40 protein-coding genes and 2 tRNA genes are annotated in these 41,698 nt (G+C 45.6%); 25 read left to right on the top strand and 17 right to left on the bottom strand.

The features are described 5' to 3' along the window. Positions 1–883: 883 nt before the first annotated feature. Both ACEW9J_RS17490 and ACEW9J_RS17485 read left to right on the top strand, forming a co-directional pair. Entirely contained in the window at positions 884–1,312 is a 429-nt protein-coding gene (locus ACEW9J_RS17490) for a putative toxin-antitoxin system toxin component, PIN family (RefSeq protein WP_373546386.1), read from the top strand. Between the two features lie 5 nt (positions 1,313–1,317). Continuing rightward, on the top strand, positions 1,318–1,665 hold the full coding sequence (locus ACEW9J_RS17485; protein WP_373546385.1) for a YlcI/YnfO family protein: 348 nt from the start codon (positions 1,318–1,320) through the stop codon (positions 1,663–1,665). 82 nt (positions 1,666–1,747) lie between these two features. Here ACEW9J_RS17485 and ACEW9J_RS17480 read toward each other — a convergent pair whose 3' ends face one another. Continuing rightward, the gene (locus tag ACEW9J_RS17480; protein ID WP_373546384.1) at positions 1,748–1,885 is read right to left on the bottom strand and encodes a hypothetical protein; all 138 of its coding nucleotides are present in this window, start codon (positions 1,883–1,885) and stop codon (positions 1,748–1,750) included. 103 nt (positions 1,886–1,988) lie between these two features. After that, complete coding sequence (locus tag ACEW9J_RS17475) at positions 1,989–3,092, bottom strand: PD-(D/E)XK nuclease family protein (protein ID WP_373546383.1); 1,104 nt, start codon at positions 3,090–3,092, stop codon at positions 1,989–1,991. A gap of 655 nt (positions 3,093–3,747) precedes the next feature. Between ACEW9J_RS17475 and ACEW9J_RS17470 the strand changes: the two genes are divergently transcribed. Continuing rightward, entirely contained in the window at positions 3,748–3,921 is a 174-nt protein-coding gene (locus ACEW9J_RS17470) for a hypothetical protein (RefSeq protein WP_373546382.1), read from the top strand. A gap of 33 nt (positions 3,922–3,954) precedes the next feature. Here ACEW9J_RS17470 and ACEW9J_RS17465 read toward each other — a convergent pair whose 3' ends face one another. The 9 genes from ACEW9J_RS17465 to ACEW9J_RS17425 all read right to left on the bottom strand — a co-directional run bounded on the left by ACEW9J_RS17465 (position 3,955) and on the right by ACEW9J_RS17425 (position 18,813). Beyond that, the gene (locus ACEW9J_RS17465; protein WP_373546381.1) at positions 3,955–5,415 is read right to left on the bottom strand and encodes a protein kinase; all 1,461 of its coding nucleotides are present in this window, start codon (positions 5,413–5,415) and stop codon (positions 3,955–3,957) included. Continuing rightward, entirely contained in the window at positions 5,412–5,990 is a 579-nt protein-coding gene (locus ACEW9J_RS17460; RefSeq protein ID WP_373546380.1) for a hypothetical protein, read from the bottom strand. Before ACEW9J_RS17460 ends, ACEW9J_RS17465 begins: the two co-directional genes overlap by 4 nt. Further along, the gene (locus ACEW9J_RS17455) at positions 5,983–7,674 is read right to left on the bottom strand and encodes an ATP-binding protein (protein ID WP_373546379.1); all 1,692 of its coding nucleotides are present in this window, start codon (positions 7,672–7,674) and stop codon (positions 5,983–5,985) included. Before ACEW9J_RS17455 ends, ACEW9J_RS17460 begins: the two co-directional genes overlap by 8 nt. 2 nt (positions 7,675–7,676) lie before the next feature. Beyond that, positions 7,677–8,837: a hypothetical protein gene (locus tag ACEW9J_RS17450; protein ID WP_373546378.1), complete on the bottom strand. Its 1,161-nt coding sequence runs from the start codon at positions 8,835–8,837 to the stop codon at positions 7,677–7,679. Continuing rightward, positions 8,834–9,688, bottom strand: coding sequence for a hypothetical protein (locus tag ACEW9J_RS17445; RefSeq protein WP_373546377.1), 855 nt, complete (start codon positions 9,686–9,688; stop codon positions 8,834–8,836). The genes ACEW9J_RS17450 and ACEW9J_RS17445 overlap by 4 nt, the downstream gene beginning before the upstream one ends. A gap of 4 nt (positions 9,689–9,692) precedes the next feature. Next, positions 9,693–13,988, bottom strand: a complete 4,296-nt coding sequence (locus ACEW9J_RS17440; RefSeq protein WP_373546376.1) for a hypothetical protein — start codon at positions 13,986–13,988, stop codon at positions 9,693–9,695. 196 nt (positions 13,989–14,184) lie between these two features. After that, a complete protein-coding gene (locus tag ACEW9J_RS17435) occupies positions 14,185–15,393 on the bottom strand; it encodes a hypothetical protein (RefSeq protein ID WP_373546375.1) in 1,209 nt (402 codons plus the stop codon). Further along, the gene (locus ACEW9J_RS17430; protein ID WP_373546374.1) at positions 15,390–17,075 is read right to left on the bottom strand and encodes a restriction endonuclease subunit S; all 1,686 of its coding nucleotides are present in this window, start codon (positions 17,073–17,075) and stop codon (positions 15,390–15,392) included. Before ACEW9J_RS17430 ends, ACEW9J_RS17435 begins: the two co-directional genes overlap by 4 nt. Position 17,076: 1 nt before the next feature. Further along, complete coding sequence (locus tag ACEW9J_RS17425) at positions 17,077–18,813, bottom strand: class I SAM-dependent DNA methyltransferase (protein WP_373546373.1); 1,737 nt, start codon at positions 18,811–18,813, stop codon at positions 17,077–17,079. Between ACEW9J_RS17425 and ACEW9J_RS17420 the strand changes: the two genes are divergently transcribed. Beyond that, positions 18,793–18,969: a hypothetical protein gene (locus ACEW9J_RS17420; RefSeq protein ID WP_373546372.1), complete on the top strand. Its 177-nt coding sequence runs from the start codon at positions 18,793–18,795 to the stop codon at positions 18,967–18,969. The two genes, ACEW9J_RS17425 and ACEW9J_RS17420, sit on opposite strands and share 21 nt — an antisense overlap. Before the next feature lie 61 nt (positions 18,970–19,030). Here the strand turns inward: ACEW9J_RS17420 and ACEW9J_RS17415 are convergent, their stop codons facing one another. Then, positions 19,031–19,393, bottom strand: a complete 363-nt coding sequence (locus tag ACEW9J_RS17415; protein WP_373546371.1) for a hypothetical protein — start codon at positions 19,391–19,393, stop codon at positions 19,031–19,033. A gap of 199 nt (positions 19,394–19,592) precedes the next feature. Here ACEW9J_RS17415 and ACEW9J_RS17410 point away from each other — a divergent pair, with 199 nt between their 5' ends. Genes ACEW9J_RS17410 through ACEW9J_RS17400 form a run of 3 tightly spaced genes read left to right on the top strand, consistent with a single transcriptional unit; the run spans position 19,593 to position 21,666 of the window. Then, on the top strand, positions 19,593–20,303 hold the full coding sequence (locus ACEW9J_RS17410; RefSeq protein ID WP_373546370.1) for a helix-turn-helix transcriptional regulator: 711 nt from the start codon (positions 19,593–19,595) through the stop codon (positions 20,301–20,303). After that, a complete protein-coding gene (locus tag ACEW9J_RS17405) occupies positions 20,281–20,895 on the top strand; it encodes an RES family NAD+ phosphorylase (protein ID WP_373546369.1) in 615 nt (204 codons plus the stop codon). Before ACEW9J_RS17410 ends, ACEW9J_RS17405 begins: the two co-directional genes overlap by 23 nt. Positions 20,896–20,943: 48 nt before the next feature. Continuing rightward, positions 20,944–21,666: a tyrosine-type recombinase/integrase gene (locus ACEW9J_RS17400; protein WP_373546368.1), complete on the top strand. Its 723-nt coding sequence runs from the start codon at positions 20,944–20,946 to the stop codon at positions 21,664–21,666. Between the two features lie 129 nt (positions 21,667–21,795). Here ACEW9J_RS17400 and ACEW9J_RS17395 read toward each other — a convergent pair whose 3' ends face one another. Then, entirely contained in the window at positions 21,796–23,661 is a 1,866-nt protein-coding gene (locus ACEW9J_RS17395; protein ID WP_373546367.1) for a hypothetical protein, read from the bottom strand. Positions 23,662–23,951: 290 nt separating this feature from the next. Here ACEW9J_RS17395 and ACEW9J_RS17390 point away from each other — a divergent pair, with 290 nt between their 5' ends. Together ACEW9J_RS17390 and ACEW9J_RS17385 are read left to right on the top strand one after the other, a co-directional pair. Beyond that, positions 23,952–26,570: a DUF927 domain-containing protein gene (locus ACEW9J_RS17390; protein ID WP_373546366.1), complete on the top strand. Its 2,619-nt coding sequence runs from the start codon at positions 23,952–23,954 to the stop codon at positions 26,568–26,570. Between the two features lie 315 nt (positions 26,571–26,885). Further along, positions 26,886–27,209: a hypothetical protein gene (locus ACEW9J_RS17385; RefSeq protein WP_373546365.1), complete on the top strand. Its 324-nt coding sequence runs from the start codon at positions 26,886–26,888 to the stop codon at positions 27,207–27,209. 21 nt (positions 27,210–27,230) lie between these two features. On the opposite strand, the gene ACEW9J_RS17380 is transcribed toward ACEW9J_RS17385, so the two are convergent. Next, positions 27,231–27,313: transfer RNA gene (locus ACEW9J_RS17380), tRNA-Ile, on the bottom strand. A 140-nt stretch (positions 27,314–27,453) separates the two neighbouring features. Here ACEW9J_RS17380 and ACEW9J_RS17375 point away from each other — a divergent pair. From ACEW9J_RS17375 to ACEW9J_RS17320, 12 genes are all read left to right on the top strand, one after another. Further along, positions 27,454–27,527, top strand: a tRNA-Val gene (locus tag ACEW9J_RS17375). A gap of 147 nt (positions 27,528–27,674) precedes the next feature. After that, positions 27,675–28,364, top strand: a complete 690-nt coding sequence (locus ACEW9J_RS17370) for a hypothetical protein (protein WP_373546364.1) — start codon at positions 27,675–27,677, stop codon at positions 28,362–28,364. Positions 28,365–28,391: 27 nt separating this feature from the next. Beyond that, on the top strand, positions 28,392–28,787 hold the full coding sequence (locus tag ACEW9J_RS17365) for a tyrosine-type recombinase/integrase (protein WP_373546363.1): 396 nt from the start codon (positions 28,392–28,394) through the stop codon (positions 28,785–28,787). Between the two features lie 393 nt (positions 28,788–29,180). Further along, positions 29,181–29,447 carry a hypothetical protein gene (locus tag ACEW9J_RS17360; RefSeq protein WP_373546362.1) on the top strand — a complete coding sequence of 89 codons (267 nt, stop codon included), beginning with the start codon at positions 29,181–29,183 and terminating at the stop codon, positions 29,445–29,447. A gap of 148 nt (positions 29,448–29,595) precedes the next feature. Then, positions 29,596–32,181, top strand: coding sequence for a hypothetical protein (locus ACEW9J_RS17355; protein ID WP_373546361.1), 2,586 nt, complete (start codon positions 29,596–29,598; stop codon positions 32,179–32,181). Then, on the top strand, positions 32,171–32,524 hold the full coding sequence (locus ACEW9J_RS17350) for a hypothetical protein (protein ID WP_373546360.1): 354 nt from the start codon (positions 32,171–32,173) through the stop codon (positions 32,522–32,524). The genes ACEW9J_RS17355 and ACEW9J_RS17350 overlap by 11 nt, the downstream gene beginning before the upstream one ends. Then, on the top strand, positions 32,525–32,974 hold the full coding sequence (locus tag ACEW9J_RS17345; protein WP_373546359.1) for a DnaJ domain-containing protein: 450 nt from the start codon (positions 32,525–32,527) through the stop codon (positions 32,972–32,974). Then, complete coding sequence (locus ACEW9J_RS17340) at positions 32,971–33,306, top strand: RusA family crossover junction endodeoxyribonuclease (RefSeq protein WP_373546358.1); 336 nt, start codon at positions 32,971–32,973, stop codon at positions 33,304–33,306. The genes ACEW9J_RS17345 and ACEW9J_RS17340 overlap by 4 nt, the downstream gene beginning before the upstream one ends. A 26-nt stretch (positions 33,307–33,332) precedes the next feature. After that, a complete protein-coding gene (locus ACEW9J_RS17335; protein WP_373546357.1) occupies positions 33,333–33,860 on the top strand; it encodes a hypothetical protein in 528 nt (175 codons plus the stop codon). Between the two features lie 13 nt (positions 33,861–33,873). Continuing rightward, positions 33,874–35,307: a terminase large subunit domain-containing protein gene (locus ACEW9J_RS17330; protein WP_373546356.1), complete on the top strand. Its 1,434-nt coding sequence runs from the start codon at positions 33,874–33,876 to the stop codon at positions 35,305–35,307. After that, entirely contained in the window at positions 35,304–35,789 is a 486-nt protein-coding gene (locus ACEW9J_RS17325; RefSeq protein ID WP_373546355.1) for a hypothetical protein, read from the top strand. Before ACEW9J_RS17330 ends, ACEW9J_RS17325 begins: the two co-directional genes overlap by 4 nt. Before the next feature lie 175 nt (positions 35,790–35,964). Further along, a complete protein-coding gene (locus ACEW9J_RS17320; protein WP_373546354.1) occupies positions 35,965–36,927 on the top strand; it encodes a hypothetical protein in 963 nt (320 codons plus the stop codon). Between the two features lie 59 nt (positions 36,928–36,986). Here the strand turns inward: ACEW9J_RS17320 and ACEW9J_RS17315 are convergent, their stop codons facing one another. From ACEW9J_RS17315 to ACEW9J_RS17305, 3 genes are all read right to left on the bottom strand, one after another. Next, complete coding sequence (locus ACEW9J_RS17315) at positions 36,987–37,214, bottom strand: hypothetical protein (RefSeq protein WP_373546353.1); 228 nt, start codon at positions 37,212–37,214, stop codon at positions 36,987–36,989. 260 nt (positions 37,215–37,474) lie between these two features. Beyond that, positions 37,475–37,738, bottom strand: coding sequence for a hypothetical protein (locus ACEW9J_RS17310; RefSeq protein ID WP_373546352.1), 264 nt, complete (start codon positions 37,736–37,738; stop codon positions 37,475–37,477). Between the two features lie 171 nt (positions 37,739–37,909). After that, positions 37,910–38,365, bottom strand: a complete 456-nt coding sequence (locus ACEW9J_RS17305; protein ID WP_373546351.1) for a hypothetical protein — start codon at positions 38,363–38,365, stop codon at positions 37,910–37,912. Between the two features lie 315 nt (positions 38,366–38,680). On the opposite strand from ACEW9J_RS17305, the gene ACEW9J_RS17300 reads away from it, so the two are divergent. The 4 genes from ACEW9J_RS17300 to ACEW9J_RS17285 all read left to right on the top strand — a co-directional run. Continuing rightward, positions 38,681–39,652: a hypothetical protein gene (locus tag ACEW9J_RS17300; RefSeq protein ID WP_373546350.1), complete on the top strand. Its 972-nt coding sequence runs from the start codon at positions 38,681–38,683 to the stop codon at positions 39,650–39,652. 127 nt (positions 39,653–39,779) lie between these two features. Continuing rightward, on the top strand, positions 39,780–40,172 hold the full coding sequence (locus tag ACEW9J_RS17295; protein WP_373546349.1) for a hypothetical protein: 393 nt from the start codon (positions 39,780–39,782) through the stop codon (positions 40,170–40,172). Positions 40,173–40,494: 322 nt separating this feature from the next. Beyond that, positions 40,495–41,535 carry a tyrosine recombinase XerC gene (gene xerC / locus ACEW9J_RS17290; protein WP_373546348.1) on the top strand — a complete coding sequence of 347 codons (1,041 nt, stop codon included), beginning with the start codon at positions 40,495–40,497 and terminating at the stop codon, positions 41,533–41,535. A gap of 67 nt (positions 41,536–41,602) precedes the next feature. Further along, a partial coding sequence (locus tag ACEW9J_RS17285) for a DUF4277 domain-containing protein (protein WP_373546387.1) occupies positions 41,603–41,698 on the top strand: 96 nt, incomplete at its 3' end.

Here is a 41,698-nt window from a genome sequence, read left to right as displayed (position 1 = left end):
AGGAAATAGAAGATAAATACTATCGTCTAAAACCTCAGGTGTTTTTTGACGCTGGTGGCGTGTCGCACTATAGCTGTTCATCTTGATGTTGAATTACCACTGACACTTGGAATGAGGTTCTGGGGCTTTCAGCTTTGACCTAGGCTGTTGACTTTGTGCCTTTTTTCGAGATAAAAGTTCATACATTTTTTGTGTCGTAAAGATCGCTCGAAAACAAAATTTTTCGTTTTGAGAGTGTTGAGTGACCAAAAACCTCAGTCAGCCAATCCTCAAGGCGTGTAATCAGGATACTTGCTTTTTAGTGCCACGAAACATTGAAAAGTAGACTGGGTAATTCTTTCAAGGACTTCAAGGAAAATATCGGCTTAATCGGGTAGACACAGAAAAGGGGAAATATAGCACGTTAAGCCTATACCCCTTGCTCAGAGATGGTTACAGAGCAACCATCTTGGAAGTCATCGGTTATGCCCCTCGGCTTCTCAAAACTCATGAGATAGTCAATGAACGAGAATTCTGTTTCAAGAATGGTTTTCGAGAACCTGAAAACCTTGATTTTCCGTCACATCATGTTGGGTGATCGGTCTTTCTCACAAACCACACTTTCTGAGACACTTTTTGTTTGCTGGAAAGAGTTTCAAGAGTGTTATGTCAAACATCGTTTTCACTAATACCTATTTTCGACGGTTTGTACAAAAAAACCCAAAGTGCGGTCTTGGGGTTTCCCCAAGTAGAGCACCTTTTCAAGAGAGGGGTACCCGATAGGGCGGGGTGGGTAGATCTCCGCCCTATCGGGCACCCGATCGATCGTCCAGATTCGACCAAATCTCTAGTCCCATCTGGCGACGACGGCAATTGACACCAAATGCGGTGCTATAATGGTGTCATGTCAAGATCGACCCCATTACGTGTTGTGGTAGATACTAATGTTGTTTTTGAAGGATTGACTTGTCGAGGGAATGCGGCGGGGCTAATTGTTGAAGCTTGGTTGACTAACTTATTTCAACCCTGCGTCTCTAATGCCCTCGCCTATGAGTATGTCGATGTCCTATCGCGTAAGCTTTCCCCTAAGCGATGGCAAAAACTTCAGCCAGTATTAGGAAAACTACTAAGTATTTCTCAATTTACGCCGATTTATTATTCTTGGCGACCTACTTCACCAGATCCTGGCGATGATTTTTTGGTGGATTGTGGGATGAATGCTGGCGCGGCAATTGTCACATCGAATTTGAAGGATCTGAAAATCGCTCAAACATCACTGGGATTATTAGTTTTAACTCCAGCAGAATTAGTTATTAAATTAGCCACCGACTGATAACCATGAGCAGATTAACACTGAGACTACCAGAAACTTTACACCAACAATTAGCGCAAGTAGCCGAGCAAGAGGGCGTATCCCTGAATCAATATATCGTGTACGCGCTAACTCGTCAGAGTGTCAATGCTCCCGTTCGCGGGTTAACTATCGACGCGATCTCGGCGCAGCCCGATCCAGAAATCGAGCGACAACGATCTTTGTTTGAAGCACTCAAGGGTGAACTGGGTGAAGCCTCTCCAGCGGATATTAAGGCAATTTTAGCTGATCGAGATGTAGTAAGTTGCGAACCAGAATTAACTACTGAGACGATCGATCGACTCCGAGCGAAGCTTCAAGCAATCAAACACTAACTCTAAATGGGGTACAGCCGGGATACGGATACTGTTGGCGAATTGCCCAGAATCAGATCTAATCCTGGATCTATCGTGGCTGTCACCGACACAATCGTGCGGGTTTGATGAATTCGCCAACAGTATCTGGATCTCGGCTCGACCCCGCAAAAAATACAAAATAGGCGATTTTCACGATGTCCGATAATAGTTCTTTGCGGACATTCCCTTTTTTGGTCATACAGCCAAATCCCCATTGTTCAGATGTACTCCATTCCTACGAGAAGATTATCAGCAATAAATGCTTACACAGAAAGATTTTCAGCCGTATAAAATCTAAAGAATTATACGGGAAAGGGAGTAGATACAGTCAGCTTATGTAATATATTCAGTGCCCAGTTTTGGACATCTTCTGTTTCTGATTGATACGGGCGGCTATTGTCTTCACCAGTATAAATAAGCCTCCAGATATTATTTTCTGTATATGTTTGAACCTCGAAATTTCGTGCATTGACCCATTCAATAGTATTCTGTCTAGTACCTTTCTTGTTCCATACTTGACCTGTCCAACCTTTTGATGTCAAGCAAAAGTCTACCTGCAACCAAAAAGAATCATTGATCTCAATTATGTACCAGTTGGCAGCTATTAAATCCTTTAAAGGTTTCCATACGCCTGATTGAATATTAAGATTAGAAATATTCTTGACGGCAATTGATTCATTTAATCGTTCCACTTTTCTCTGTATATCTTTACGAAGCATATCTACTTCATCAAGCAGAAGTGTTATATTATCATGATTATCGTAAAAATATTTTAATCGTTGCGGATCTAAACTAGTTACTTCATCTAGATTTTGCATAGTTTTTATAAAGTCTCTTAAAAATGTTGTGTGATGTTGCTGTGCTGTCAGAAAATATGAACCAATGTTTTCAATTATCTTCTGAAAGAAGACTTCATAGGTAATTGGAATGAATCCATACAGTTTTTCCGATGGTATTTTTGGTGATTTTAAGCATAATAGTATCTTGCTAACTTGGTCAGCACTTTTACTTATTGATTCCAGATACTGTGAATAATCCTCGAAATCATTATAAAAATCAGCATGAATCTTATTTTCTATCCCAATAGTATAATTCTCGGATTTGATGACTAGATCGATCCGATTCTGTTTATTAGTAAGCTCTTCACGTACTACCTCGATATCTTGCCCATCAATGATTGTTTCCTTACCAACAATTGCAGCTAGAACATCCAAGAAGAGCATACCAAAGCCATGTTCGTTATTAGGCTGTAAGTAAAATGAGAGAATATTACTACAGACATTCTCGAAGTGCGGATAACCTCCAATTTCCATGAATGTCAGCTCCCGATTTTTCAAAGGGGGAAATCTTTTCAGATTTTCAAGAAGATAATCTATTTGTTCTATAGATAAAGTCACAATTGTCACGGCTAATCATCAATCTTAGAATACCCATGAAAATTTCCTATCTTTCACCATTAGAGATCTCGTAGTCAATCTAATCCTTTTATCGAAAGTTGTTGGCTGCTATTTTTTAGGGTGTTTTTCCCGCGCTGTTTGGGGGTGCTAGTCTGTTCGCGTTCGGCGCGAATTCTCTCTAGTAATAGGGGTATCAAACGACAGCGACATTGGCGAGTGGCGACAGCGATCGACTCTGTTATTTCGATCGATCGGAGGTTGTCGCGACAGCTATAGCAACCGCCAAGCTTGTTAGGACAGATCGTATCCCCGACTTCTTGGAGAAGTCGGGGTATAGCGTCACTATCGTCCTAACTGCCCTGGCGACTGCTATATCGATCAATCGTGAAATCTATAGCTGGATAGGGGTATAGCTGCCTCTCCAAGGGCTGTCATCTGGCAAACGACAGCATATTTAACCCCAGAGTCGATCGTTGTCGCCCCGCCAATTTACGTGTCATTTAATACCTTTGACAGCAGACATCAAATATGGGGTGTGCGTTTCAGGCGTTGAATCTTGCTTTTATGGCGACTGCCTTGCGGCGCGCTTGCGTGTTCGATATCCTACGACACAGCATCTAATTAATGATTACATGACGTATTTACGCCATTTTCTCTTATACCATTGACTGAAGCGGCATTAATCGCGGAGGAAAAAGATATTAAGTTTCAGATGGTGATATCACCTGAATTATGTCGCTCGATCGATGCAGCCAGAAAACTTACCAAAACTAGTCGGAGAGCCTGGTTATTGCAAGCTGCCCAAGAAAAGCTGGAGCGAGAAGGGAAAATGATATAGATCAGCCTTGTCAATTTATTGAGAGACAAAACTTTAGAGGAAATTTTTATATGTCTCAAGTTTCTCTCGAACCCAAGGATCTTCTGGTAATAAATTGCGATAAGCTCGAAGAAACGCTCCTGCTTTACCAATATCTCGTTGTTGTTCAAAAACAAGAATGAGTCTTTTCAAAATAGCTAGTCGTTGCGGAAACTCTCGATTTAGTCTCAGCAGAATTTCAGATGCTTCTTCATACCTTGCTTGCGCGCCAAGTATAGAAGCTTTCTTGAGTAGTAATTGGGGAGAATCTCCTTCCACAATCAGACAATGCCTCAGCACTACCTCTGCTTTCTGAACCTGTCGCGTTTCTAGATAGGACCCAAGTGCAATCCGGTTGAGGTCTACAGAGATTTGTGGATATAGATCCAGCATTTCGGGATAACGCTCGATGTCCTCTAGGCAATCAAAATATCGTCCATCTTTGAAGGCAGCCGAAGCCATAAGTAAAAAAGCATAGGGATCTTGGCTGTTTTCAAATTCAGCACTTGCTATTGCTGCTGCGTGTATATATTCCTCTTTTTCCAGATACTCGATCGTTTGTGATGACCAGTCTTGACTCGGATTTTGCTTGCTGGGTATGCTTCGGATCGGTTGGTAGTCAAGCTGGGCTTGCCTCACTCTTGGGAAAACTGTCAACATCTCTGAAAGAGAATCCCATCGATCGCTTGGATTGAAGGCTAGGCAGCGTAATATAAAGTCTTCAACGGCTGGTGAAACTGAAGAATTTATTTCTCGAGGCCGGGGATAAGGGGTATGACGAATCACTTGGCTCAGGGTATCGTGTGGCAGTCTAGAAGTGACAAGGTGATATAGCAACACCCCGAGACTATAGATATCTCCCTTAAAAATGTGGTCTGGATTCTTTTCTCTGTGAACTGTTCCGGCTAACTCTGGAGCTGAGTAAAGAATGGTACCCCCATTTTCTCTGGTTCGGGCATAAAAGTCCTCAGGCAACAGGCTAGACCCAAAATCGGTAAGTTTGGCTAGCTCCCCGGCTACAAGAATATTATGAGGTTTAATGTCACCATGCGATATACCTAGGCTATGTAGATAATTCACACCGGCTAGGATTTGCGAGTAAATATCCAAGATCCTTTTGTAGCTCGATACAAATCCTTGTTCTCCCTCATCAAGTAATCGTGCCAGGGTGTTGCTGGGGAAGTATTCCAATTCAATTGCATACCACTCTCTATCTGGAGGAACGCGCCCCATCCAAAATACACTCACTACATTTGGATGGGAGGGTTGATGGAGAAGATGTTCCCCTTCGGCCAGTTCACTATTTTTACTCCCCTGAGCCTTGGGAATTTTCACGGCAACGATCGCATTGTCACTGAGCCGTTGGGCTTTCCAAACCCATCCATGGGAACCATCTCCTAGACATTCCAGTAGCTCATAACGATCGCCTAACTTATGATCTGTATTGGGTATAAAGTAACGATTACGTCGATTCATTGGCGACCTCGCTGAAGTATTTTGACTAAGCAATATCTCTGATCTGACTGCTTTTGATGCAGAAACTGAAAGAGTAGTAAGTTAGCTCTATTAGTACCTTTTACTTTTTGTCGGGTTGAAGTTTCAAAACCTTGCTGTAAAACCTGGTAAAAACGAGCATGATCTGGAAGGGATGCCAATCCTTGTGTCCAGTAAGCAAGCACTAAAATCTTGGCGGTTTCCCCTAGTCGATGATGAGCTAGCAATAAATTGGCAACTTTGCTCTCCAGCTTAGCTTGGTCATCGATTCCGCTATATCGTTCAAATTCTGCAATCAGGAATGGGTTCTGTGTTGTACGGTCTAGCCAGATCGAATCGGGTCTAACATCATCTCCAATATTGGCGTAGTCTCCTTGACGGGCTACTGGGAATTCAGAAATTGAGACATAACCGAGGTATTGACCCAAATGAGTTAAGTAAGAAATGCCCAAGCTGTGAATGGAAACGCTCTCATCCATTACTCCCCAATTAGTCCAGATGGGGAGTAACTGCCTCGCAATTTCTAAATCTTGGATGGCCTCTACAATTTCATTCATTGCTTTCACCAAGCCGTCCCCACACTTTTAACACTTCAGGTGACTGTCCTCCATGAATAAGTGCTTTTGTTCCAACTTTTACCAGCAGCGGTGCGGGGATAGAACGGCCACAGATTAATGCCTCCCCTGTCGAAAGGCTGGGCAACTCATCTATATCCGCTTTGCTGACCATATCAGAGGTCTTCGTAATGAACCTCTGGTCGTCAGGATTCTTGAGGCGCATGGTAATCAGGGTGTTGCATTGAGAGGTGACATCAGCATCTAATTTTGAGGGACGTTGACTGACGATCGCGAAACCAACTCCGAATTTACGCCCTTCGCCTGCAATTTTTTTAATGATCCGATGACTCACTGAAGGCTGACCGGCAGGCGCAAAACTATGGCCTTCTTCATAGACTAAGAAGCATGGGCGAATCGGATCTGTCTTGCTAGATGCAGCCCTCAGGATTTCACTGGAAATAAGAGCTGTAACTACTTGCTTGGCTGTATCACTCAGACCCTGTAGGTCGATAATGGCTAACCGACCCTTTTTACTACCAGGGCGACCAATCATCTCATAGATATCGGTAGAACGGGCTATAGCAGCAGAGTAAAAGCTTTGAGCTTCATTAAGTACCCGTGAAAGCTTTAGGGAGGTTACAGCAGCACTTCGGCCATTCAGTGCCGTAGCCTCGGCTTGACTCAATTCATCCCATTCCTTCAATTCCTCTAATCCATCCCCCAGATAATAGCGAAGTAAGTTGATATCTCGGGGATCGTTGCGATCGTGGAGTCGCCAATACCGAATTGCTACATCCAAAACTCGTTGTTGGGGTTCCGTAAGTCCGGGCAGGATCTCCCCAATATCATCCATCTCGAATCGATCGAATTGCAGAGCGAGTTCCCGATTTTTCCCCGCGTATTTATCCCGAAAAGACTGTTGCTGAGGCGTATAGACAACCAGACCAGCACCTGCCTCCATCAGGCGTTTGAAGCTGATCTGAATTTCTTCGATCGCCGCTCGATCTCGGGGATCTTCATTGTCAGGCTGCACATTGAATTGGAGATTACCGCCCTGAAAAGCCCGACCGTATTCCCCGTGAGGATCGAAAACGACGACAGATCCGTTATTCAAGGCAACTAGCCGTTCGATGATTCGACCAACCGTATAGGATTTACCCGAACCAGTCATTGCTAAAACTGCCAGGTGCTCTGTCACCAGGCGATTCACATCTAAGTAAACTGGCACTGTGTTTTCCCCATGTTCGTAACCGACAAGATTCCCAATGTGCAGACTTGTCTGTTCGTCAAATTCATAAAATTGACTCAGGAAAAAGTAGTCCACTGTTTCGACCTTGGCTCCAGGATCGAGTGCCCGTCTGGGAATTTTAATTTGATTAGTAACTGGATCTTTATAGCCAATGAGTTCCAGTTTTGCCATGACTTTTTCTCCGGTGACTTGCGCCCCAGGTAGAAGTTCAAGCTCATTCACTGATTGCCCCATGTCAGAGTTATAGAGAACATTCGATCGAGCCATGGTCACAATTCGACCGAGGACATCTGTTTCTTGTTCGTCTACTCGCTCTTGATGGCGAATGCGGACAAACTCGCCTCGACGACCTGAAAAGGAAGATGAGAGTATCATCGTGAGGTTATTCGGATCGCCTGTGTTACCAACTAATTTGCCCAGTATTTGTGATTTCATTTCTATAATTCCTCCTCTAAACCAGATAACCAAATATTTTCTATTTCTCGCTGCTTCAGCGATTCAACGACACTGCGACTGTAAAAATCTAAAAATTTAGCTAATGCCTTTTGCTCCTGAGCAGCTAACTGAATTGGCAATGGCAGGGCATCTTGTCCGCCAACCACCATCAAAGCCATGACCTGACTGCAAACCCGATCGAGTAATTTAGCAGTCCAATCTGGTGCATCGCCGATCGATTGCATCAATCGGGGCGCAATATTCTGAGCTGCTCGAAAATGCAAACCGACTACACCTAAATTAGCTACATCACTAGGTTCCATCCGAGGTGTTTGAACATTCATCTGAAAAGCAGCGGTGCGTGTATAGCTGCCTAAAATTCCATGGACAAATCGACGTTCGCCGATGCCAGCAATGGAAGGAGAAATGCGATCCAATGTCGCGAGTTGGCTGGGAATCAATCGCTCTGTGGAGAGGATTTGCCCCCGTCCAGCGGGCGATCGCAGATCTTGCTGGGCGATTTGAACGATGGCACCATAACGCTTGGATGTAAGACTCACAACGGCTGTACCTTGAGGATTCCAGGGCAGTAGGCGATCGCGATGCCGCTCCCAGAAGGCCGAGATCGTTTGCAGCGTTCGATCGAAAGTCAGTCCGAATTCCCGATCGCGATCCGATTGGTTGGGTACCATACTTCGTTCTAGGGTGAGCGGACAGTCTAGTAAGATCAGATCGTAGGGTTCCCCAGACCGTAGTGCGGCATCGGCCATCTCGTAAGCTTGGCGGATGCCAATCAGTTGTAAACGCTTGGACTGATCTTCAAAATTGATATCATCCAGTTCGCAAGCACTATCTTGGCCAACCGTCGATACTGCATTGTTTTCAACGGCCAGATCCAAGCGCGAGGCGGCTGCAATATAGAGGTAGCCTCCCAGCGTATTTTTGAGCGCAGATTGGGTGGAAATTCCCGCAACTCTTAGATTTAAGGGATTGGGTCGATCGACTGGAATCACTAACCCTGCTTTGGCAAACTCAGGAGCGATCGATTCAATACTCCGAATTTGGTTGATAATTCGTCCGACAGTGCCTGGGAGATGGATTTGCGACTGAATGGCTAAGGACTGAGCCAAGGAGCGTCCTTGATGTTGAAAGGTCTTGGTCATGGTGCTAATGCCTCCAATTCTTCGGCATAGGGTGCATAGTGGCTCTGGGCAAGTATTTGATGTCCTGCTGCTGTGAGATGTGCTTCGCTGACTAAATTGTGAGTTTGTAGCTCTCGCAGGCACTGAGCCGCCAGGGTGGATTCCAGGGAAAAAATCGAGGATTGCTGAAGTGCTGCTAATGCTGCGGCATCAGAAGGAAATGAGGCTGTCAGTAGATGAAGTAATACCGTGAAATGGTGGGCTGAGGGTAGAAAAGTAGGCGGCGTAGCAATGGGTTCGCTGACTGCACTGGTATTACCAGCAAGTCGATCTAACTCACTGAGCCATTCTTGCAGTGCCGATGCCCAATCCAAAACGACCAAAGACCACAGGGGTAAACAGGTGATGGCAAAGATCCCTGAGTAGGAATGCTGTCGATAATAAATCGTACATAGGCTGAGATCGTCCCATGTTCCGCCTAAGCTCTGAGCAATTTGCCATTGCCCTTTTAGCTCGGATTGGACTTCTGGTGCTAGAGACATCAAGAAATTATTGTCTTTGGCGGTAGGAGGCTCGGTACGTCTTCGAGCCTCCCAGTCTTTAGGTAAGGTACATTCTAGGGACTTAAAGGGAGGGATCAGCAGTAGCACTCGACCAGGTGCTTGAGACCAATTAATCCACTCCTGTTGTCCGGCATCATTGGCTTGTTGAAAGTCCGAACCGAATACAAGACAGATGCCTTTTCCTGGTGGTAATTTCTCGGCGGGTTGGGCATTAACTGTGGTCTTGAGAATGCGACCCCGACGGTGGCTGGCTAATGAACTACCTAACCAGATTGCAGGCTGGGGAATCGTGCCATTAATAATACTCATCTGATTAACCTCCCAAGCGATAGGTACGCACTAGCAAGCCAGAGCGAACCAGTTCTGACTCTTCGGTTGGCTCAAGATTCGGATCGTCGCCTGTTGCTACTGCTGCCACGATGCGCTGCCATCGTTCAAAGCTGACGGAGTTTGGTAATAACTCGTTCGCCTCTTGCAACCACACAGTTCGACGAGCCTCAACTTTTTCGATCGCCGCTCTCAAACTCCCTGCCTGTTCTAGTTCTGGACGGCTCAAAGCTGCGCGAGGTGGTTTGCGCTTGGCCTTCAAGAGTTGGTTGAAACTTGTTTCGATCGACTGAATCTCCGGTTGGTTTAGCAGCTTGCCGATAAAATCCCCGATCGTATTCTCGAGCGTTAAAATTTGACCCATTAGTTGATTGAGCTGTTGCCGAGGGATCGTCAATAAGTCCTCTGCTTTCTGCATTAAGGGCTGAAAGTTGCCCTGCTTTGCCGGACGATCGTAAAGTGGTTCCCCTCTAAGAGCTTCTGCATCCTCCTCCTGTATCCCTTCAAGGCTCTCATCGATGAAAGTTGCTTTGAGTTTTAACTGCTCCAAACTGTCTATATTTTGCGGGTACTGAAAATCTTCAGTAGTTACATCTTTTAATTGTTGTTCTAGCGTCTTTAAGCGGGACTTCGCATCATCAAGGTTATGCTGGATGCTCTTAAACTCTTGCATCGATCGACGAAAACCGCTCACAATGTAGCCATCGATTTGCTCGAAGGAAATCTCGGTTAGGCTAGCCCCGTCAATATTCAGACCCACTTCCCGACTGAGCCGAGCCAGCCGATCGATCGCGTCGGCAATCCGCAGATCTTTTAGACATTGACCCAAAGCACTCGCTTCGGACATCTGCGATTTGGCTGTACTGCCCATAGGGGTTTTAAGATGGATCGCTCCATCCAGAATGTGGCTAATCTTTTCCAGGGAAAGCGTAAAAAATTGAACGGGAAAGTGCGCTAAATCTTTCACCATTACTTTCATTGTGGATTGCAAAAATTCAATTCTCTCTCCGATTTTTTCACTAATACTGAGAATGCGATCGGAAAATAGCTCGGCTCGTCTTAGCCGCCGCCATAAAGGATCTGCATCGTTGCGAAAGTCTAGAGTTCGGACGTTATCATCTTTATTAAAATTATTGTAATCATCTTGGTTAAAGACAAATTCAACCGCTGTTATCAGCTTTAGCCTTAGTTGGACAAAAGTGAGGATCTGCTGTTTCTTTTGTTCGAGTTCTGTTAGTTCAGAAAAGCTGATTTCATTCGCTTCTAATGCTTTTAAATACTCTTTAGCCTCTGCTAATTTCTCTCTAGCTAGGGCGGTTTTGGTACCGATCGCACCTTCACAACCAAAAAGCTGGGTGACTTCCCCTTCACCGAATACTTCTTGCAGTTTGCGAACGATCGCCAGATAATCTGCTGCTAGCCAATTTTCGGCAGCTTGAATCCGACTACGCAGAGTACTGAGTTCTAGAAAATTAAAACTTCCATCTGCGCTAGTCAATGCAAACCCCAAATCGACGGCAATACTCAACCAATCATTGAAAATATCTTTGGTTTTGGCTCCTTCCCAGGTATAGCCCCAGAACCAAGACTTTTTCGCTAGCTCTTCAGACCAAGGACTTTTATCTTGAATAAAACGTTCTAAAACTGTCACTATAAAAGGAGGTATTTCAGCAATAGGATCGTTGTCATTGTTGGAAAAAAGATTGGATTGTTCTTGCCGATCGTATCCTGACGATTGCTGCTTCTGGGATAAATTCAGCTTTTCTAGGATAGCTTTGAAAGCTTCAATATTTAAACCACTACGTTCGTCTACTTCGTGCAATGCACGATCTGATGTCTTTAGTAGTAAGTATTTCCATGTGTCGATGAGAATTTCTTTTTCATGCGGTTTTAATGAACCACTGGGGCGTAGCGGCCATGCAATCCCACCTTTGTGATTAAGGCTCTGCCGCCAACGCTGAATTTCTTCGAGCAGACCTCGCTTAAACGCATTAATTCGTTGAGTAAACGCAGTGTTGAAATTAGCATCGTTAATTTCAACCCCTTGCTGCTCCTGAGTACTCAGACCGACACGATGTAAAACATATTCTTCATTCGTGGAAAGTTGATAGAGCAATAAATAATTGATGGCATTAGCTAGTTTTGGTGAAGCTGGATTCTTTAACCGCTCTACTAGTGCGCGGGAGGAGGTGAATGCAATTATGGGGGTTTTGCCCTTGGTACCAAATTGGGTATGTACAGCCTCACACAGCTCTTCTAGCATCTGTTCGTTTTGCACCCAGGCTAGAATAGCACGACCCTGGGGATGCAGCTTGAGGGCATCGCAAGTTACTAATCCGCCTTGTTCGCGACCGCGACTAGCACGAGGAGTCATAATCGCGATCGTCTCTGCGGGAACTCCGGCTGAGATGGGATCGTAGCCCCAGTTGCGATCGAGTACCCGCATAATACCAGTCAGAATTTCACGCTCTCGATCGGCATGTTTCTGCTGCTTCCGTGTCAACATCACCTGTTCGTGAGCACTGCTGCGATCTGGATCGCGAAAAATGAGGGATGTCTGGCTGCGTTTGCGATAGCGCAGATCTAGACGTTCCAGCATGGCAATGCTGGGGCCAATATGCGTCGAGTCTTCGTTGAGCAGATCTGTATTGCTGATAAAGTGGTGCCAGAGTGCCCGCGCGGCATCATCGGCGGCTGGATGGGGATAGAGAAATGTGACAAGTTCGATAAATCCATACTGGGTCAGAGGTATGAGTAAGATACGCTTACCGTCTGGGGTGCGGTTGAATTGGCCTGGGGCATCTCCGGTGCGATGGGCATAGATGGCATAGGTGCTGAGGTTGTCTAGAAGTTGTTTGAGATCCAATAACTGAGAGACACTTGGGAGACTCCAGAGATCTTTGTTGCGAGTAAATTTCGCGTTGCGGAGGGCTTTAGTGCATTCCAACTCGTCCCATGCCACCTGTCGGTAGCGCAGGGCGAGGGGTTCGTTGTATTCATTTTGTGCTGTTAGCAGTGCCTCTAGCTCGTCAGGCTGCCACCGACCGATCGAGACTGGTAGTTGCCCATACAGGAGTTCTGTTGCCGAGGGTAGATAGGCGCGATCGATCTGAAGTTCAGTAATGGCACTGCGGTCTAAGATGTAGTCACGAATGCGACTAGAACTTGTGGCTAATTCATCAAACAGGGAACCAATGGTTAATATCTCTTCACTGGAGCCATCTTGTTTGACAGTTTGGCGGAGCCGTAACCGACCATCTACGTTGGCCATAATGACATTGAACCAACCGAAGTTGCCGCCGCTCATCGTATAGGCTGCTTCCACCACGCCACGGGGATAGCTTTCGCTCAGTCGGCCTTCTGCGGTCAAGGTTTTCACAAAGTCGCTGACATCGGCAAAGGCATTTTGGGACAGGTCTACTAGCTCAAAGCGGCGGGCGGTTGATTGGATCTCTCTTAGCTCATCGCCGATCGCAGGAGAACACAGTGCTACATATCTCAGCCAAGGTAGCTTGCGGCGAGGGTCTTCTTCCTTAATCGCTTTGCCCAAGAGTTTGATGGCTCGACCGTCCATGTGTTTGATGTCTCGGTCTTCTAAGCCATAGGTGCTAGTCTCAGCGACGGTTTCGAGTTCGTCGAGGGCGACAAGAATGTATTTGATGCCAAATTCCTGAAGATATTTGTAGGCATTCTGGCACAGGCGAGTCACAAGATAGGGGTCTTCGTATAGTTCTTCGTCGCTATGGTTGGCATTCACCTCTAGGAGTGCGGCTAGACGGGTTTCGTCGAAGCCTTGGGTGAGCAGTCGATCGAATCCTTCTTTGGCGATTTGTCCTTGAATTGATGGATCGAATTCGCCTCTAGCGAGGGGTAGTAGTGCTTTGTACAGACCATAGCCAAACCAGTTGTCGATGTTGTGGTGTTCGTTGGCAATCTGGCTATAGCGAATATATAAACCCAAATATTGTTCTCGATCGGCATCGTTATAAAATAGGCTGGCTTGGGTCAGGGTGCCAGTTTCGCTGCGGACATACCATCCTGGCGAGGTGTTGTTAATTTGACTGATTAATTCATAGGCTAACCGCGATTTACCAATCCCCCACTGAGCAATGACGGCGAAGACATGAGCGAACTGTTCGGACTCTTGGTCTACTACATGTATGAACTGTTTGAAAGTGTGGTAGAAACTGCCCTGTCCCACGATCGGGTGATTTAGGGGGTAATTAGAGACACCTCCGGCAGCCCATTGATGTTGAACGATCGATGATATAGGTTGGCTCATAGGTCAGTACCAAGTCGGCTTTAAGGTGTTACGGCAAAACGTCGATCGGGTTTAGGATATTGGCTTGGTTTTAGGTTGGTTTACCCCCCCAACCCCCCTTGATAAAGCAGGGCTGGAGTTAAATCCCCTCCTCGGAGGGGTGCCCGTAGGGCGGGGTGGGTAGATCTACGCGACAACTCACAATCCCAAACTGGCATTAATAAGACATGGAATTCAACCTCTGACTACTGGTGGTCATCCGGCGTTCTTTCGCCCATTGTTCGCTGGTGCTGCGGATGGTGGCGGTGACGTAGCTAGCGAGGCGGTTAAAGTTTTTACTGCCGATCGCGCGGTAGCAGGTATCCGAGAAGGTAGGGTGAATGGTGTAGTGGGGGCGATGACCGCCAGCACCGAGGGAAAACTGCCAAACCTGCCGCTGGAGCATGGCTTCGATGACAGGTGCTAACAGGGCATCGAGGGTGTCAACTTCTGGGGCGAGGATGTCGATGCCTAGTCGATCGAGGACTCGTAATAGTAGTTCGCCCAGGGAGCCACAGAGGATTTCGGCTCCATCGGTGCTAGTGATGACTACGCTGAGTTTGGGGGGACGATAGCTGAGGGATACATTGCTAGGATCGAGTTCTAGGGTGAGTTCGCCCGAAATTCGTTCGGCTGCCCAGGCTTCTTGGGTGAAGACGATCTGAGCGAGCAAAAAGCACCAGGGACGAGCTAACACCCAGTACATGGCGGCTAGTTCGGGTTGTGGGGGGGGATCGGTCGGGGAATAGTCATCCCAACTGCCAGAGAGGATCGAGGTGGTGCGCCATTGGGTGGTGGTTTGGCTGGTTGCTAGATGGGGGGGCTGAATCAACCTTCGTTTGAGCCAGTTGTTTGAGGGATTCACCAGATCGATATTAGGGAGGCTTTGTTCAGTATTCCCCTGTTTGCCTTCAATCAAGAAGGCAGTTGCGCCGAGGATGCGATCGAGTTTGGGAGCGGCGATCGCTTGTTCGGCGGGTACTTCAAATAGGCTGCGCTCTAGTTCGGTATAGGGTGTGGGTGCTAGTTTGGCTTGTGGTAGTTGTTCTAGGAGGGAATCGGCGCATTGACCGAGGGTGGATATGGCTTCACACAAGCTAGCGGTATCCCGTTGCTGACCTAGTTCTTGCAGACGCGCACAGACGATTTGTTGCCAGCTTTGGCGGATCTCCGGTTGACAACTAAGGATTGCGCCGATCGCTTCGGCGGTGGAGGGGAGGGTGCGGAGTAACTGCACGATTTTGGGGGTGGCGACGGCGCGTTTAACATCCTCTGAGTAAGTCCACAGACCGATCTCATCACCTGCGGGGAGGTCGGCGAGGTCTTTGGTATTGACTTCGCCGTGGGTGAGGAGGTGTTCGAGGGTTTGCAGGATGGCACGATTCATTCTGGTACCTCCGCTACTACTTGGTAGGTGGCGCGGTCTTCACTAGCTAGGGCTAGGTAAGGTGTCTGGAAGTCATAAACTTTGGCAGTTTGACTGTTTCTAGGTGCTACGGCTTCGGTTGTCTCATCTAGGCTAGCTAGGGCGGTGTAGAGGGCATCGAGATCGGGAAAGAGCGGTGGCTCGTTGGGGTTGTCGATGCCTTTGCGGGTGAGTCTATCGAGGATTTCTCGGTCTAGGGTCGTGTCGCCTCGTTCTAAGCCTTCCTGGGCGGCTTTGAGGTCAGCTTCGCTGAGGTTGCCTTCGATCAGGGCTTCGACAAGGAGTTTGGCAGCGGTGGTAAGCTTTTGGGTTAGAGCTTTAAGTAGAAGTCGTTGTTGCCTCAAGCTAGAAACTTCTTCTTGAAAGTTCATTGGGGCAATAACGATCAGATTACTACCAGTTTCTCTAAGATTCATATTGAGCTGAACAGCACCATTTGCAATCCGATTACTCTGAATTTTGCCGATTTCAGTATTCAGAAACTCGGCTAAATAATGAGGAAGTATATCTTTCTTACAGTCAATTGTGACAACGGCTGCATTTAAGCTTGCTTTTTCATAATCTTCAGATTCAAAGACGGCAGCTCTTCCAATTGTTCCGCGCACAGACAAGACAATACTTCCTTTCTTTGCTTCGTGGCTAATAAGATCTTGATGCTTTTTAGGAGAAATGAAAATACAGTCTAATAAATCACATTCTCCATCAATCAAATTAGTAGCTCGAATAACTGGAATACCATAATTTACATAGTCGTTAGTGGAGACTCCCCAACCTCCGGGGCCATCTTTAATACGATCTGTCAGTTTAGAAAGCGGCTGATAACTCCAGGGTGTACCCTTTATTTCTTCATCAGCCCAAAGAACAAGAGGCGTGTAGAATTCCGACTCCAAACGATTGTCTGTCAGTGTGTCTGTAGAAACAGTACTAAATTTATTTTGTAGAGGCTTTGGCTTACCTAGAAAGCATTCTTGCATCTTATTTCTAAGTTCTAAATCAGCTTCTCTCGATCGATCCCTCAACCGCTCCGCCTGCCGCACCTTATCCCCAATGTATTTTTGAACAGAAGTCAAAGGTTTTACAAGAAGAAGTTTACGGAAATTGTTTAGATATATATGCTGTTGAATAGCACCGCCTGCTTCTCTTTTGAGGAGTATTTGTCCATATTTTGATGCTATCCAAGTAACGATAAAATAATTATCAAAGTCTTTATTTTTAAGACTAAACTTCATCGTGTCTTGATTAGAATTTACTTCGGACAAATAACTTGGAATTACTGCGCATTTTCCAATGGTTCCTGATGTCGATATGATTATATCCCCAGGGTGAAGTTTTGATTTTGATAACAGCTCATGGGTTTCACGAGTTATATAAGAAAGACCTTCAAAGTTAATTAGTGGTGAGCCAAGGGCTTCCGCTTTAATATAGGGAATCCCTTCAGTCCCTGTGGCCCACATAATTTCATTGCAAAGTGAGTATGCACCAAAACACCAAGGTTCGCTGATATCACCAATGAAAGCAGTATCTAGTTCACTTTTTTCTAGGGTTAAATAAGCCTCAAAGTATTCTTTTGAGTAGTAACCAGTATCTAGTCGTTCATGTGACATTCTATTGCCAGGAACCCAAACGCAGTTATTATTTGGCATTCTATTCCCCCCTCACATAAGCACCAACGATCGCTGCCAAATCATTTGGCACCCCCATACTATAATCCTCAACATTATTCTTCACCACATACCCCAAAGTATCCGCCACCGCCATAAACACCGCCCCCTGGGCTTCATCCCGAAACCGCTCCGAGTCATCTTCCCGCGCCTTCCGCTTCTGTACATACAAAATACTCGTCTTCGCCCCCGTCCCCGACAACTTAAACGTATCCGACGGCAAACTAATCACCGCCTTGACGATCGCCTTACCCCCATGAAACTGCCCCGTCATCTCATCCTTCTTACCCATAATGTACTCCCGTACATATCGATCGCCCGAATTGCACAGCACCCCATCTGGTACCACCATCAACAACCGTCCTCCTGGCTTCAACAACTGCAAACAGCGATCGATAAATAACACCGCCGGATCGATACTCGTCGGCTTTACTGGCTTCCAAATCCCCTTACTATCCGGCTTCGCACCCATCGCCCGCCCCGCCACAGTTGGCTCATAGTCATATATCCCCTTCTTACCCTCCCGCTCGTGTAAATCCGATCGAAAATCAGCTAAAATTTGCTCCTTCGCTTCCTCATAGGATTTTTTGGACTTCGCTTGACTCGTACTAAACTTAGGCGTACCAAACGGCGGATTAGTGCAAATCAGATCGAAAGAACCAGGCTGTAATTGCGGACTCACCAACGAATCATCCGTATAGAAAATCTTCGCCCTCGGCGCACCCAACATCGCCATATTCACCCGCGCCAAAGTAATCATCGTCGGAGCCGCATCTGCCCCCACAAAACTGTGCTCGCACATCTCCTGAAACAGCGGATCGCGGCGCGCATCAGGAGCCGTCTCCTTCCCCAAAATTTCCATTAACGCCCGCTCCAGATGCCCCATCGCCACCACCCCAAAACCGTAACTCCCACAAGCCGGATCGCAGAACCGAAACAGCGGTAGCCCCTGCCCATCCCGCGCCACCAACAGTTCCGGCGTTTCCTTCACCAAATCGTGAAACGCGATCGCCAGCATCGCCTGTTTCACTGGCGCAGGAGTCAGATAAATCCCCAACCCCCCCTTCGACTCAAACTTCCCGCGCAAAAACACATCAAACACCCGCCCCAACACATCCCCAGCAATATCCGCCAGCGTCCCCTGCTCCTTGAGAATCGACCCATTGTTCAGCGTCACCGCGCCTAAATTCTGGATCAGATCTAACAACAGCTCGTAATTTTGCGGACGAGCTAGCAACAAGTGAGTTTGCTCATCAAAGATCGCCTGATCCTTCCCGTTGTCAGTGGTTACTACATAATCTTGATGCGCCTTGAAATGGTCAAAAGCCGCCTGGATTTGGGCGATCGCTTTGTCTCCATGCTCCAGCACGTATTTCACCCGAAACACCTTATCTAATTGCAGCTTCTTTTCTTGATAAGGAAACTCCAAAGCCGACGCAGCGTGATTCAACCGAAACGATTCTAAAAACAGGATCTTCGCTACTTCCAAAATAATGTCGTTCTTACTCGACACCCGATCCTTAACATTTTGGTAAACCTGCTCATGGAAAGCATCAAAGCCCCGCATCAACCGATCGTACATCTTCAGCGACCACTTATAAGTAGGGTCTGCCTTAATCCGCTTATAATCGCTAATTTCCTCGATCGTCGGTAGTCGATCGATCTCATGAGCCGGATAGGAAATATCAAAAACAGCCGTATGCTCACCATCGATCGCCATCCCGAACTGTGGAAACCCAAGGCAATGGCAAGGCGATCTACCCGTTCTATGCCCGATAGACTATTAATCGCGGCTAATCTACCTTTCATCTTTTCTTCGGCGGTCACAATTGAGATCGCCACTGAATCAGCATTTACTTGGCGTAGTCGCTCCTGAATTTTGGAATTTCCTCGCTCTAGTAAGGATAGACTATCTGTATCTAGCACCCACAATGTCATTAAATAGTATCTCCCTCTAGCTCAATGCCTTCGATCGCATTGGCTGCTTGGCGGGCTTCGGCAATAGCTGTTTGGTATTCTTCCCAGTTCGGGTCATCTTGATATTTTCCAGCGATTGCCAACCAGGGATTTTTGGTTGGTGCCAATGGTAAGTCTAAGTAGGCAATTTCGCCATCGGCTAGCTGTGCTTTGACTTGTTGGTCTAGTTTTGACAGAGCATCTTCGCGACTATTACCTTCGACTGAAAAGCCCGCCCAGGTTAATAATTTGGCAATCCAGACTCTATCTGCGCGTTGTGTGACCAAGACGGGTGTGGGTGATGAGGTTGGATCTGTGCCAATGGTGGATGGGGCGACTGTCATGGCAGGTCATCAATGGTTGGATAATTAAGATCCTAGCTTAATAATTACGTGAGATCGGCTTTTTCTGGGATTTTGTACTCAATAGCTCTACCCTACTAGAGCTAGCGTTAGGTGATTCCTGATAAAAAGAGGTTAAACTAAAATAGGTTGCTAAAGTTGTGCAACTTTGTCAACTAAGCCTATCCGAGTAGTCTAACTTATGAGCGTAGAAGCCCTAATCGATTCTGCCAAGACAACCCTATGCGATCGTGTGCAAACCTCCACCCCCAGCGATCAAGTATTGATTGCCAATTTACTGGACACCTCCCCCCAATTCAAAAATGTCTTAGCAACTGCTTTGCAGGAGTCTAAGCATCACAGAAATTTGGCGCAATATTGGCAGTCAATTATGGATGTGGCTCTGGCTGCCAGTCATGCCAGTAATGTTACGACTAAACCCCATGCGAGTAGTCTAGAACAAACGATCGCAGCGTTAACCTCACCCGAACTATTAGCTGAACTCGCACCGATCGATCCGTTAGCATCGGCACGACTCAGAGGGATGAAAGTCAAGCAGGAACTACTATATAGCGACGGTCAACCGTTGCGAAGTGAAGAAGTCGCCCAACTACTGGGCATTTCGCGGCAAGCTGTCGATAAACGGCGAAGCAAGGGCAAAATTTTAGCTGTCTCGTTAGGGAAACGGGGCTACTTTTATCCGCTCTGGCAGTTTCGAGCTGGTGAGGTATTGGCTGGACTCGATCGCGTATTAGCGGCTTTAAGCAAGTTCGATGGTTGGACGCAGTTGATGTTTATGAAAACTGGGGAGTTGCGATTAGACGATCGCACGCCTTTAGAAGTCCTCCTGGCTGGAGATCTTGATGCTGTAGTTAATGCTGCTGCTTGCTATGGTAAACCCAACCCCGCCTGAAGATCCCCTGATTCCACATCCGTCACCGCCGCCGGATTTTAGGACTAGGGAACTGCCGACAATCGGTAGTCAGGGAACTTGGTATCGATTGAACGATATAGAGTTTAGCTCTAGCCTTTATTTCGATCGATCTGGCAAAGGTCGATTCGATAGTCCAGCCCAGGGCTACGGCATTTTGTATGTGGGTGCGGATGTCTATGCCAGTTGGATCGAATGCTATGGGCGGACTCATGGGGCAAAAGGTGTCTCGGAGGTAGTACTGAGGCAACGCAATTTATTTGCGATCGATAGTCAAAGTGAGTTGGTATTTGCCGATGTGACCGGGAATGGTTTGGTGAAAATGGGGGCGGATGCCAGACTTTCATCTGGTTCTTATATTGCGGCTAGGCAATGGGCACAAGCAATTTACGATCATCCCCAAGCGGTAGACGGTATTAGATATCGTTCACGTCACGATGACGATCGATATTGTTACGGGCTTTTCGACCGTTGTGGCGATCGGCTCAAAGAGCAAAATTTGGGCAATTTATTAGCATCCAATCCAAAGTTATTAGCAGAGATTTTAGAGAGATATGATTACGGCTTGTTTTGAATGTAAGGCTTGACCGCTAAAGATGTAATTGTACGTTGGTCTGAAACGGTGTCAAATTCGACGATCAAGGCATATCTATTTGATTTAAGATCTTGCTGGGATTGGGCTAAAGATAAATATCATCTGGAGGGACTTAATCCTTGGCGCGATCGAATCGGTCGAATCAAAGTCCAACCCCGAGAACATGATATCCCCATAAGCATTGCGGAATTTCAGGCAATTATCGCCACGTTTAAATTCCACCGAACCTATACCTTTTACGCCGAATTTGTCATTTTTGTTTCTCACACCGCGTGTCGGTTTGGCGAGGCTGCTGAATTGCGATGGAAGCATTTAGATGCAGGGTTTTCCAAGACCTGGATACAGGCTGCAATTAGCAGCGGTCATGTGAACAAGAAGGGTACCAAGACAGAGAAGTTTCGAGCCGTAGTGTTATCAGATACAGTGAAATCGATGCTATTAGAACGATACGAACGAGTTAAACCACAACCGGATGATCGAGTATTTCCTGCTGTAAAAGGTGGATCTATGAACGATCAATATTTTCGTGCCAGAGTTTGGAAACCAATTTTATCCATTTACAACATAGATTACACGCGACCTTACAATATCCGCCACAGCGCAACATCACATGCACATCAAAAAAAAGGAGCCGATCTCGCAGCCCTCGCTGAACAGACAGGACATAGTAAGCGGGTTTTAATCGATACCTACCTACACGGAACCGATCGAGAGTGTCTATTTGTAGACTTTGGTGAGCCAGAAGAATAGGCGGTACAGTGGTGTTTTTAGTATAGATAACGTAAGGAGTTTGGCACAATCAGATTTCGTCATATTTTAGAGACAGTAGCTTGCGAGTAATCGAAGTCTTGACTCTCCCAAAACTTAAAACTTACTTGCTCAAGATTTTGTATCACAAACAGAATCTTGAGCAATTTTTTTCGCTATATCGATCCACACTTCTATATCTTCACGGCTTCTTCTCCAGATATCATAACTGTCGGGTGGTTTAGCGTGACAGCTCATCTGGAGATTAAGTTTACGTTCAACAAGTAAATGACTTTGCTTCTCAAATATATACTTGAGGAATATACGTTTTAACAAACCGGGAGTCAAGGCTTTTTCAGAAATCCTATAGGCAGGAATGCGCAACAAGTTACTGAACTCTGTTTGATGCAAATATTCTTTCCCATTCTTTTTTGTGAATAGAAAATTGTGCTGTGGATTGAGAACATTTCTTAATCCATCTATTGTTATTGCTCGATCGTGATATTCAACGGAAACATACTCATACACCCATTCATTCAAATATTGATAGAAATTTCTCCCGTCCGAATACTCTATGTTAGGAATTTTAAAGCTAAATTTAATCTGTTTTGCACCCACTTTATATTCTTCAGGAAGCAAGTAAATATACCAATCATTATCCTCTTGGTATAAGCAGCCACTAATTCCTAAAAGTTCATCCTTGTCTTTGACATCTTCATATTTTTTACAGTGTGAATTTTCCAGATGTCTATATATTTGTTGATTCTGTGGAGGCAAGTATGCAAGTAAAGCAGCAAAAATAAAGCGTTGATAACTATTTGCGATAGCAGGCAACGATCTTAAATTCCCAAGGTTAGATCCGGCATTATTTTGGAAAATATCCTGCAAAACTCTTGAATTACATTCCTTCCTTAATTGTTCTACTAGTGCCAAAAATTCAGGCCAATCCAACCATTTTTTCGAGATATCAGAACTAGAAATATTATCACTGCTTTTAACTTTGATTTTAGCAATCGCAGAATTTAGTGATTGCTTTACTATCTCAATATTATTAATATTACTATGGAAATGCCCTTTGTACTGTAGATATTTCGCCACAACTACAAAAATCCTGGCTACAGATATTTTGGTGTGTTTACTTTTAGCACCTCTGCCTTGATTTTCAGATGTATTATTATCCATGTCTGTTTCAAGCCATTGAATATACTCTTTGAACAAATCCACTGTTTGTTCTGCTATATTTCTTAATTGCTCAAGTACAATAACGGGATTTGAGTCCCACTCGGAAGGAATTCTTATAATATCGAAGAGACTTATCTTAGCCAATGGTATACCCTTGAAACGATACAGCCACCCCAAAATCATCCGAATGTTCTTCAACTCCTTTTGATAAGTTGAGTCCCGAACGATATGCTTTGAGCTTGAATTTTTTCCGCCTGTACGGAACTGCTTAAAATCATCGAGTTCTTGTTGCAACTTATCAGGTATAACATCACCCTCAACAAATCCCAGTCCATAATAAAACGATTGAATTTGCTTGCCGTTTCTATCTATATATTTTCTGTCCGTCACTCGAACATCAACGGCTGATCTTTTCTTTTTTCTCGGAGTAGAAAATATTGTAGCAATATTGTGATGGGATTCTAGCCACCACTGCTGTTGTTCGCACCATGCTAGCAATTTTTTTAGGGCAGCACGGTAAGTACGCTGACTATTGCTAGGGACTTGCTGCAAATCAAAAACTTGCTGCTGGATCTGAGCAGCCTGTCCAAATTGTTCCGAACTAATACCTTTCATATAGTTCAGTGCCATCTCGGTTTCCCAATTTGTCAGCTTTCCGCCTTTTGGCAACACAAAACCCCAGCCTGGAAGAGTGTAACGTAGTAGGGCTGTTTTTGTCCGGGATACTGTAGCATGTCCTTGTTCTTGAGTGTGAGTTGCTGAAACCTCATTCTCATAAAGATTCCAAATATCAAACAGCGATAGTAGCTTAGTCACAAAAGGTATTTCGAGCAGTATTTGTAGTTTGAATGCTTCACATTTCCTGAAGCTTACTGACTATCATACTGGAATTATTTATTGCATTTTAGGAATTGGACTTTACATGGGTGTGCAAATGATGTATGATTTCCAAAGTCCTGAAAACAGCCCTAGCAGCCAAAATAAGGAATAAACCACAACAGAAAAAACGATCGCCAGTCGCAAGACAAGCGATCGACATCTATATACACATCCATTATCCGGAAATCTCTGCGCGATCGCATCGGCAATTTTTATAGAGCATAATCATGATTAATTTTTTTGCTACGAGTATCGATGAGCTACATCTCGCAGAATTTAAAGCCAGTGGGATCGCGGATGATATCGCGGCTTTAAACTTCCGTACCTGGAATCCATTCAACGACAACGATTTAGACGACGTATTCACGCTGCTAGTCGAAGAGCCAGCGCATCGGAATAATGGCACCCTTGCGGGTCGCTCTCAAAACGATCTCGCCAATACATTGAGAGCTGAGGGCTGGATCTTCGAGGGATATCTAAGAGTTTCGGTCAAACCAAACTCACCGCGTAAGAATGCCGAAGGCAAGGTCATTAAATATGAGTCGCCCAGGGGGGCAGGGAATCAACAACTATTCGTCCCCCACGTTTCCGTTCGGGTTGCGGCGGAGATCGCTCGGAAACTCGGAATGGTTCGCGATCTCAACCCTGTGCTTGCTTCAGAAGCCGAGGATCGCGAATTTTGGGACTGGTTTCTTTCTACAGGCTTACCGCTAATTATTACTGAGGGTGCCAAGAAAGCCGCCGCGCTAGTGTCTGCTGGCTATCCAGCGATCGCGCTCAATGGTGTCTGGGGTTGGGGGACGAATGAGAAAGATATGTTTGGGGAGATTGAAAGAGGCGATCGCGGTGAAAGTCTCAAGATTTTAAACCCAGACTTAGAGCCATTCTTAGACGACCGTGAAATAGTACTGGCATTCGATCGCGATGATAGTCCGGTAACAATCAGAAAGGTTGAAGCCGCTAAGACCAGATTCCGCGAGGAAATGGAAGGGATAGTGACTGGGGTAACTCAAATCAAGTGGAGTGGGTACAAAGGAATCGATGATTTTATCGTAGCTAAAGGAGCCAAAGCTTTAGACAAAGCCTATGCTAAACGGTTAGAACTGTTACTCCCAGTCAATAAGAACTCTTACTTCACTAGTTCAGTTGAGGATGGATTAGAGAAAGTCACCAATACATCGAGTGAATATATCGGCAATCATTTGGCTGCGATCGCCACAATCAACAATCCCGAACAGGATGGTGGGGCACTGCTGTTAGAGTTCACCACGTTTAAAGGTGAGGTGCGACGGTGGACTATGTTAAGAGCATTTCTCGCAGGTGATGCTAATGCAATTATCGAAGGCTTACTCAGTCGGGATTACAGCTTCAAGCGCGAGTATAAAGGTTTGCTCCTAGATTATCTCTATGGTTTAGGGAAACATATTCCCGAAACCTATACTGTCACGGATTCTAGTGGTTGGGTGGGAAAGTCTTTCGTCCTACCTCATCAAACCTATGGCGATGAAAGCCTCAAGTTCCGCAACGTAGATCCCAGTCCAGACGCAATTACGGAGTTAAAAGGGACTCTTGGGGGGTGGAAAGATACCGTAGCTGCTCGATGTGGTGGTAATTCCCGCCTGATCTTAGGTCTGGGTATTAGTTTCGCTGCTCCATTGTTACCCATCATTAATATCGAGTCAGGTGGTTTTCATTTAGTTGGTGTCACTTCCCAAGGGAAAACGACCATTTTATCTGTTGCGGCTTCGGTAACTGGGATTAAGGATATTCCCCACTGGCGGACAACTACTAATGGTTTAGAGAGTACAGCTACAGCTTTCAATCACCTCTGTCTACCCCTAGATGAAATCGGACAAGCAGACCCCAAAGATGTGGGAAATATCGCTTACATGTTGGCTAATGGACAGGGCAAAGCGCGGATGAAGAAAGACCTCACCAATCGCAAACCGAAGACATGGCAGTTGATGGTTTTATCATCTGGTGAATTTGGAATAGGTAGCTATATGAAGCAAGCCAATATCACCCTCAAAGGTGGTCAGGAGGTACGCTTACCAGATATCCCCGCCGTGCCATCCAGTGCTAAATACGGCTGTTTTGAAACGATTCACGGGGCGGATGATGGGGAGCAATTCGTTACGGGGTTAGAAGCAGCAGTTAAAGCGCATCACGGTACGGCTCTCGCTGCCTTCCTCGCTCGATTAGTAATCGATGCCGCCGACCCCAAGTTTGCGGGTAGTCTCGCGAAACAGGTGCATTTGGTCGCAGCCAAATTAGCCGAAGGGACGATTGATAGTGCGATTGGACGAGTCGCCAAACGGTTCGCATTGGTACAGGTGGTAATGGGTTTAGCTCACAAGTACGATTTACTTCCCTTCCCAGTTGAAGACATCGAGTGGGGGATTTCTACCTGTTTTAAGGCTTGGCTCAAAGGACGGGGTGGGGATGGTTCGATCGAGGTGAAGCAGGCGATCGAACGAATCGAACATCTATTAGTTACCAATGAGTTTAGCGATCGGGTTTATGACCTCCGCGATGGTGATACCAAGACTATCCGTAATTTGCTGGCTTATCGGAAGGTTGGGGTAGAAGGGGATACTGAGGAATTTTGGGTACCGACAACGGTATTCGATAAAGAGTTTGTTGTCGGAGTGAATAAGACGGAGTTGGTGAAAGAATTGCAGCGGCTTTGCTGGTTGTTGCCACCTCGTCCAGATGGCAAATCTGTTCATCAGCGGAAGATTAATAAAAAAGTGAATTATTTCTACATTTTCCCAAAACGTGAAAATGCCAGTGAAGCGGGTGAAGCGCATCCCTCAAAGCCAATCTCTGATGTAACTGTAAAATAAAATTTGCGCTTCACCGATGTTTTTTTTCGTGGTGAAGCGGTGAAGCGCAGTATACATGTTACGATTCACCGCTTCACCGAGATTTTATCCACTAGTGAAGCGAAATATTAGAACAAAACCCTGTGACAGAGGCAGCTTTAGCTAACGCTTCACCCGATTCACCCGCTTCACCCCAAAAATACAGTTTCCGAATTCTGTGTTTGAGATTGACTAAACAAGATTGATTAATTTCTACAGATAGGGTGTAGATCGGATTCAGTCATCACCTCAATTAATTTTTTGTACATCGCGCACTGCTACCGCCTATTTTTCTATATGTCCAACTCCGAACTTGCACTGCTGCGCCAACAAATGGCAATTTTAGAAACTCGCGTCAAGCATTTGGAAAAGCCTCCCAAACAACAATGGGTGACTAGTACTCAGGCAGAGAAAATACTCAATGGAAAAATGAGTTCATTTCAAATCCGCAAGACAATCGACAGGGCTATAGATAGACCTGAAAATTCGACACTAATCGCTGGAACACATTTCTTGGTCATCGCTAATGCAGAGGCAGGGGGCAAGAATGAATATAAAATTAATATCCCAAAGTGGGATGAATGGATGATTTCAACTAGTTTGGCACTAGGCACAAACTAGGCACGAGTTATTGAGTTAAAGTCCAAGGTACAGGAATCGAACCTGTCTAGAGCTTCCGCTCGCGGATTATGAGTCCGCTGCCTAAACCGATCGGCCAACCTTGGAGACATTCGATTATCTTAGCATTGACAATCGACAATTGACTATCCGACATCTTCTAACTACCGATTTAAAGCTGTAGTTAGATAACATCGATCCAGTATTGACTTCTACAAGTTTTCTATGCTAAATTTAGAAACCGCAGGGACGTATAGCTCAGTTGGTTAGAGCGCATCGTTGACATCGATGAGGTCCCCCGTTCGAGTCGGGGTACGTCCATAGGGTTGGAAAGGTAAGCACTGGTAAGGCTTTTAGGAATCAAACACATCCTAACAGCCGACTTCTTTGCGTCTATATACCTAAAAATAGGGTGCTGTTTTGGTGGGTTTGGTGATTCTGTTGCCCCACGTTTCGCCCCACAAATTTATGCACATCGAAGAAAGAGGGAAGTCCCTCATCATCCGCTGGCGTGTTGACAGCAAGAAATACCACAAGACTCTGAAGAACCATAACAATCCTGTTGGGTGGTTGAATGCCAAGTCTTTAATGGCATCGATCGAGAAGGATATTCTATCGGGACACTTTGATCCCACGCCCTACACCGATCGGGGCAAGGTCAAGAAACAGAATATCGATATTACTGCCAGCGAACTATTCGATAAGTATGCCGCTCACCGAATAGAGAATTGGGAATTGTCCCACAGCTCACAGGTGCGATTTAAGGGCATCTCATCCAAACTCAACCAATTTCTAGGGGACAAGCCAGCGTCCAAGGTTACAACCGATATCGCCGCTGATGTCATTGCGGCATGGTCTGAGCAAGCATCAAACCGTACTATCCGAGCGTATCTGTTCGACTTGGCGGCGGCTTGGGATTGGGCACAGAAAGAGGATATTTACGCACTGGGAGCTGTTAACCCTTGGAATAAGTCCCTAGACCGACTGAGGAGGAAGAAGTTACCAGATCCAAAAAAGCCTAAACCCTTCACGATCGCCGAACTCAAAGCGATCGCCCAAGGGTTCCGCAATCATCCCAAACACTCGTACTATACCGACGCGGCGATCTTCATCTCTCAGACTGCTTGTAGGTTTGGAGAGATGGCGGCTTTGCGGTAGGGCAATGTTGGGGAGAGTTTCGACACTGTGATATTCACGGCAAGCGTTAGCCGTGGGCACCATCGCGACACTACTAAAACGGGAGATTCTAGATCTGTCTCGACTACCAAAACAGTGAGAGAGATGTTGCGATCGCGTCACCAGTCAACAAACCCTAGTCCAGACGATCTAGTCTTTCCCGCTCCCAAAGGTGGATACATGAATGACAACAGGTTCAGGGGGAAGATCTGGAAGCCAGTTTTAGAGAGTTGTGGAATCGACTACCAAAAGCCCTACAACCTCCGCCACACGGGAGCATCACACGCTGCGGCTGGCGGTGCGAGTCTGGCAGAAATTAGCGAACAGACGGGGCATAGCAAAAAAGTACTGATGAAGACCTATCTACACGCGATCGATCGAAAGTGTTTGTTTGTCGATTTCTAGCTGGGTATGGAAGATACATTTTACTTGTGACAAGTAAAATGTATCTCTAAATGTTGTTCGCATTTTGCTTTATTTTGCTTCAATATGTACCTATTTGCTTGGTTTTTCTGCGACATTTCATAAGTTTTCTATAAATATTTGACTTGAACTAAAAATAGTTCAAACTCTTGTCTAACAAAGTTTTTAGTATTTATACTCAAGTCGCAAACACAAGGTATGTTTGTTTTTTCTGATTAATTTTGTGGTTTCACAGATTGACAGAAATTAAAATTTAGATATTATTTAGATATGCCTTGCCAGCAGCAAAACCTCTTTTAACCAAACCAAACAAAAACACCCGACACCCCGAAAGGATGTCGAGTGACATCAAAAAACGTACCTCAATTATCTCCTATGTCTAAGAAGCTACAAACTCCCGACAAATTTAAATTTATGACCGAGCGATCGATCAGACAAGAAAAATTTGAGCTGACTCGCTGGCAGTCTGCCCAACTCCGAACCAAACTCTCGAAGGGTATTTTCTGGATTCAGCTTGAAAAGGGCGGTTTAATCCATTGGAATGTGACTTTACTACAGAGCTACCTGCTCAATGGGCTAGAATCCCCTATTACTCAGGCTTTGGTAGAAGAGTATGTGTCTACACTCCCCCAAGTGGCATAAAACAAAGCCACCCACAGAGGCGCGAATCTCTACGGGTGGTTTCCAGCATCAAGGGGGACTTGGGCTAGATCGAATCTTAAATTTTGTGACTCGATCTTAACATATTCCCCTTGATGCTCTGTAAATCCTACAAAACAGCAGCATCATTATGTACAACATTCGAGAGCATCTATCGGCATTAACCCCGTCTAAGGGATCGACAAGCAAATATCATTGCCCTGTATGCAACGGTGACGATCTAGATATCAACAAAGAAGGGGCTTACAACTGTTTTAGCGGCAACTGTGAAAAGAAAGACATCCGCAGCGCGATCGATAAGCTAGAGGGTAAGCCAGAATGGAAGCCAGAGAAATTCGTTAAGACTATCCGCCCCAAATCTCAGAAGGAGTATTTCTATCCCGATCGCGATGGTAACTCATTAGTAAAAGTGGCGCGAGTCGATGATGGGAAAGGGAAAAAGAACTTTTACCAAAGTCATTGGGACGGGGGTAAGTGGGTAAAGGGTAATCCCGATGAGGTCAAGAAATTAATCCCAATTTACCGATGTGCAGAAGTCCAACAGGCGATCGAGCGCAATGAATTAATCTTTTGGGTCGAGGGAGAATCTACAGCCGATCTACTCTGGGAATTAGGCATCGCAGCTACTACCACTATTGGCGGTTCGGGCGGCTATAGCATCTATGGAGATTATCTAGAGGACTTGAAGGAGGCGCGGCTAGTCTTAGCACCAGACAGGGACAAGAATGGAATTAAATATATTGCCAACATCGAACGAGACTTCCCAAGTCAGATCGAGGGTTATTACTTGGCGGGCACTGTTGGGCTATGGAAAAAGCCAGAAGGGGGGATGGATATCGGCGATGACGTTCGCGATCGTCAGCTAAATAAGGAGCAGATTTTAGAGAAAGTGATTCGCCCTGATGAGTATCGGGAAGCGATTGCCCCCAAACCCAAGGTAGACAAACAGAAAGCAGAACAACCCGAAAAAGAAGATCGAAAGACAGGCGGCGATCGGCTGTTGGAAATTGCTAAGACAGCGACTTATTTCCATACCTCAGATAAAGTTGCCTATGCTGACGTGACGATCGAGGGTAATCGCCATACCTACGCCGTTCGCTCCAAAGCTTTTAGACTATGGCTGTCGGGTGAATATTTGGACAGCACCGAGAAAGGAATCGGCTCTCAGACGCTTCAAGATACGCTCTCGACATTGGAAGCGATCGCCATATTCCGAGGTGAAACTCGCGAGGTTTATTTAAGAACAGCAGAGCATCAGGGGAACATATATCTCGATTTGGGCACACCAGATTGGAAGGCGATCGAGGTTGATGCAGTCGGTTGGCAGTTGGTGTCAGATTATCCGGTCAGGTTTTGGCGACCAGATTCGCTGCTAGCCTTACCCTACCCAGTAGAGGGGGGAAGCCTGGACGATTTGAAGGAACTGCTGAATGTGGATGGGTCAGCATGGATTTTAATCATCACATTCTTATTATTTTGTTTCTGCCCTGGTAAAACATATCCGGTACTAGTAATTTCAGCTCACAGAGGCAGCGGAAAGACAGCAGCAGCAGAAATCATCAAAGGGTTAATCGATCCTGGTAAGGCGGCTCTAATCAAGCTTCAAAGCGACACCCATAAATTAGCTGTATCAGCTACCCGCCGTCATCTGATGGTCTATGACAACGTGGGTCATATTAGCCCAGATCAGTCCGATGACCTATGCCGAATTGCGACGGGGTTCGGTTTCAGCACCCGCACTCTACATACCACAGATGAAGAAACCACCTTCGAGTTAACCCGCCCCCAAATCATCACAGCGATCGATGCCCTGGTAACTCGTGATGATTTAGCCGATCGGGTGCTGATGGCTCAACTACCAGAAATCCCAGCCCAGAAGCGACTACCGCAAGCCGAATTAAATGCCACGGTGGAAGCAGCCAGACCACAAATTCTAGGGGCATTGTTGACGGCTCTGAGCCAAACACTGGCACAGCTACCCCACACTAAACCAGAGAGTTTACCTCGGATGGCTGACTATGCTCTGTTTGCGATCGCCAGTGAAAAAGCATTGGGACTGGAAAAGGGCGATTTTATAAAAACCTTCGATGAAAGTCGTGAGCAATCCAGACAGGTAGTAATTGAGTCATCGCCAGTTGGTGAAGCGATTGTGCGGTTGATGGAGAAAACCGACTTAGTGTGGAAAGGTACCGCATCACAGCTACTCAATGAGTTAGAAAAGCACACCGACGAAGCTACTTATCGATCGCGCTACTTCCCCAAAGCGTCTAATAGTCTTAGTCGCCAACTAACTCGATTAGCTCCCGATCTTAAAGCGTTGGGTATAGAAGTCGGGTATTTCCGAGAAGGGCAAGATCGAAACAGACTTATCTGCTTAGAGAAGGTCGTAAAAATATCGTCCATACCGTCCATACCGTCCATAGATGATGCTAAAGCCAGTCAGGACAATGATTTGAAGGAGGACGATATAGCGGACGATACACGGACGATATCTGATGTTACGGACGATATAGCGGACGGTATTACAAATACGGACGATACACGGACGATACCACCTTCATATATCGTCCACCCCGAAAGTTCACCAGGGCAAAGGGTTCAGCCTATGGCGGACGGTATGGACGATATGGACGATAAAAAATCACTATCCTCTAGCCAAGTAGACAAAACTAGTAATTTAATCGAGATACCAGAGGCAACCGACGATGAATTCTAAATTGCTAATCGGATCTATTGTTTATGGGGCGGCTGGAATCGGCTGCAAAGTGCTGGCAATTGAAGGCGATACTCTAACGGTTGAAACTCCCAAGGGGACGCGTAAAATCCCATCATCCAAGGTAGTGAAGGTAGAAACACCCCGCTCTATTTTCAACTTCAAGCTAGGCGATCGAGTGGAATATATCGGCACAGACTTCAACCTAAAGCGGCAATACGCGGGGGCACTGGAAGTTTGGGAAATATCCAATAAAGATATCAACTCTTACGCCTGTCTCAAGCCCGACGGACGGGCAACGAGTTGGATCGAGTTTGCAGATCTTCAACTGTTGGAGGCTACCTAGATGACAACTTGCTACCAAGTTTTAGAGCTAATACCGCCCGTGTCAATGGCTGAATTGAAAGTTGCATACCGAAAGGCGGCGGCTCTCCATCACCCCGATCGCGGCGGGAGTCACAAAATGATGGTGGTGGTAAACGATGCTTACGAACAAGCCAAATGGGAGGTGCTACGGGCAACTGATAAACCCAACAGGCACCAGCGAACATCGCCCAAGCCCAAGCCGAACGATCCGCTTGCAACTTGGACTGAGGTAATCGACGAACTAATTCGACGACAAAAGCAGAGAGGTTACAAAAAAGCGTGGGTAACATTTAAGCTGCTGAGTAGTCGAACCCAGATTCCGCTTGATGCGTGGATTTACCTAGCCGATAAATTCAACTACATGGAAAAATGGGCTGGGTACAAATTTGCTGAGTGGAAACCACCATCGGAACGGGAGGATCTAAATTGAATTACCAATTAACTGGAAAAATCACCCCAAAGGCTAGACCCAGATTAGGGCGCGGTGGTGCCTATCTCCCATCAAATTATCGGGATTGGAAAGATGACGCGATTGCCCAACTTCTCGCCCAATCCCGTCCCCCCGAACCAATAGCTAGGGCTAAGGTATCGATCGCCATTGGTGGCAAACAGCGAGGGGATTTGGACAACATCGCAGGTGCAATTTTAGACGCTCTGGTTCAGTCTGGGATACTGCTAGACGACAGATTATCTGTGGTATCTAAGCTATCGATCGAACACTTTCCCAAGTTGGCACTAGGGGCAAATATAGAATCAAATTAACGGTAAACACGTAGGAAATATAGTTTGTGAATGAGTTACTAATTGACGACAAAAGTAAGCATAAGCCTAAGCGAAATGCCTTCCAGACAGCTAACGATCGAAAGTTGGCGATCGAACTATTGAGCGCGGGAAAACCATACTCTCAGATTGCGAAACACATCAGTTCAATCAGGGAGTACAGCCTGTCTGCTGAACAAATTCGATACGATGTCGGAGCTATTCAAGAGGAACTAATCGCTTCAGCAATGGCTCACGGCTTGGAAGCGATTGCTGAAGAGTTGGATAAAATCGAGAACCTATCGATCGACATCTCGCGTCGAATCGCTACATTCAGGGATGACGATCCAAAAGTTGCACCATTTCTCAAGCAGATGGAATCGTTGGCAGCACGGAAAACTTACCTGACAGGGGGTGATAACTACATCAAGGCTCAAGACTTAAATCAGGCGATCGAGAGAGTAACCCGCGCTGGATTCAAGATAGTCGATCCCATCGATGCTCTCACCAGAGATGAACCGCTAGACATTCAAGCTGAGGTAGTAAATGCTGACTAGTGGATTAGATTGGATGCAGCCTAGCACACGCGCCAAGATAGTAGGCAAGGGCAATTCTAGACATAAGCCTCTACCTACTAGTTGGGCTGACTTTGCCAGACTGACAGAGATTAGATCGGGTGAGGGGATTATTAGATTCAACCCCTACAATTATCAAATTTCCCTGATTGAGTCGATCGAGTCCCACAAGCTCACTGTAGTGGGCAAGTCGAGACAATTAGGGATTAGTGAAACAGTCTGTAATTACTTCCTGTATAGGGCTTGTGTCGATCGTTCTGTGTTGGCAGTAGTTCTAAGTTTGGGACAGCGAGAAACTATCGACTTGGCGCGGCGGGTGCGGTTCGCGATTGAGAGTTTGGCACCAATGGGCATCACCACAAGTACTGACACTCTGACTGATATTCAGATTAATGGCGGGGGGCGGCTGCTGTTTCGTCCCAGCAACGAGAACAGCACTAGGGGCTTGCCAGCGGTCACTCATGCCCTGCTAGACGAAGCTGGGTTTGTGGAGAATGTCGATCGTATTTACCAAGCCATAATCCCAGCTACATCTACAGTCGCTAATCCCAAGATAGTAGTCGTATCGACTCCAAATGGTTCGCAAGGTTTCTACCATAATCTTTTATCTAATGGCGATACCGATTTGGTTGGGATATGCGATCGCATCCGAGACGGCAGCATCAACCCTTACCAACAATGGAGTGTAGCCAATACAGGTAAAGTTCTAATCCACTGGAAATGTCATCCCAAGTTCAGCCAGCAGGAAGACTATCTCGATCGGATTGCTCAAGAAACAGGACTGAGCGAAACAGTTATCGCTCAAGAGTACGATCTGTCATTCTCCGACCAAGACGAAGCGGTATTCTCAGCCGCAATTGTCAGAGCGGCGGCGACACTCGAAAATATGAGTAAATCATTTGACAACGATCTGGACTATTACATCGGGGTTGATGGTGCTACGGTGGGGAATGATTATACCGTCGCGATCGTTCTCGAACACAACCCAGCTACATCTGTATATTCAGTCTGCGATTTGTACCGGAAGCGGAAGGCATCGATCGAATCGGATATCTACCAAATTGGGGTACTACTAGACAAGTACAAACCAAGAAGGTTGACGATCGAGTCTAATGGTGTCGGTCAAATCTTTGTAGAGCAATTAACTAAGAACCATCCAGACATTAGAGTCAAGGCTTTTCATACTTCTCAAGAGTCCAAGCTTGGAGCGATCGAGCGTTTGGTTTTGGCACTAGAGAAACAGGTTTTATTCATGCCAAGGGTTTCGCCGATCGTCTGTGAAATGCTAGGATTTAGAAGAGTGGGTAAGAAACTACAAGCCTGTTCGGGACAGCATGACGATACTGTAATGGCGTTAGCAATTTGCCTGAGCCAGACACCATTCACGCCTAGAGAAAACACCCTAAATTTAACATCATCGTATTCATGAATAAGTACCTAATCGCTAATTTTAATGACTATCTAGGCTCGACTTTCTGTATCTTTCACTCCGAAGTAGAGAACCAGTGGAACTTAACCGATTGTGTTAGTTCAAACACGATCGACCCGATCGACGGAATCGAAAAGATCGCGGTTAAAATAGAGAATTTATCAAGCTACGATCTGGTAACAGGAGGTAGCAATACAGTACGCGATCTACTCAAAGAGCGATTTGGGAACGATATCAGAATGGGCGAACCAGAGGGGGCGAACCAGATTGTAGAGATGCTACGGAGTAAAAAATTAACAATTGAGAGACGAATTTCTCAAGATGTCTCCGACGACTTGAACGACCCCCAGAGGTTAGAAAATTCTCGACTATTAAAGACAATCGGGCTGGCTTGCCGCTCAATCTTAAACCCAATTTATCCGTCTAGCTTCGGTGGAGATCCAATCGATGAAGACCCTTACAAGCGTTTTAGCCGCTGGTAAAAATTCAACTAGTAAATCTACAAGAAAACCCCTCGATCTTATGGTCGCGACCGAGGGGTTTTCTTGTGGACTATAGCTAACTACTATAAGGACTCAAATCGATCGTAACAACTAATTCAACAAACCTAATATAATAGTAACTATGAGAAAGAAGATTCACAAGAAATCGAAAGTTATGCAAGCAGAACCAACCGAACAAATCGCGATCGACTTCCCCAAATACATCACCCCAAAAGACATAACGATCGTGTGGGTGCTGTCGGAACCAAACCCACACGATAGAACCGCCAAGCAATTAATCGCAAATCGAATCGAGAAGGATTCATACTTGCAATCTCATGTGTACCAAGCAGATTATGTCAAGGCGATCGACTCGGTTCTATTCCATAAACATTGTAGAGTCTACAAGGTGATTCCACCATTCAAAAATGGTGAGTATTACTACCCCGATCGAGATTATCCCATCCGAGATATGCTACTGGATTCGATCGAGAAGAGCGAACAACAAGAAGCGATCGAACAACCAGCACTAGATGCGGTCAAATCAAAAATCGATACCCAATTAGAACAATTACCGCTGTTGGCAGAAACCGAGTCTATAGAAAATATAGAGGAAAATATAGAGCCTATAGAGTTGCCTCTCGATCGATATAAACTACCTTTTAATACCCACGTCGCCGTTAATTTTAAGATTCCCTCCCATTGGAGAATCAAAATCGATCCGGTGGGTTCAATTGGCAGTAAAACATCAACCGAGCTGATCGAAATTGTGTGCGAAAACGATCGAGAAACCATTGACAAGTTAATGGCAGACCCGACAAATATTCCCCTGGTACTAGATTCGATATTATTTAAACGATACCTGAACAATTTTCGAGCTAAACCGAGAAAGAATGATGAAGGGTATCATTTGTACCCCGATGGTTTCAACGACACAGTTCTAGAGATGTTGCAGTTGTTTGAAGACTTTCTACCCCTCGATCGAGCGATAAAAGATCGCAAGTACAAACGCCAGCAAGAGCGAGAAGATTACGGTCAGAGACTCAAGCAGTTTTATCTCGATCGCCGAGCGGGAATAATCTACCCAATCCCGATCGATCCAGATCTCATTCATGCTGATGCTGATGCTGTTGCATAGAAGAGTACATTGACACTCCCCGCATGTTTAGCGGGGGGTGTCAATGTACTCTTTAACGATTAATCGTTAGTATGGAATCGCTCAAGTCGATCGCCAAAATCAGTCAATTTCTCTTCAAGTATATCTACTGAATCGAGATCGATATCGATGTTTTCTTCCTGCGATAACCAGAACAAAGATCGCTGATGTGTCTTGAATAGCCCGATTATTGTGGACATGTCGCGACTAAGAGTTACTATTTGTGGTTCGCTTGTCAATGCAGTAGCCGTGTCAGTTTCAGTATTCATGGGTTATCGATCGGGGTGAGTTGATTATTGAACTAGAAACAGGTGAGGAATATCTTTTCAATTGGTTGACAGCATCAGCGAGAATTCCTGTGAAGTAAGTCTCTCAATGTCTCAATTAAGGCATAGCTTATCATATCTTGCGACTAAATTAAATAGCTATTTGTAAATTGGGAAAGGGTTGGCAATCGAGCATAAAATTAACAATTTGTGAATTCACAAAAATGTTAATGTTTAAGTAAAGAAGTAATGTTGAAAAGTGCCTATTTCTGCATAGCAAATAGGGTGGGGTGTGGGGAAGTAGTCGTCAATTCGGGGACTAGATATCGCCATATCCCCGCTAATATTGGAGCTAGGGAAGCGATAACCCACACCAACGATGTGAAACCGATCTTGACGACTAAGAATGCAGTACCAAAGAACAGAATGGCAACCAGCGCAACGATCGAGGCTTGCCGATGCTGGGTTATGGGTATTGGCTGTGGTGCTGGAGTCTCATTGTTGAGCTTTTGTAATGTAGCGTTCATGTCGGTTAAGGTTTGGTTAAGGAGTAAGGGTGTCCCAGCCCCGTGTAGAGGCTGGCTGAGTGGTGGTTAGAGGTCGAAATGGCGAACAGTCTGGATAAACATCGTGGTATACTAAACACGGATGAGAGCTAGACTTTTACTCTAACGGTTGAAACCCTTGTGGAGCAAAGCTTAGGCTATTGAATAAAAAGTCCATCCTGTAGCCGTTTTGAGTATAGCTACATCTTTAATCGCTGTTGCTGGAAGCTCGATCGATGTGGGTATACTGGCTGCGGTTGTGAGGCAGTGAGTGTAAAGCTTGCCCAATCGCTCGATGTAGTCAGCTATCTCCACAGAGCGGGAAGGCTGTGGTTCAGTCTGAAAACCCATTTGCTGCTTTAGCGTGATAGATTCAGTAGGGGCTACAGGGGCTAAATTAGCGGGTTCATCCACCAGAGATACTTTCCCTTTGCTATCGATCGCCAACTTCACTAGGGAGCCATTGGTGAGGTGCTTCATCTCTCCGACGTTGCGCCAAATGGTATGTTTATTGCCTTGTCCGTCGAAAGCGTCTGCTACAGTGCGTTCGCCGTGTTTGGTGTTGACTGTTCGAGGGGAACCGTGCAACCGAGCTTGAATTAACTGCATAATGGTGTTGAACCTTTTCTAATTTGTGGTTTTGGTTTGACAAAACGATCGCTTACTTTTTGCGGAGAGGCGATCGTTTTGTCTTGGGATGCGATTTGGTTTACTTGGGTCAGGCTTGCGAATCGCGTTCGTTTCCATATATATATTATGTCATGATGCTAGTATGTTGTCAATATGTTTATACATACAATATGCTTATGTTAGTAAAGCTTACATACACTTATGCTTATGTCATGACTAAAGCACTTATGTAGTGATATAATGATAGATGTAAATACAAAATACTAACGTATGACTGACTCTAATCTAAGTATCATGACAACTGACAGCGATATGGATACAAGTACTAATGTCATGACAGATGATAGTATGGATGTCAACACAGGTAATAGCCAACCGCTTACCCGTACCATCGGTAAGCCCAAACAGGACAAAGATCCCAACGCGCTGAAGATTGCCAGTTTCAGGACTAAAGAGGGTGTATGGGCTGAATTCTCAGCTAAGGCAGAATCGGACGGACTCACCGCGACTGATGTGCTTAAAGCAGCTATGGATCAATACCTAAGTGGTGAATACGATCCTCGTGTAATTGGCATTAGTACAACCGCTAGACATACTAACAATGGTCTAACACGTAATGATGTTTTAGAGATTGTAAGTACAGCCATCAGTACAGAACGAATTAACTCTTATATCATGACAGTTGTTGGTACACTGTCAATATATACAGCTAGTGACGTAAGTACAGCCATACATACGGCTATCGATCTACTGAGAGCGGAAATGAACGGTTCTTTGTTAGAACTTGAGACTTTCACTCGATCGCAGTTGGCAGCGATGAGGGATGAGTTGAGAGCCATTGCCGATCGTGCAACTACCGAGCCGATCGCCAACCCAGCCCAAAACCTGACGAAACCTGATATCGACGATGTGCGTGAAACTGAGTCGATCGCTAGTCCTCACAACACTGACAGCAACACACCTAGCGATCGGGTAACTGACGATCCGATCGCTAATCCCACAAACACCAAACCAGACAGAGACACAGATAAAAATCCCACCAAAAAAACTTGGGGTGAGTTCTTTAAAATGGTTGGAATTGAAGCTATGCCAGCTTTAGATGCTCAGAAAAAACAAGATACTGATACTCGCACCCAACAGATAGAGCGGGGGCTTCAAGCGGCTAGAGACTTGGGCTTGGGTGAATGGACTGCCAAATCAGTGGGTCGATCGTTCGTGCGAGTTGATGCAACTCCAGAATCCCCACTACCTCTATTCCCAAACTAATCAACTAGTTTTTACGCTCTGCCGTATAATCGAAATAACCCCCAACCACAGAAGGAAGGGGGTTAGATCGATCGAAAGACTGTTATCACCAGCGCGATCGAAGCAAACAAGTTACTTACTGAATATTATGACATCAGCAACCGATACAGACATTAGAGAAATTAAGGATTTAATCGCGGCGGGGAATGCTACGACTCAGAAGCAGATCGATCGACTATTTGCGGCAACAGAAGCCAACACTAAAGCGATCGAAATAGTCACTAAGGCAACTGAAGCTAACACCAAGGCGGCCGCCGATCTAACAGCATCATTCACCGGACTCCGTGAAGAGGTGCGGGTAGGCTTTGCCAAGGTCGAAGGGGAGTTTAAAGCCTTCGATGAGAAAATGAAAGGTTTCGACCAGCGGATCTCAACTGGTGAGTTTGCCAAGCGCGGTATCACGATCGGAGTTACTGTAACAGTCGTCGGCGGGGTGTTGCTAGCCTTCGGTAAAATCTTGTTCTTTGGCAAGTTAATTTAACACTACTATTGGTAATTACCCATACTCTAGAACGGCTGAAATGAAGGATTTGCCCCACATTTCGCCCCACGTTCGTTTCCGGTAGAGCTAGAAGCTTTACCATGCTTACCTTTTAATAAACGAGCTGCATCGTTGACATCGATGAGGTCCCCCGTTCGAGTCGGGGTACGTCCATAGGGTTGGAAAGGTTGATAAATAAGGGTTTCTGGGAAGTAATATAACTTTTCAGGAACTTTTGTATTGTCAATAAGCTTTTTGCTAAGTGGGTTAAGGGGTGTTAATGGGGGTCAATTTTACCCCGCTCATTACCCCGCTTAATTTAATGAAGATTCAAATCGAAAACCATGAAGGTCGGCTGAGATTGCGCTGGCACGATGGAGATAAGAGACATACTCTCGCTCTTGGTGTTAAAGATACACCTGTCGGTCGATCGCTGGCACAGATTAAGAAAGCTGAGATCGAACTAGATTGGCAGACAGGACACTACGATCGAACTCTACTCAAATATCGTCCGAGGACGATTGGGAAGACTGCGACCGAGATATTAGCACCCGAACTCTTTCGGCTGTTTAGCGAACACCAAGCCAAGTATAAAGGCGTTTCTAGATCGTCGATCGAGTCTCGCTATAAACCGATCGTCAGAATGCTCGAAAAGTACCTGAATAAACCCGCTCACACAATCGGGAAGCGTCAGGTTGATAACTTTGTGGCGATCTGTCAGGAAACTATCTCTGGTCGCACGGCGAAGGAACGATGCTGGTTGATTCAATCGTGCTGGAACTGGGCTAAAGATAAGTACCATCTGACAAATGAAAACCCTTGGGTGGATGTTGCGGTGAGGTTCCAGATTTTACCCAGACAGCAGGTTAAGCCGTTTACGATCGCAGAATTACAGGCGATTCGATCGACGATCGCCAGTCATCCTCAATATCGCTATTACTCTGACTTTATTTCATTCCTGACTAATACAGGTGTTCGATTTGGTGAAGCTGCGGGGCTACGTTGGAAGCATTTAGGGGCGAACTACACCACAGCTTGGATTGGTGAGAGTATCAGTCGCGGACACCATAATCTGAAAACTAAGACAGGCAAGGCAAGAACGATTCAGCTCCCACCAACATTACAAGCGGCTCTATTGCTGCGATATCAGAAATTACAGCCCAAACCTGACGATTTGGTGTTTCCGGCTGTCAAGGGTGGTGCGATCGACGATAACCGCTTTCGATCGAGGTGCTGGAAAACAATATTAGAAATCTGTAACCCACATTCCGCACTTCAATTTTCACGACAAATACTTAGTCTTATTTGTTACTCATTTAAAAATGAATACGCAAGCAAAAAGACTAAAACAAGTCCAAGCTAATACTACATTTGAATTATCGAGCCAGTGATAAGATCGTGGATAAAACTCCCACTAACTTTATAGAGAAATGAATTTTAAACTAGAAGAAATTGAAATTAAAAATCTAGATCACTTAGGAATAGTTGCGGGAATTATAGATGAAATAGGGATCGTAGAGAAAGTC

The sequence above is a fragment of the Chamaesiphon sp. genome, from assembly GCF_041737865.1.
In the GTDB taxonomy this organism is placed as follows: Bacteria; Cyanobacteriota; Cyanobacteriia; order Cyanobacteriales; family Chamaesiphonaceae; genus Chamaesiphon.
This window is presented reverse-complemented; position numbering and strand designations above follow the sequence as displayed.

Excerpts from the sequence above, each read along its gene's own strand:
- ACEW9J_RS17345 (WP_373546359.1), top strand. The coding sequence starts at position 32,525 with ATGACAACTTGCTACCAAGTTTTAGAGCTAATACCGCCCGTGTCAATG.
- ACEW9J_RS17410 (WP_373546370.1), top strand. The coding sequence starts at position 19,593 with ATGAGCGTAGAAGCCCTAATCGATTCTGCCAAGACAACCCTATGCGAT.
- ACEW9J_RS17485 (WP_373546385.1), top strand. The coding sequence starts at position 1,318 with ATGAGCAGATTAACACTGAGACTACCAGAAACTTTACACCAACAATTA.
- ACEW9J_RS17415 (WP_373546371.1), bottom strand. The coding sequence starts at position 19,393 with ATGACAGTCGCCCCATCCACCATTGGCACAGATCCAACCTCATCACCC.
- ACEW9J_RS17480 (WP_373546384.1), bottom strand. The coding sequence starts at position 1,885 with ATGACCAAAAAAGGGAATGTCCGCAAAGAACTATTATCGGACATCGTG.
- ACEW9J_RS17460 (WP_373546380.1), bottom strand. The coding sequence starts at position 5,990 with ATGAATGAAATTGTAGAGGCCATCCAAGATTTAGAAATTGCGAGGCAG.
- ACEW9J_RS17405 (WP_373546369.1), top strand. The coding sequence starts at position 20,281 with ATGGTAAACCCAACCCCGCCTGAAGATCCCCTGATTCCACATCCGTCA.
- ACEW9J_RS17350 (WP_373546360.1), top strand. The coding sequence starts at position 32,171 with ATGAATTCTAAATTGCTAATCGGATCTATTGTTTATGGGGCGGCTGGA.
- ACEW9J_RS17455 (WP_373546379.1), bottom strand. The coding sequence starts at position 7,674 with ATGAAATCACAAATACTGGGCAAATTAGTTGGTAACACAGGCGATCCG.
- ACEW9J_RS17320 (WP_373546354.1), top strand. The coding sequence starts at position 35,965 with ATGCAAGCAGAACCAACCGAACAAATCGCGATCGACTTCCCCAAATAC.
- ACEW9J_RS17435 (WP_373546375.1), bottom strand. The coding sequence starts at position 15,393 with ATGAATCGTGCCATCCTGCAAACCCTCGAACACCTCCTCACCCACGGC.
- ACEW9J_RS17355 (WP_373546361.1), top strand. The coding sequence starts at position 29,596 with ATGTACAACATTCGAGAGCATCTATCGGCATTAACCCCGTCTAAGGGA.
- ACEW9J_RS17385 (WP_373546365.1), top strand. The coding sequence starts at position 26,886 with ATGTCCAACTCCGAACTTGCACTGCTGCGCCAACAAATGGCAATTTTA.
- ACEW9J_RS17430 (WP_373546374.1), bottom strand. The coding sequence starts at position 17,075 with ATGCCAAATAATAACTGCGTTTGGGTTCCTGGCAATAGAATGTCACAT.
- ACEW9J_RS17360 (WP_373546362.1), top strand. The coding sequence starts at position 29,181 with ATGTCTAAGAAGCTACAAACTCCCGACAAATTTAAATTTATGACCGAG.
- ACEW9J_RS17465 (WP_373546381.1), bottom strand. The coding sequence starts at position 5,415 with ATGAATCGACGTAATCGTTACTTTATACCCAATACAGATCATAAGTTA.
- xerC (WP_373546348.1), top strand. The coding sequence starts at position 40,495 with ATGAAGATTCAAATCGAAAACCATGAAGGTCGGCTGAGATTGCGCTGG.
- ACEW9J_RS17425 (WP_373546373.1), bottom strand. The coding sequence starts at position 18,813 with ATGGCGATCGATGGTGAGCATACGGCTGTTTTTGATATTTCCTATCCG.
- ACEW9J_RS17300 (WP_373546350.1), top strand. The coding sequence starts at position 38,681 with ATGACAACTGACAGCGATATGGATACAAGTACTAATGTCATGACAGAT.
- ACEW9J_RS17325 (WP_373546355.1), top strand. The coding sequence starts at position 35,304 with ATGAATAAGTACCTAATCGCTAATTTTAATGACTATCTAGGCTCGACT.
- ACEW9J_RS17315 (WP_373546353.1), bottom strand. The coding sequence starts at position 37,214 with ATGAATACTGAAACTGACACGGCTACTGCATTGACAAGCGAACCACAA.
- ACEW9J_RS17310 (WP_373546352.1), bottom strand. The coding sequence starts at position 37,738 with ATGAACGCTACATTACAAAAGCTCAACAATGAGACTCCAGCACCACAG.
- ACEW9J_RS17450 (WP_373546378.1), bottom strand. The coding sequence starts at position 8,837 with ATGACCAAGACCTTTCAACATCAAGGACGCTCCTTGGCTCAGTCCTTA.
- ACEW9J_RS17420 (WP_373546372.1), top strand. The coding sequence starts at position 18,793 with ATGCTCACCATCGATCGCCATCCCGAACTGTGGAAACCCAAGGCAATG.
- ACEW9J_RS17370 (WP_373546364.1), top strand. The coding sequence starts at position 27,675 with ATGCACATCGAAGAAAGAGGGAAGTCCCTCATCATCCGCTGGCGTGTT.
- ACEW9J_RS17330 (WP_373546356.1), top strand. The coding sequence starts at position 33,874 with ATGCAGCCTAGCACACGCGCCAAGATAGTAGGCAAGGGCAATTCTAGA.
- ACEW9J_RS17305 (WP_373546351.1), bottom strand. The coding sequence starts at position 38,365 with ATGCAGTTAATTCAAGCTCGGTTGCACGGTTCCCCTCGAACAGTCAAC.
- ACEW9J_RS17440 (WP_373546376.1), bottom strand. The coding sequence starts at position 13,988 with ATGAGCCAACCTATATCATCGATCGTTCAACATCAATGGGCTGCCGGA.
- ACEW9J_RS17490 (WP_373546386.1), top strand. The coding sequence starts at position 884 with ATGTCAAGATCGACCCCATTACGTGTTGTGGTAGATACTAATGTTGTT.
- ACEW9J_RS17445 (WP_373546377.1), bottom strand. The coding sequence starts at position 9,688 with ATGAGTATTATTAATGGCACGATTCCCCAGCCTGCAATCTGGTTAGGT.
- ACEW9J_RS17295 (WP_373546349.1), top strand. The coding sequence starts at position 39,780 with ATGACATCAGCAACCGATACAGACATTAGAGAAATTAAGGATTTAATC.
- ACEW9J_RS17390 (WP_373546366.1), top strand. The coding sequence starts at position 23,952 with ATGATTAATTTTTTTGCTACGAGTATCGATGAGCTACATCTCGCAGAA.